Source organism: Carboxydothermus islandicus (genome assembly GCF_001950325.1).
In the GTDB taxonomy this organism is placed as follows: domain Bacteria; phylum Bacillota; class Z-2901; order Carboxydothermales; family Carboxydothermaceae; genus Carboxydothermus; species Carboxydothermus islandicus.
In genome coordinates this window covers 171,505-229,175 of the sequence record NZ_BDJL01000132.1, presented here as the reverse complement: position 1 = coordinate 229,175, position 57,671 = coordinate 171,505, and the positions used below count along the sequence as shown (strand labels likewise).

The 57,671-nt window shown below is 42.3% G+C and carries 60 protein-coding genes (2 of these 60 only partly in view); 1 reads left to right on the top strand and 59 read right to left on the bottom strand.

The window, feature by feature from the left end; translation table 11 throughout:
- From ciss_RS11720 to ciss_RS11525, 41 genes are all read right to left on the bottom strand, one after another.
- Positions 1–413: the 5' end (the start) of an FtsK/SpoIIIE family DNA translocase gene (locus tag ciss_RS11720; protein WP_075866477.1), read on the bottom strand. 1,792 nt of this gene lie to the left of the window's left edge; only the first 413 of its 2,205 coding nucleotides appear in the window; its start codon is at positions 411–413; its stop codon lies beyond the left edge, outside the window.
- Between the two features lie 24 nt (positions 414–437).
- Positions 438–1,223, bottom strand: coding sequence for an undecaprenyl-diphosphate phosphatase (locus ciss_RS11715; protein WP_075866476.1), 786 nt, complete (start codon positions 1,221–1,223; stop codon positions 438–440).
- A 13-nt stretch (positions 1,224–1,236) separates the two neighbouring features.
- Positions 1,237–2,835 carry a ribonuclease J gene (locus ciss_RS11710; protein WP_235837302.1) on the bottom strand — a complete coding sequence of 533 codons (1,599 nt, stop codon included), beginning with the start codon at positions 2,833–2,835 and terminating at the stop codon, positions 1,237–1,239.
- Between the two features lie 195 nt (positions 2,836–3,030).
- Complete coding sequence (gene dapA / locus ciss_RS11705; RefSeq protein WP_075866474.1) at positions 3,031–3,912, bottom strand: 4-hydroxy-tetrahydrodipicolinate synthase; 882 nt, start codon at positions 3,910–3,912, stop codon at positions 3,031–3,033.
- 21 nt (positions 3,913–3,933) lie between these two features.
- Positions 3,934–5,166, bottom strand: a complete 1,233-nt coding sequence (dapG, locus tag ciss_RS11700; RefSeq protein ID WP_075866473.1) for an aspartate kinase — start codon at positions 5,164–5,166, stop codon at positions 3,934–3,936.
- Complete coding sequence (locus ciss_RS11695) at positions 5,159–6,178, bottom strand: aspartate-semialdehyde dehydrogenase (protein ID WP_075866472.1); 1,020 nt, start codon at positions 6,176–6,178, stop codon at positions 5,159–5,161. Before ciss_RS11695 ends, dapG begins: the two co-directional genes overlap by 8 nt.
- Positions 6,179–6,201: 23 nt before the next feature.
- Positions 6,202–6,774 carry a dipicolinate synthase subunit B gene (gene dpaB / locus ciss_RS11690; protein WP_075866471.1) on the bottom strand — a complete coding sequence of 191 codons (573 nt, stop codon included), beginning with the start codon at positions 6,772–6,774 and terminating at the stop codon, positions 6,202–6,204.
- The gene (gene dpaA / locus ciss_RS11685; RefSeq protein ID WP_075866470.1) at positions 6,771–7,679 is read right to left on the bottom strand and encodes a dipicolinic acid synthetase subunit A; all 909 of its coding nucleotides are present in this window, start codon (positions 7,677–7,679) and stop codon (positions 6,771–6,773) included. Before dpaA ends, dpaB begins: the two co-directional genes overlap by 4 nt.
- A gap of 75 nt (positions 7,680–7,754) precedes the next feature.
- Complete coding sequence (gene dapB / locus ciss_RS11680; protein ID WP_075866469.1) at positions 7,755–8,546, bottom strand: 4-hydroxy-tetrahydrodipicolinate reductase; 792 nt, start codon at positions 8,544–8,546, stop codon at positions 7,755–7,757.
- Positions 8,547–8,637: 91 nt separating this feature from the next.
- A complete protein-coding gene (locus tag ciss_RS11675; protein WP_075866468.1) occupies positions 8,638–8,880 on the bottom strand; it encodes a YlmC/YmxH family sporulation protein in 243 nt (80 codons plus the stop codon).
- Positions 8,843–9,148, bottom strand: coding sequence for a hypothetical protein (locus ciss_RS11670; RefSeq protein WP_075866467.1), 306 nt, complete (start codon positions 9,146–9,148; stop codon positions 8,843–8,845). The genes ciss_RS11675 and ciss_RS11670 overlap by 38 nt, the downstream gene beginning before the upstream one ends.
- 55 nt (positions 9,149–9,203) lie before the next feature.
- Entirely contained in the window at positions 9,204–10,433 is a 1,230-nt protein-coding gene (locus ciss_RS11665; RefSeq protein WP_075866466.1) for a M16 family metallopeptidase, read from the bottom strand.
- Positions 10,434–10,445: 12 nt separating this feature from the next.
- Positions 10,446–11,423 carry a D-alanyl-D-alanine carboxypeptidase family protein gene (locus tag ciss_RS11660; RefSeq protein WP_075866465.1) on the bottom strand — a complete coding sequence of 326 codons (978 nt, stop codon included), beginning with the start codon at positions 11,421–11,423 and terminating at the stop codon, positions 10,446–10,448.
- Positions 11,424–11,465: 42 nt separating this feature from the next.
- Positions 11,466–12,155, bottom strand: coding sequence for a polysaccharide deacetylase family protein (locus ciss_RS11655; protein WP_075866464.1), 690 nt, complete (start codon positions 12,153–12,155; stop codon positions 11,466–11,468).
- A 66-nt stretch (positions 12,156–12,221) separates the two neighbouring features.
- Complete coding sequence (locus tag ciss_RS11650; protein ID WP_075866463.1) at positions 12,222–12,485, bottom strand: late competence development ComFB family protein; 264 nt, start codon at positions 12,483–12,485, stop codon at positions 12,222–12,224.
- A gap of 25 nt (positions 12,486–12,510) precedes the next feature.
- Entirely contained in the window at positions 12,511–14,262 is a 1,752-nt protein-coding gene (gene pyk / locus ciss_RS11645) for a pyruvate kinase (protein ID WP_075866462.1), read from the bottom strand.
- Between the two features lie 19 nt (positions 14,263–14,281).
- Positions 14,282–15,247, bottom strand: a complete 966-nt coding sequence (pfkA, locus tag ciss_RS11640) for a 6-phosphofructokinase (protein ID WP_075866461.1) — start codon at positions 15,245–15,247, stop codon at positions 14,282–14,284.
- Entirely contained in the window at positions 15,244–16,218 is a 975-nt protein-coding gene (locus ciss_RS11635) for an acetyl-CoA carboxylase carboxyltransferase subunit alpha (protein WP_075866460.1), read from the bottom strand. Before ciss_RS11635 ends, pfkA begins: the two co-directional genes overlap by 4 nt.
- A 14-nt stretch (positions 16,219–16,232) precedes the next feature.
- The gene (accD, locus tag ciss_RS11630) at positions 16,233–17,075 is read right to left on the bottom strand and encodes an acetyl-CoA carboxylase, carboxyltransferase subunit beta (protein WP_075866459.1); all 843 of its coding nucleotides are present in this window, start codon (positions 17,073–17,075) and stop codon (positions 16,233–16,235) included.
- Positions 17,076–17,087: 12 nt separating this feature from the next.
- Positions 17,088–17,273, bottom strand: coding sequence for a DUF2007 domain-containing protein (locus ciss_RS11625; protein WP_075866458.1), 186 nt, complete (start codon positions 17,271–17,273; stop codon positions 17,088–17,090).
- 19 nt (positions 17,274–17,292) lie between these two features.
- On the bottom strand, positions 17,293–17,535 hold the full coding sequence (gene mtrB / locus ciss_RS11620; protein WP_075866457.1) for a trp RNA-binding attenuation protein MtrB: 243 nt from the start codon (positions 17,533–17,535) through the stop codon (positions 17,293–17,295).
- Between the two features lie 3 nt (positions 17,536–17,538).
- Positions 17,539–18,216: a cation:proton antiporter regulatory subunit gene (locus ciss_RS11615; protein WP_075866456.1), complete on the bottom strand. Its 678-nt coding sequence runs from the start codon at positions 18,214–18,216 to the stop codon at positions 17,539–17,541.
- Between the two features lie 42 nt (positions 18,217–18,258).
- Positions 18,259–21,609 (bottom strand): DNA polymerase III subunit alpha, encoded by a 3,351-nt coding sequence (locus tag ciss_RS11610; protein WP_075866455.1) that lies wholly within the window; start codon positions 21,607–21,609, stop codon positions 18,259–18,261.
- Between the two features lie 45 nt (positions 21,610–21,654).
- Complete coding sequence (locus ciss_RS11605; protein ID WP_075866454.1) at positions 21,655–22,962, bottom strand: CBS domain-containing protein; 1,308 nt, start codon at positions 22,960–22,962, stop codon at positions 21,655–21,657.
- A gap of 10 nt (positions 22,963–22,972) precedes the next feature.
- A complete protein-coding gene (locus ciss_RS11600) occupies positions 22,973–23,365 on the bottom strand; it encodes a Fur family transcriptional regulator (protein WP_075866453.1) in 393 nt (130 codons plus the stop codon).
- Positions 23,366–23,409: 44 nt separating this feature from the next.
- A complete protein-coding gene (bshA, locus tag ciss_RS11595; RefSeq protein WP_075866452.1) occupies positions 23,410–24,546 on the bottom strand; it encodes an N-acetyl-alpha-D-glucosaminyl L-malate synthase BshA in 1,137 nt (378 codons plus the stop codon).
- An 8-nt stretch (positions 24,547–24,554) separates the two neighbouring features.
- A complete protein-coding gene (gene bshB1 / locus ciss_RS11590) occupies positions 24,555–25,262 on the bottom strand; it encodes a bacillithiol biosynthesis deacetylase BshB1 (RefSeq protein WP_075866451.1) in 708 nt (235 codons plus the stop codon).
- A 13-nt stretch (positions 25,263–25,275) separates the two neighbouring features.
- Entirely contained in the window at positions 25,276–26,511 is a 1,236-nt protein-coding gene (locus ciss_RS11585; RefSeq protein WP_075866450.1) for a VWA domain-containing protein, read from the bottom strand.
- A 13-nt stretch (positions 26,512–26,524) separates the two neighbouring features.
- Positions 26,525–27,397 carry an AAA family ATPase gene (locus tag ciss_RS11580; RefSeq protein WP_075866449.1) on the bottom strand — a complete coding sequence of 291 codons (873 nt, stop codon included), beginning with the start codon at positions 27,395–27,397 and terminating at the stop codon, positions 26,525–26,527.
- A 76-nt stretch (positions 27,398–27,473) separates the two neighbouring features.
- Positions 27,474–28,322 carry a nickel transporter permease gene (nikC, locus tag ciss_RS11575; RefSeq protein ID WP_075866448.1) on the bottom strand — a complete coding sequence of 283 codons (849 nt, stop codon included), beginning with the start codon at positions 28,320–28,322 and terminating at the stop codon, positions 27,474–27,476.
- Between the two features lie 13 nt (positions 28,323–28,335).
- Positions 28,336–29,340: an ABC transporter permease gene (locus ciss_RS11570; protein WP_075866447.1), complete on the bottom strand. Its 1,005-nt coding sequence runs from the start codon at positions 29,338–29,340 to the stop codon at positions 28,336–28,338.
- Between the two features lie 56 nt (positions 29,341–29,396).
- Positions 29,397–30,998, bottom strand: a complete 1,602-nt coding sequence (locus ciss_RS11565) for an ABC transporter substrate-binding protein (protein WP_075866446.1) — start codon at positions 30,996–30,998, stop codon at positions 29,397–29,399.
- Positions 30,999–31,057: 59 nt separating this feature from the next.
- Complete coding sequence (locus tag ciss_RS11560) at positions 31,058–32,044, bottom strand: ABC transporter ATP-binding protein (protein WP_075866445.1); 987 nt, start codon at positions 32,042–32,044, stop codon at positions 31,058–31,060.
- On the bottom strand, positions 32,025–33,014 hold the full coding sequence (locus tag ciss_RS11555; protein ID WP_075866444.1) for an ABC transporter ATP-binding protein: 990 nt from the start codon (positions 33,012–33,014) through the stop codon (positions 32,025–32,027). The genes ciss_RS11560 and ciss_RS11555 overlap by 20 nt, the downstream gene beginning before the upstream one ends.
- A gap of 124 nt (positions 33,015–33,138) precedes the next feature.
- A complete protein-coding gene (locus ciss_RS11550; RefSeq protein WP_075866443.1) occupies positions 33,139–33,762 on the bottom strand; it encodes a response regulator in 624 nt (207 codons plus the stop codon).
- Positions 33,743–35,095 carry a sensor histidine kinase gene (locus ciss_RS11545; protein ID WP_075866442.1) on the bottom strand — a complete coding sequence of 451 codons (1,353 nt, stop codon included), beginning with the start codon at positions 35,093–35,095 and terminating at the stop codon, positions 33,743–33,745. Before ciss_RS11545 ends, ciss_RS11550 begins: the two co-directional genes overlap by 20 nt.
- A 10-nt stretch (positions 35,096–35,105) precedes the next feature.
- On the bottom strand, positions 35,106–35,702 hold the full coding sequence (locus tag ciss_RS11540; RefSeq protein WP_075866441.1) for a DUF6305 family protein: 597 nt from the start codon (positions 35,700–35,702) through the stop codon (positions 35,106–35,108).
- 13 nt (positions 35,703–35,715) lie between these two features.
- Positions 35,716–36,177, bottom strand: coding sequence for a tRNA (uridine(34)/cytosine(34)/5-carboxymethylaminomethyluridine(34)-2'-O)-methyltransferase TrmL (gene trmL, locus ciss_RS11535; RefSeq protein ID WP_075866440.1), 462 nt, complete (start codon positions 36,175–36,177; stop codon positions 35,716–35,718).
- 1 nt (position 36,178) lies between these two features.
- Positions 36,179–36,829, bottom strand: coding sequence for an endonuclease III (gene nth / locus ciss_RS11530; RefSeq protein WP_235837301.1), 651 nt, complete (start codon positions 36,827–36,829; stop codon positions 36,179–36,181).
- The gene (locus ciss_RS13050; protein WP_077177584.1) at positions 36,780–36,977 is read right to left on the bottom strand and encodes a hypothetical protein; all 198 of its coding nucleotides are present in this window, start codon (positions 36,975–36,977) and stop codon (positions 36,780–36,782) included. Before ciss_RS13050 ends, nth begins: the two co-directional genes overlap by 50 nt.
- A gap of 87 nt (positions 36,978–37,064) precedes the next feature.
- Complete coding sequence (locus tag ciss_RS11525; protein WP_075866439.1) at positions 37,065–37,253, bottom strand: ferredoxin; 189 nt, start codon at positions 37,251–37,253, stop codon at positions 37,065–37,067.
- A 146-nt stretch (positions 37,254–37,399) separates the two neighbouring features.
- On the opposite strand from ciss_RS11525, the gene ciss_RS11520 reads away from it, so the two are divergent.
- On the top strand, positions 37,400–38,305 hold the full coding sequence (locus ciss_RS11520) for an RluA family pseudouridine synthase (protein WP_075866438.1): 906 nt from the start codon (positions 37,400–37,402) through the stop codon (positions 38,303–38,305).
- On the opposite strand, the gene ciss_RS11515 is transcribed toward ciss_RS11520, so the two are convergent.
- The 18 genes from ciss_RS11515 to hisB all read right to left on the bottom strand — a co-directional run.
- Positions 38,271–39,296 (bottom strand): aldo/keto reductase, encoded by a 1,026-nt coding sequence (locus tag ciss_RS11515; RefSeq protein ID WP_075866437.1) that lies wholly within the window; start codon positions 39,294–39,296, stop codon positions 38,271–38,273. The genes ciss_RS11520 and ciss_RS11515 overlap by 35 nt on opposite strands.
- A 43-nt stretch (positions 39,297–39,339) precedes the next feature.
- Entirely contained in the window at positions 39,340–40,674 is a 1,335-nt protein-coding gene (gene rlmD, locus ciss_RS11510) for a 23S rRNA (uracil(1939)-C(5))-methyltransferase RlmD (RefSeq protein WP_075866436.1), read from the bottom strand.
- Between the two features lie 9 nt (positions 40,675–40,683).
- Positions 40,684–41,376, bottom strand: a complete 693-nt coding sequence (locus ciss_RS11505) for a CPBP family intramembrane glutamic endopeptidase (protein ID WP_075866435.1) — start codon at positions 41,374–41,376, stop codon at positions 40,684–40,686.
- Positions 41,377–41,454: 78 nt separating this feature from the next.
- On the bottom strand, positions 41,455–42,453 hold the full coding sequence (locus ciss_RS11500; RefSeq protein ID WP_075866434.1) for an isocitrate/isopropylmalate dehydrogenase family protein: 999 nt from the start codon (positions 42,451–42,453) through the stop codon (positions 41,455–41,457).
- A gap of 11 nt (positions 42,454–42,464) precedes the next feature.
- Complete coding sequence (locus ciss_RS11495; protein ID WP_075866433.1) at positions 42,465–42,962, bottom strand: 3-isopropylmalate dehydratase small subunit; 498 nt, start codon at positions 42,960–42,962, stop codon at positions 42,465–42,467.
- Between the two features lie 17 nt (positions 42,963–42,979).
- Positions 42,980–44,233, bottom strand: coding sequence for a 3-isopropylmalate dehydratase large subunit (locus ciss_RS11490; RefSeq protein ID WP_075866432.1), 1,254 nt, complete (start codon positions 44,231–44,233; stop codon positions 42,980–42,982).
- Between the two features lie 2 nt (positions 44,234–44,235).
- On the bottom strand, positions 44,236–45,378 hold the full coding sequence (nifV, locus tag ciss_RS11485; protein WP_075866431.1) for a homocitrate synthase: 1,143 nt from the start codon (positions 45,376–45,378) through the stop codon (positions 44,236–44,238).
- 213 nt (positions 45,379–45,591) lie between these two features.
- Positions 45,592–47,037 (bottom strand): Asp-tRNA(Asn)/Glu-tRNA(Gln) amidotransferase subunit GatB, encoded by a 1,446-nt coding sequence (gene gatB / locus ciss_RS11480; protein ID WP_174574979.1) that lies wholly within the window; start codon positions 47,035–47,037, stop codon positions 45,592–45,594.
- A 10-nt stretch (positions 47,038–47,047) separates the two neighbouring features.
- Positions 47,048–48,505 carry an Asp-tRNA(Asn)/Glu-tRNA(Gln) amidotransferase subunit GatA gene (gene gatA, locus ciss_RS11475; protein WP_075866430.1) on the bottom strand — a complete coding sequence of 486 codons (1,458 nt, stop codon included), beginning with the start codon at positions 48,503–48,505 and terminating at the stop codon, positions 47,048–47,050.
- Positions 48,506–48,519: 14 nt separating this feature from the next.
- Positions 48,520–48,804 (bottom strand): Asp-tRNA(Asn)/Glu-tRNA(Gln) amidotransferase subunit GatC, encoded by a 285-nt coding sequence (gatC, locus tag ciss_RS11470; protein ID WP_075866429.1) that lies wholly within the window; start codon positions 48,802–48,804, stop codon positions 48,520–48,522.
- 79 nt (positions 48,805–48,883) lie between these two features.
- Positions 48,884–50,878 (bottom strand): NAD-dependent DNA ligase LigA, encoded by a 1,995-nt coding sequence (ligA, locus tag ciss_RS11465; protein ID WP_075866428.1) that lies wholly within the window; start codon positions 50,876–50,878, stop codon positions 48,884–48,886.
- Positions 50,879–50,890: 12 nt separating this feature from the next.
- Positions 50,891–53,047: a DNA helicase PcrA gene (gene pcrA / locus ciss_RS11460; protein WP_075866427.1), complete on the bottom strand. Its 2,157-nt coding sequence runs from the start codon at positions 53,045–53,047 to the stop codon at positions 50,891–50,893.
- 148 nt (positions 53,048–53,195) lie between these two features.
- Positions 53,196–54,383, bottom strand: a complete 1,188-nt coding sequence (locus tag ciss_RS11455) for a cytochrome c biogenesis protein CcdA (protein WP_464416161.1) — start codon at positions 54,381–54,383, stop codon at positions 53,196–53,198.
- Positions 54,384–54,592: 209 nt separating this feature from the next.
- Positions 54,593–55,204 carry a bifunctional phosphoribosyl-AMP cyclohydrolase/phosphoribosyl-ATP diphosphatase HisIE gene (gene hisIE, locus ciss_RS11440; protein WP_075866425.1) on the bottom strand — a complete coding sequence of 204 codons (612 nt, stop codon included), beginning with the start codon at positions 55,202–55,204 and terminating at the stop codon, positions 54,593–54,595.
- The gene (hisF, locus tag ciss_RS11435; RefSeq protein WP_075866424.1) at positions 55,194–55,973 is read right to left on the bottom strand and encodes an imidazole glycerol phosphate synthase subunit HisF; all 780 of its coding nucleotides are present in this window, start codon (positions 55,971–55,973) and stop codon (positions 55,194–55,196) included. Before hisF ends, hisIE begins: the two co-directional genes overlap by 11 nt.
- Complete coding sequence (gene hisA / locus ciss_RS11430; protein ID WP_075866423.1) at positions 55,973–56,704, bottom strand: 1-(5-phosphoribosyl)-5-[(5-phosphoribosylamino)methylideneamino]imidazole-4-carboxamide isomerase; 732 nt, start codon at positions 56,702–56,704, stop codon at positions 55,973–55,975. Before hisA ends, hisF begins: the two co-directional genes overlap by 1 nt.
- Positions 56,701–57,300, bottom strand: coding sequence for an imidazole glycerol phosphate synthase subunit HisH (hisH, locus tag ciss_RS11425; protein WP_075866422.1), 600 nt, complete (start codon positions 57,298–57,300; stop codon positions 56,701–56,703). Before hisH ends, hisA begins: the two co-directional genes overlap by 4 nt.
- A 3-nt stretch (positions 57,301–57,303) precedes the next feature.
- Positions 57,304–57,671, bottom strand: partial view of an imidazoleglycerol-phosphate dehydratase HisB gene (gene hisB, locus ciss_RS11420; protein WP_075866421.1) — the 3' portion only. 211 nt of this gene lie beyond the right edge of the window; only the last 368 of its 579 coding nucleotides appear in the window; its start codon lies beyond the right edge, outside the window — the gene reads right to left on this strand; it ends in the stop codon at positions 57,304–57,306.

Here is a 57,671-nt window from a genome sequence, read left to right as displayed (position 1 = left end):
CCTACCAATCCCAAAGATTTTAAGGCACCATAAGTTAGGAGCGCTCCAATTATTCCCCCACCTTCACCCTGCCAGGCCATGGTAAACATTACGCTTAACGGTAGCTTTATCGTTAAAAAAATCAAAAATGCTGCCACGAGGACAAGTAAACCCGCTTCTTTTTTACCCAAGGTTTTAATCGTCTGCCCGAAAGAGAGTTTAAAACCAATAGTAAAAATAATTATTGGTAAAAGAAAATTCCCCTGACCGGCAAAAACGCTAAACCAGTGCCGGAAAAACAATCCTATCGAGCCGGTTTTATCGGAAAAAATACTAACAAGCCCAATAATTCCCAAGAGCATTAAAAAAATTCCCAAAAGCTCTCCGGTAAAGCTTTTTTTATTTTTCTGCTTGGTATTTTTATATTTTGCCATTCAATCCCTCCAAAAAGCGGCAGGTTAGAATTTACCTGCCGCCTGTAAGACCAAAATTATTACACCCAAAATCCAGACATAATAGGAAAACCAGGTTAATTTTCCCTTACGCAAAATCTCTAACATAAATTTTACCGCAAAGTATCCTGAAAGCATTGCTGCTAAAAACCCAATAATAAACGGTAATAACTCATTACTACTAAAATCCAAATTTTGGCCAACAAAATTTCTTAAATCCAAAATCGCTGCACCCAAAATGGCAGGAATTGATAATAAAAACGAAAATTTCGCCGCCCATTCGCGGTTTAATCCTCTAACTAAAGCCCCGGAAATGGTTAAACCCGACCGTGAAATTGCCGGCAAAATGGCCAACCCCTGAGCCACCCCTACAAAAATCGCATCCAAAAAAGTTGTTTTATCGAGTTCTTTTCGCCCGCTTTTTTGCCGTTCCGCCAGCCACAGGATTAATCCGGTAATAATAAATTCAATTCCTAAAGTAGAACCTGAGACAAAAAGCCGTTCAAAGAAGTCCTTAAACCCAAGACCAATTAGAGCCGTAGGAATGGTACCGGCAATTATTAAAAGCGGTAGCCTCCCCCAGGGTTTTTTAATAATTTCCCAAATCTCAGCGCGAAAAATAATTAAAAGGGGAACAAGAGTTCCTAAATGAACCAAAATATCAAAGAGCAAGACATTTTCTTTTATGCCAAAGATTTTTTGCAATAAAACTAAATGCCCCGAACTGGAAACGGGTAAATACTCGGTTAAACCTTGTACAACTCCTAAAACCAAAGCTTCATATAAGTTCAAAGTCCTCTCCCCTTTAAATTTCCATTATAATAGGTAAAATCATTGGACGACGGCGGGTTTTTTCAAATAGATATTTTCCCAAGGCATCTCTAACCTGACTTTTTATAGCAGACCACTCTAACAAGCCGTGATTAAAACATTTATTTAAAGCTTCGGTAACCTTCTGTTTGGCCTCATCGATTAACTGTTCCGACTCCCGGACGTAGACAAATCCCCGGGTTACAATGTCGGGACCGGCAACAATGTCTCCGGACTCCCGATTTAAAGTAAGCACGACAATAATAATACCATCCTGGGCCAGTTGTTTACGGTCCCTTAACACGATATTCCCGACATCACCCACTCCAAGTCCATCAACCAGTACCCGGCCGGCCGGTACTTTTCCGGCAAGGCGTCCGGATTTTTTCGTAAATTCCAAAACCTGACCGTTCTCCACCACAAAAATGTTTTGGGGTTTTATACCTAACTCCCGCGCAATTTCCGCATGCTTAATTAAATGGCGGTATTCCCCGTGAATGGGAACAAAGTACTTTGGTTTTAAAAGATTGATCATTAATTTTAATTCTTCCTGGCTGGGGTGTCCGGATACATGGATACCTGAAACCGCTTCGTAAATAACTTTGGCCCCCAATTTAAATAACTGGTCAATAATTCTTGAGACCAGCTTCTCATTTCCCGGAATCGGCATTGCAGAAATGATAACCGTATCTCCAGCTACAATCTCCACCTGGCGGTGTTCAGACATGGCCATGCGGGTTAGGGCTGACATCGGTTCTCCCTGGCTTCCCGTAGTTAAAATAACTACTTGTTTATGGGGGTAGCGGTTTATTTCATCCACATCAATTAACAGGCCATCGGGAATATCCAAATAGCCCAACTCGTTGGCAATTTCAACGACATTTAACATGCTCCGGCCAACAATGGCTACTTTTCTTTTAAATTTATGGGCGGTATAAATTGCTTGCTGTATACGATGAACATTTGAGGCAAAAGTTGCAATGATAATTCTCCCATCCGCTACCCTGAACGTTTCTTCAAAGGTATTACCAACGGTTTTTTCCGACAAGGTAAAACCGGGCCTTTCAGCATTGGTGCTGTCCGACATTAAAACTAAAACACCTTTTTCTCCAAGTTCCGCTAACTTATAAAAATCCGTAACCTTCCCATCAACCGGAGTTGGGTCCAGTTTAAAATCGCCGGTATGGACTACTGTTCCCACAGGAGTATGTACCGCAATTCCCACAGTATCCGGTATACTGTGAGAAACTTTGATAAACTCAATCTTAAACGGCCCAATATTTAAAACGTCCCGCGGAGCCACTATATTTAAGTTAGCTCTTGGAATCCCCGCTTCCTTAAGCTTGGCATTTAAAAGTCCCAAAGTCAGCCTTGTTCCGTAAACCGGAACATCAAATTGTTTTAACAAATAAGGCATCCCACCAATGTGGTCCTCGTGACCATGGGTTAAAAGCACCGCTTTAACTTTATCTTTGTTCTCCAAGAGATAAGACATGTCGGGGATAACCATATCGATACCTAAAAGTTCTTCTTCGGGAAACATTAGTCCGGCATCGATCACAATTATGGCATCGTTATATTTGATGACCATCATGTTTTTCCCGATTTCTCCAAGGCCGCCTAAGGGTATAATATGAAGTTTTCCATCTTTAATTGGTAATACACCTCCCGTTTAATTTTTAATTTATATTAAACCGCCCACTTGTTAGCTTTTTACAATCTATTGTAATTATAAAAAATAAAAAAAGGAAGGACAAGTGAAAATAGCCTTCCCCGAAGATTTTTTAATTTATAACAAATTAAAGTTTTTTAATTCCCGTACCAGTTCTTCTTTTTCCTCCTCGTTCATTTCCACCAGTGGAAGTCTAAAACCACCCACTTTATGTCCCATTAAATTTAGTGCAGTTTTTACCGGTACCGGATTGGTTGTTATAAATAATACTTTAATTAAGGGATAAAGCTCCTGGTGGATACGAGCCGCCACCGCTACATTCCCTAAAAGAAACTGGTCGATCATCTCCTTTATTTTAAGACCTACCAGGTGACTTGCCACGCTAACAACTCCGTATCCCCCCACCGCTAAAATAGGCAGGGTCAAACTGTCATCTCCGGAAAATACTTTGACCCTTTCCGGTAAAATTTTAATTAGTTCTGTTGCCTGATCGATATTTCCTGCAGCTTCTTTAACTGCCACAACATTTTCCAGTTCGGCAATTTTAGCCATCGTCTTGGGTAAGATATTGACCCCTGTACGACCGGGAATGTTATAAATCATTACCGGTAAACTGGTGGCCCTGGCAATTGCCTGAAAATGTTCGACAAGCCCCTTTTGGGAAGGTTTGTTATAGTACGGAGCTACCAGCATTACCCCATCTACTCCGACCTTTTCCGCCGCTTTAGTAAGTTTTATCGAAGCTTCCGTTGCATTGGATCCCGTTCCGGCAATAACTGCCGCTTTTCCCCCTACCGCTTCTACGACAGCCTTAAATAGGTCTACTTTTTCTTCAAAGGATAAAGTTGGTGATTCGCCGGTAGTTCCCGCCACCACGATACCGTCAGAGCCGTTTTCCACCAAAAAGCTTGCTAACTTTTGCGCCTGCTCCAGGTTAACCTTCCCCTCCCGATCAAAAGGGGTTACCATTGCGGTAAGCAATCGTCCAAACACTGCCATCCTTTCACCTCTTTTAATTTTTTATTCATTTAGCTTAAAAGCTTTGTGAATAGCCCTAACAGCTTTTTCCATATTTTCCCCATCCACCAGTACCCAGATGGTAGTATAGGAGTCGGTGGATTGGAGAATTTCAATTTGTTCCCGGGTTAAAGCTTCCACAATTTTAGCCATAACCCCAGGCACACCGGTCATCCCCGCTCCTACCGCTGCTATCTTAGCACAATTGCGGCGTATTCTCGGGGTAAAACCCATATTTTCTAAAACATCCACCGCTTTTTCCGTAACTTCCCCTTTAACGGTAAACGCCAAACCCTCGGGGCTTATATTAATAAAGTCCACGCTTATTTCCGCCAACGCTAAGCCTTTAAACACTTTCTGGGCTAAATTCACAATTTCCGGTGTATCTTCCCTTAAAATTTTTATCTGGGTTACCCCGGGAATATGGGCAATACCGGTTATAATTCGGTCCCGAATTACTTCAATTACTTCGCCATAAACTTCAGCATGGGATGTAACAAGTGTTCCTTCCCCATCGGTCAGGGTAGATTTAATACGCAGGGGAATATTTTTTTGCATCGCAATTTCCACCGCCCGGGGACGAATAACTTTAGCCCCCTCATGCGCCAGCTGGGAAATTTCGTTATACGTCACTACCTCTAAGGTTTTAGCATCCTCAACAATTCGCGGGTCGGCCGTTTTGATCCCTTCCACGTCAGTGTAAATATCTATAAACTCAGCCTTTAAAGCAACTCCCAAAGCCGCAGCGGTAGTATCGCTTCCGCCCCGTCCCAGGGTGGTAACCTCGCCGTCTTCCGTTACCCCCTGAAATCCGCAAACCACAGGGATAAAACCTTCATCCACCGCTTTTAAAATCTTATCGGTTTTAACTTTTAAAATCGATGCCGAGGTGAAATTATCATCGGTGATAATTCCTGCCTGAGCACCGGTAAACAGTTTTGCTTTATACCCCATTTTTGCCAGGGTATTAACCATAATTACACCGCTAATTATTTCTCCGCACGCCATTAATAAATCCGCTTCCCGAGGTGGCAAATCACGATTTACCTCGTAGGCAAAATTTAATAAGGTATCGGTAGCATAAGGATCACCCTTCCGGCCAATAGCCGATACCACTACCACCGGGTGATAGCCCGATTCAAAGGTATTAATTATTTTTTGGGCTACCTTTTCCCGCAGTTCTGCCGTCTTTAAACTTGTTCCGCCAAATTTTAAAATAATGAACTTTTTAGCCATTTTGCTTCACACACCCGTACTTAATTAATAGTTCAGCAATCTGTACAGCATTTGTAGCTGCACCCTTCCGTAATTGGTCAGCAACCACCCAAAGATTTAAGCCATTGGGTATGGTATTATCTTCTCTTATTCTCCCCACGAAAACCTCATCCTGGTTCGAGGCATACAGGGGCATGGGGTACTGTTTTTCTTCGGGATTGTCAATTACTTTTACCCCGGGAGCTTTTTTCAGGAGCTCAATAGCTTTTTCCCTGGTAATTTTAATTTCGGTTTCAATGTTAATGCTTTCCGAGTGACTTCTAAAGACCGGTACCCTTACAGTAGTAGCGGTTACTTTAATTTCCGGGTCATGCATAATCTTTTGGGTCTCTAAAACCATTTTCCATTCTTCTTTGGTATAATACATATCCTGAAAAACGTCGATATGGGGAATTAAATTAAATGCAATGGGATACGGAAATACACTAGGTACCGCTTCTTCACCGTTTAAATACGCCTTTACCTGCTGTTTTAATTCTTCTATGGCTTCAATGCCAGCACCGGAAACCGCTTGATAGGTTGAGACAACCACCCGTTTAATTTTTCCATAATCATGTAAAGGCTTTAACGCCACAACCATCTGGATTGTCGAACAATTGGGATTGGCAATTATACCTTTGTGCCACTTTACATCTTCAGGATTTACTTCGGGCACCACCAAAGGTACGTCCGGCTCTAAACGAAAAGCACTGCTATTATCAATTACTGTAACCCCTTTTGCTGCAGCAACGCGTGCAAATTCTTTACTGGCAGAACCCCCGGCAAAAAGGGCAATGTCCATACCATCAAATATTTCCGGTGTTGTTTCTACTACCCGATACGTTTCTCCCCGGAAAACTACTTCTTTACCGGCAGAACGGGAAGTTGCCCCCAATCGAAGTTCTTTTACGGGAAAGTTTCTTTCCTCTAAAATTTTTAGAATTTCTCCTCCTACCGCACCGGTAGCTCCAATTACTACCACATTATAGCTCAAAAATAACACCTCCAAATTTGTTATTAGGAATAGGTAATAAGCATTGGTTGAATTTGTCTTCCTTTTAACGCTTCATTTATAGTATCTTCTAAATAATTTAAGTTTGCAATTAAAGAATTCGGCTTATCTTTGGGATTATCCTGCCCAAACGGTACAAAAAATATATTTTTTGCATTTAATAATAACCCTAAATTCTTGGCATTTATCCCCAAAGCATCGTTGGTGGATATTGCTAAAATTAAAGGCTTTTGGTTTCTTAAGTGAGCTTTAGCAGCCATTAACACCACCGAATCGGTTATCCCGTTGGCCAGCTTTGCCATAGTATTACCGGTGCAGGGAGCAATCACCAGTACATCAAAAAGTTTTTGCGGACCAATAGGCTCCGCTTCCGTGAGGGTTTTTATACCCTTTTTCCCGGTAATGCTCTCTACTTTTTGCATGAATTCTTTCCCGTCACCAAAGCGGGAAACGGTATTTTGCACACTTTCCGAAAAAATCGGAGTAATGTCAAATTTTCCGGACAATTTTTCCAAAACCCCAAGTAAACCGGGTAATGTACAGTGGGATCCAGTAAAAGCAAAACCAACTTTAATCATCCCAAATCCCTCCAATCCCGCGCCTTACAGTGCTTAAGGATTAATTCAGGTAAAACCCTGGCTAAAAGTTTTCCAGCGGTTTTTGGAGCCACTTTACCGGGAAGTCCCGGTGCTAAAACCGCCTGGATGCCAAGGGATTTTGCCGCTTCAAAATCAACTCCACCGGGATTGGAGGCAAGGTCAATTATAACTGCATCTTTTTTAAGTTTTTGCAGTAAATTTGCCGGTAAAACCAGAGCAGGTACGGTATTAAAGACAATATCCGCCTCGGCAATCTTTGCTTCTAACTCCTTAAAGGTAACGGGAATATAGCATTGCTCATAAATCCTGGCCAAATCCTTAGGTTTCCGGGCTGCCACAAAAACCCGGGCACCAATTCCAGCTAACATCCGGGCTAAAGTTTGACCGGTACGACCAAATCCTATCACAAAAGCATTGCTTCCGTGGATGGTAATAGGAATCATTTCCATGGCCATCTGGATAGCCCCTTCGGCCGAAGGAATGGAGTTATAAATTGCCACATGGTCCATTTCGGCAATTTCAATAAGCTCTACACCCAAATCCGCCGCTAATTGTTTTAAATAGCTGTTGGCAAAGCCAACGATAAATAAAGCCTCTCCTTTAATGCTGTCCTTGAGTTCGTAAGTAAGGTAATAACTTTCCTCACAAAGAGGGGTAAACAGCTTTCCCTGGTTATTTACCCCCGGCATGGGTAATATAACTACATCGGTATCTTTTAGCGCTTCCTCTAAGGAATGACATAAAACAACCTTTGCGCGGCGGGCAACCGGTAAACCCAGGACTTTAATAAAAGCTCCAAGTTTTTCTAACTCGTCAATTAAATAAACGTTTCGGAGATCCCCTCCTAAAATTGAAAGATTAATTCCTACCAGGACCTGTTTCATCGCTCCAACCCCCAGTGGTTAAAAGCTAATAGCAGTATATGAACATGGGAGTTGAAGCGGTGCTTGTCCTAAAGTTTAAAACAATAATTCTTCCAAACCGAACACAAACCTATCTAATTCCAAAACCTTTTTAAGGGCAAGTAAAATTCCATCCAAATAACTTTCCCGGCTGTAAACATCATGCCTCAACGTAAGACTCTGGCCCTTACCTCCAAATATTACCTCCTGATGGGCAACTAAACCGGGAAGACGAACGCTATGTATTTTTATCCCCTTGTAGTCACCGCCACGGCTTCCGGGAATTTTTTCTTCTTCTTGAATTGCGCTTGGCTGATTTTCCCGGATAGAGCTAAGGAGTTCTGCCGTTTTTATGGCAGTTCCTGAAGGAGCATCAACTTTTAAATTATGATGGTATTCAATTATTTCTACATGGGAAAAATATTTTACTGCCATTTGCGCCAACTTCATCAATAATAGTGCCCCTATAGAAAAATTAGGAGCTATAATACAACCTATTTTATTTTCATTGCTAAAATCTTCAATTTTTTTAATCTGCTCCGGGGAAAAACCGGTAGTACCCGAGACCACCCTTACTTTGTTTTCTAACGCTACTAAAATATTGGTAAACGCTCCGGAAGCCCGCGAAAAATCTAAAACTATCTCGGGATTCGTTTTTAAAATTACCTCTTTTAAGTTATCCTCCACCGCTTTACCCAACCGGGAAATACCTAAAATTTCACCGAAATCCTGCCCTACATTTACCACGTCAACAAATCCCACTAACTCATGTTCGGAATGCATTAGAAGGTTTTTACTTATTTCTCTTCCCATTTTACCACAAGCCCCAAGCATCACTATCCGCGCCATAAAATTCCTCCTTAATTTGTATAAAAATACATTTTTAATTATTTTCTATTTAATTGCCATTTCTGTCAAGAAAAAAACCGGTTTCCCCGGTTTAATAGGTATCTAATTCAATTAAAATTACTTCGCTACCAATTAATTTAACCGCCTGCCAGGGAATTTCTTTTGGTAGACGTTCTTTAAAAAAGGAAAAAATACTTCCTTTCCCCGGTATGATAACACTAACAATTTCACCGGTTTCCGGTATAATTTGAAAATCAACGCCCCCCACTTCCCCAAAGCGGCTTCCGGTTTTAACATTAATTATTTCTTTGCCGGCAAGCTCTTCTAAGCGCACTTACAATTCCCTCCCCAACCGGTTCTAATAAAGCAAGAAACAAGGAAACAGCAGGAAGGGGTTTTAAAGCAACATCTCCTATGACAATTTTTTCGGGAATTTTTATCCCCAAAAATTTTAAGATTGCATCAAGACTTAAATATATCGCCCCCGCTCCGGTTAAAAGCTGTTTAATGGAACTTCCTAAGCTAAATTCACTCCTTAAACCGCGTTTATTTTTCATTAAAAAAAATAAAAAAATAGCTAAAATAAGTAAAAAGGCAAGCATAAAGGTCCCCTTCCGGTTTTATTTTATGCCTGCCCCCATAGCCTTAGAACCTGAATTAAAAGCCTTCCCATGGACCTATAGAAACTTTAGTAAAATTCGCTAAATCCGAAATTTCCTCCGCCATAGCCTTTATATTTTCCATGGAAACATTAAAAACTTTTTCCACAATTTCTTCAGGAGAGATAATTTTGCCATGATATAAATACGATTTAGCCAGGCGGGACATCCGCGTGGTAACACTCTCTAAACTCAGTAAGAGATTACCCTTAATTTGCTGTCGGGCCCGCTCTACTTCCTCCGCAGTAATGTTCCCGGTTTTTAACTCCTTCAACTGCTTTTGGATAAGTTCCAAAGCTTCATTTACTTTATTCGGGCCAAGACCAGCATAAATTCCAAACAAACCTGCATCTTGATATGCAGTGGTATAAGAATAAACAGAATAAACCAAACCGTGGCGTTCTCTTAACTCTTGAAAAAGTCTCGAACTAATCCCTCCCCCCAAAATTGTGCTCAGAATGTTTAGACCATAAATTCGATCATCGTTAATGGCATATCCTTTCGTTCCCAAACATAAATGAACCTGTTCGGAATCTTTACGGCGACTAAAGCTATGTAAATTAAACTCGGGAATCGTTAATTTATCACCTTTTTGTTCCCCCTGGATATTCCCAAATAACTCCATTGTTTTTTCCAAAAGCTGTTCGTAACTTACCCTTCCGGCCACCGCAATAATTAAATTATCCGGAGTATAGTACCTTTTATAGTAATTTACAACTTTTTCCCGCGTTAAACTCTCTATATCCTGAATTTCACCCAAAATAGGACGCCCTAAGGGGTGGTTGTTCCACATTACTTCGGTCAGGAGATCGTGAATTAGTTCGTCGGGAGCATCTTCATACATTCTAATCTCCTCAATTACCACGTTTTTTTCTTTTTCAATATCTTCCTCGGCAAATTTAGAATTAAAAACCATATCGTGAAGAATCTCTAAAGCCAAAAGGGTATGTTCGTCTAAAACCCGGGCATAGTAACAAGTATATTCCTTTGTAGTAAAGGCATTTAACTGTCCCCCTACCTGGTCCAGAGCTTCAGCTATTTCTTTTGCAGTACGATTTATAGTTCCCTTAAACATCATGTGTTCGATAAAATGAGAAATTCCGCTTTCCTCCTTACGTTCATGACGGGAACCAACTTTAAACCACAAGCCGATGGCCGCGGAACGAACGTGGGGAATTTCTTCTACCAAAAGGGTTATTTTATTAGGCAAGGTGGTAAAATGAATCATGCTAAACCTCCGTCATCTTACTTTTTTTAAATTTTGCTCGGACAAAAATGCACCATTTAAAAAAAATAGGGCACGAACAGAAGAACCACTGTCCTCAATAACTGCTTTAACAAGCTTATAATCATTACCCACAGAAAATATTTTAACGTCTTTTGTTAAAGTCCACCAGTCATTTTTTTTAAAATATATTTTTTGTCCTTTAGACCAGATAATTTTTTCTCTTATCTTTTCATCGGTTGTTTTAAAAGTTTTATACACCGCTGTAAACCTATCGGGACAATTTAAAACGGCACCAATTAAGAAACTGTTTCCCCGCCAGGCCCCTACTAAACATTTACCCGCCTCATTGGTGGTACCGGTTTTAACCCCTATTACCCGGGAATCGACAGCTAACAAGCGGTTAGTATTGTGAAATACCCTTGGCTTAATGCCACTTTGCGCCTCATATTGTTTGGTTTTACATATATTGGCAAATTCATCTTTTAATAATGCGTAATAGGTCAAAACGCATAGGTCTTTCGCCGAAATTTTGTGACCCTGGGCAGAAAGGCCGGAGGGGTTTTTAAAAGAAACCGAGGTTAAACCCATTTGCATCAAATAATAATTTAATATTAACATAAAATTTTCCTCTCCTACAACCCACGCCAGGGCGTTTGCCGCATCATTTCCCGATTCTAACATTAATCCGTAAACAAGGTCAATTACAGCGATTTTTTCGTTGGGTTTAAGGTAAATTTTTGTTCCCGCCACCCGCACCGCTTCCGATTTTACCGTTAAGGTAAAATTCCTCGGATAAAGGTCCAAGGCTGTTAAGGCAGTTGCAATTTTAGTAGTGCTTGCCGGTGGTAGGGGAAGGTCTTGGTTTTTGGCCGCAATGATTTGATTAGTAGTTGGTATAAAAAAGTAATAAGCTTTTGCCTTTATTTCCCCATGAACGGTTACCGGTAACGTTAACAACCATAAAAGCAATGGAATAAAATATCTCCGCATTTACCATCACCAATTGTATTGTTGCCAAATAAGCGCAAAATATTAATCTATAATTTCCCCGACGGTAACTATCCGGTAACCCTTAGCTTTTATTTTTTTTATTAAAATGGGCAGTACCTCCAGGGTTTGCGGCATGGGATGAATTAAAATAATTGCTCCGTTATTTAAATTTGGCAAAACCCGGTTGATAATTGCACCCGGTGCCGGTTTCTGCCAATCAATGGTATCAATACTCCACATAACCGTCCTGTATTTGAGATTGGTAGCGGCTTGTAAAACATTTTTTCCCCTCTCCCCGTAAGGTGGAGTAAAGAGATAGGTTTTATAACCGCAGATTTCTTCAATAATTTTTTCGGTTTTAAGAATTTCTTCCTCATTTTCCTTAACCGAAAGGAGATCCGGGTGTTTGTGTAAATAGCCGTGATTGCCAATTTCATGGCCGGCATTTTTTATTTGCCTTACAATTTCCGGATGTTTTTTGGCCCATATCCCGCCAAGAAAAAACGATAACTTTACCTTTTCTTTTTCTAAAATTTTCAGCATTTCCGGAATTATTTCCTCACCCCAGTAAACATTACATAAAAAGGCTACCTGTTTTTTTTCCGGGTTCCCCTGATATACGGGACTCATATAGCCACTCACTACTACGTTCCGTTCAAAATAGAAGCAAAGCATAAGGGTTAAAATTAAAAAACTCAGGACTAAAGCCTTTTTTAAAATGTAGATTTGCATACCTACCCTCCCCTCTTTTCATCATAATTTTACGACCGGGAAGGGCTAAAAAGAACAAAACCCGCCTTAATGGGACGGGTTTTTTTTGACTTTATCTATTGCCCTTAAAACTGCCGTAAGAACCTCAGTGCGGTCCGCAATTTTGGTAAAATTTAAACGGGTAATAACTTCACCTTTTTCGGTAACAACGTATTTGGGTGGCAGTTGGTTTAAAGCTATGGCCTTGATATCTAAAAGGCAGCGCTCACACTTACAAACGTCTTGACCGGGCAAAATTTCCTGAAGTATTTCATCCACCACTTCTTCGGTATAATTACGCAATACCGGCATTACCCACTCCCCCTATAAATACTTTTTATAAAACTTTAGCCGAACCGTGGTAAACCAAACCTCTCTGAGGATCCAGGGTTAACTTTTCCCCATCTTTAATAATCGAAGTGGCACCATCAACCCCAACTATTACAGGTATTCCAAATTCTAACCCCGCAATAGCCGCATGTGACGTAAGTCCTCCCGCTTCAACTACCAGTCCCGCTGCCTTTTCAATAGCCGAAATAAAATCTCTGTCGGTTGCTTCGGTTACCAATATATCCCCCGGCTGAATCCGCTCGATTGCTTCTTTGGCGGTTCGACAGACCCGAGCAGTCCCGGTAATAGGCCTTGTTCCAATGCCCACACCTTTGGCCAAAACATTTCCCGCTACATGGACTTTTAAAAGGTTGGTAGTTCCTTTTACGCCCACCGGTACTCCGGCGGTAAGCACTACCAGATCGCCAGGTTTTAAAAGTCCGCTTTCCAAAGAGGCTTCTATTGCTTTACTTAACATTTCATCGGTAGAATCGGAGGTTTTTACCAGAAGGGGAAAGACACCCCAAACCAGGGTCAACTTTCTAAGCACCTTTATATCCGGCGTGGCAGCGATAATAGGAATCGCCGGGCGGTACCTGGAAACCATCCGCGCCGTATATCCCGAAGAAGTAGGCGTGATAATCGCTCCCGCATCCAATTCTTCAGCGGTAGTAACGCTGGCATGGCTTATGGCATCCGTTACAGTTTTAAAAGATTTTGTAGTGGGTTTATTTAGCTTCCGTAAAGTAAGTAGTTTTTCTTCCGCTCTTACCGCTATCCGCGCCATCGTTTTAACCGCTTCCACCGGGTATTTCCCGGCGGCCGTTTCTCCCGACAGCATCACCGCATCGGTGCCGTCAAAAATAGCATTAGCCACATCGGTAGCTTCGGCCCGGGTTGGACGTTTATTTCTAATCATTGAATCTAACATCTGGGTGGCGGTGATTACCGGTTTTCCATTTTTATTACACTTTTCAATTATTTCCTTTTGCACCAACGGCACATCTTCCGTAGGAATTTCTACTCCCAGATCCCCCCGGGCAACCATTATCCCATCGGCAACTTTGATGATTTCATCGATGTTTTCGACTCCTTCTTGGTTTTCGATTTTGGCAATTATCTCCATATCCGCCCCTTTTTCTTCCAGGTAGCGCCGTAAAGCTAATACATCCGCTGCTTTTCGGACAAAAGAGTGGGCAATAAAGTCAGCTCCAATTTCAATACCAAAATCAATATCCTTCCGGTCCTTTTCGGTTAAAGCCGGAAGATTAACTTTCACCCCCGGTAAATTTACCCCTTTGTTATTGGATAACTCACCACCGGTTATAACCCGGGCAATAACTTTATTATCCTGAATATCTTCGATTTTCAATTCTATTAACCCATCATCTAAAAGAATAGTTCCTCCGACATGAACATCCCGGGCTAAACCAGGATAATTCACCGGTATTCTCAAACCCTGACCCTCGGATATATCCGGATCAAATACAACTAAGTCCCCTTCTTTTAAGACAATTTTTCCGTTTTCAACTTTACCAATGCGAATTTCCGGACCTTTTGTATCAATTAAAATTGCCACCGGAATTCCTACTTCTAAAGACGCCCGTCTAACCTTTTCAATTCTCTCCCGGTGCTCCTCGTGGCTACCATGGGCAAAATTAATTCTGGCCACATTCATTCCGGAAATAATCATTTCTTTTAAGATATTTATGTCGTTTGAAGCCGGCCCAATGGTGCAAACAATCTTTGTGCGTTTCATCGTAATTCTCACCCCGGTATTAAATCGATAAGATATCGGCCAAGCGATAATATTCAAGGTCAATTTGCTTTTTCCCCGAAAAAGCAATTTCCAGAGGCTTTAAAACATATTCGCCCTTCTCAAAGGCAACCATCATCCCCCGTGAAATCCCCTCTCTTAATGCATCAACCGCCATTGCACCCATCCGGCTTGCCAAAATTCTGTCAAAAGCCGTTGGACTTCCTCCTCGCTGGATGTGGCCCAAAATTGTAACCCGGGTTTCAAAACCAGTTTTTTCTTTTATTAACTCACCTAATTTAATACCACTTCCCGCACCCTCAGCAATGATAATTATGCTATGTAATTTTCCCCGCTGATGGCTCTTTATCAACTTTTGGCAAATTTCTTCGATTGAGTAAGGAACTTCCGGGATAATTATCGATTCCGCTCCTCCCGCAATCCCTGCTTCTAAAGCTATAAATCCGGCGTTTCGGCCCATAACCTCAACAATAAAGGTGCGTTCATGGGAAAATGCCGTATCCCGGATTTTATTAATAGCATCTACCACCGTATTTACCGTCGTATCAAAACCAATGGAATAATCGGTACCATAAATATCATTGTCAATAGTTGCCGGTATGCCGACCACCTTTACCCCAAATTCCTCATAAAGTTTTAAGGCTCCCCGGAAGGAACCATCTCCTCCAATAACCACCAATCCTTCGATACCATGGTTTTTTAAATTTTGAAAAGCTTTTAACCGGCCTTCATAAGTCGTAAATTCTAAAGAGCGGGCAGTCTTTAAAATCGTCCCGCCCCTTTGGATGATGTCACCAACACTGCCCAAACTCATTTCTTTTATTTCATTATTAATTAAACCGGCATACCCTCTTTCAATCCCGTAAACCTTTATTCCGTGAAAAAGTGCCTTTCTAACTACCGCCCGAACCGCTGCGTTCATTCCCGGTGCATCGCCACCGCTGGTTAAAACCCCAATGGAGTTCATAAGCTTACGCCTCCCTCGACAATGCCGCTCCCTATAGAGCGGTACCGCTGAAATCGTTTTCGTAACAGCTCCTCTACTGGAGTTTCTTTTAAGATTTGCAGATTTTTAACAACTTCTTCTTTAACCGCCTTTAATGTTTCCGCTGGATTCCGGTGTGCTCCTCCTAACGGCTCGGGGATAATGCCATCTATTAAACCAAACTCCAGTAAATGTTCGGAAGTAAGTTTTAAAAGTTCGGAAGCCTCCTGGGCGCGGGAGGAATCTTTCCAGAGGATTGCGGCAAAGCTTTCGGGAGCAATAACCGAAAAAACTGCATTTTCCAGCATTAATAACTTATCACCTGCAGCCAGCGCTAATGCTCCGCCGCTTCCACCTTCCCCGGTAATAACGGCTAAAACCGGGGTTTTTAAACTAATAAGGGTGGCAATTGCTTCGGCAATAGCCTGAAACTGCCCTCTTTCTTCCGCTCCAATTCCACAAAAAGCTCCCGGAGTATCGATAAACGTTAAAACCGGCCGTCCAAACTTTTCCGCCTGTTTAAATAAACGAATAGCCTTGCGATAACCTTCAGGATGAGCCATGCCAAAATTTCTCATGATATTTTCCTTGGTATCTTTTCCCTTTAAATTTCCAACGATAGTGACAGGTATATTTTCTATTATCCCTATACCTCCAATTATCGAAGGATCATCACCAAAACGCCGATCACCTTTTAATTCTATAAAATCATCGCAGAGGTAATTTATATAATCCCGCGTATTGGGCCGCTCGGGATGTCGGGCTAATAAAACCCTCTGCCAGGGAGTTAGGTTCTGGTATATTTCCTTTGCCAATTGCTGAGCCCTGGCCGAAAGCAGTTCTAACTCGCGGGAAACATCAATATTTTTTTCTTCAGCAAACCTTTTTAAGTCAGATATTTTATTTTCCAATTCAACCAAAGGCTTTTCAAACTCAAGTAAAAAATTTGCCATACGCTGCCCCCAATTTACTTTTGGCTGTGCCAAGCCAAGAGTTTTGTAATAACTTCTTTTTGCTGCTCTCGAGAAACCACAGCATCAATAAAACCGTGCTGTTCCAAAAATTCCGCCCGCTGAAAACCTTCGGGTAGTTTTTGCCGGATCGTTTGCTCAATAACCCGTGGTCCGGCAAATCCTATTAAAGCTCCCGGTTCAGCCAATATTATATCCCCCAAGGCGGCAAAACTTGCCGAAACACCACCTGTAGTAGGATCGGTCATAACCACCAAATAAAAAATTTTTTCTGCACTTAAACGATTTACCAGTTGAACCGTTTTAGCCATCTGCATTAAAGAAAAAATTCCCTCCTGCATCCGGGCTCCTCCGGATGCAGTAAAGACTACAAGCGGCAGCTTTTTCTCCAGAGCTTTTTCCATTGCTAAGCATATTTTTTCCCCTACCGCCGTGCCCATACTGGCCATAATAAAATTCGGGTCCATAACTGCTAAAACTACTTCTCTACCATTAATTTTACCCAATCCGGTAACTACCGCTTCTTTTAAGCCGGTTTTTTCCCGGGCTTCCGCTAATTTTTCTTCATATCCCGGAAAATTTAAAGGATTGCCCCCACTAATTTCCCCGCCAAATTCTACAAAACTACTTTCATCGCATAAGAGTTTAATTCTTTCCCAGGCGCTAATTTTAAAATGATACCCGCATTTTGAACAAACTTTAAAATTTTTCTCCAATTCCTTGTTAAAAATAATTTCCCCACACCGGGGACATTTCTGCCACAACCCATCGGGAATCTCTTTACTTTTAGTTTCCGGCTTTACAGTTACATACTTCGATTTGCGAAAAAAGTCAAACATGGCAAAACTCCTTTACATTTCATTTAAAATTTCCATCGCTTCTTCCACTTCTGCTTCCGGTACCATAACTTCGTATGTAGAATTATCTCCTTCGATACCTATTGGTTTAATCTTCACCAAAAATCCTTCTTTTACTAAAGCTTCCTGAACCCTTAAAGCTTCTTTTTTATTAGGCGCAATATAAACCACAGTCCACATAACAATTCCCTCCGGCTAGCTACTCGTTTTTTATCACACCGTGCTTGGTATAAATTTCTGCTCTTCCTCTAATTTTAATAGCTGAAGTATGCTCGGTAAACTGGGCCACCATAACTTCGCCCTTATCTAATTTTTCTGTATGGTGAAATTTGGTATCTTTTCCGCGGGTCAAGCCCATAATCGTTACCCCATTTTCTAAAGCTTTCACCACAATATATTCGGCATTTATTGCCGAGTTTAACGTAAAATTATCACACACCACCAATCACTCTCCTTCTTGAAAAATTGATTGTTGCAGTAAGCAATTTTTTATACTTTCGGTTTTGCCGTAAACAATTAATCTATCCCCAGCTTCCAATACTTCATTTCCCCGGGGAGAATGAATAAAACTATTACCCCTCTCAATGGCCATTATAAATATTCCTTTGTCCCTTATTTTACTCCCGGCTATGCTTTGTCCAACCAATGGTGCGTCCGGATGGAGAATTATTTCCGCCACCCCATAATCATCCGAAAGCTTTAAAACCTCCCAAAAAGTGTGGTGATGAAGGAAAGATTTTTTTATTTGCTTTTCTAAACTTCTCTCAAAAATACTTAATAAATAGCGGTTAGAAAATAGTAAAAATCCTCCCACAAAAATTGACCCGGCAATTAATACCTGATGAGTTGTAATCTTTTTCGTCCAGGAACCAAACACCGAACCAACCACCGTAGCCATCCCAAGGTAGCTTATCACCATTAAAACGGAAATCACCTTGCGTCGTACGGGATGCTGAGTAATTAATTCCGCTTCCCGGGTGGTAAAGCCAACGGAAGTTAAGGCCGATAAAGCCTGAAAACGAGCTTTACCAATTTCCATTCCCGTTGATTTTAAAATTATTGCGGCAATTTCCATAATCAAAATCAATAAATAAAAGGTTAAAACTAAAATGATGAGGCTCATACTACCACTCCGCTTTTAGCTTACAATAGGGGCAAAGTACTGTCAAGAAACGGTTTTTATCTTAACGTTTTCATCCCCCAAAAGCTTTTTAATCTCCCAGAGGACAAGACTTTTTAAATCAATCCAGTGTTCCTGAGAAAGCTTTATAAGTTTCTTCCCTCCCGGATAAAGGTAAACCGGTGCTGGTCCCGGGTACTTTCGTAAAATCCCCTGAACCATGGGAATATTTCCGGGAGAAACTTTTAAATAAACTTCTAAGGCATTATTCATATCTACCTCGTGAACTCTTTCGACAATCATCTTTAAAACTTCCTCATCTTCTTCAACGGTACCGTAAAACCATAAGATATTTTCCTCCTGCAGCAGGTCGCGGTAGGTTAACCAGCAGTCAGGGAAAATTACAGCTTCAACGGTCTGGTTCAATCCTTCCAGCAGGGCAAAAGCCATAGGCTCTCCTTTGCGGGTTACAGTCCTTTTTATCTCAGCCAAAATAGCCGGATAGTATATTTTTTCTTTGTTTTCCTTCAGGTTACAATGCTTTTGGATAAAGCTCCTGAGGCCAGCCAGAGGATGACCGGTTAAATACAGCCCCAGGCTCTCTTTTTCCATCCGCAGCAACTCCAATTTTGAAAATTCCTCTTCAAAACGCAGACTGAAGCGGTCGGCCTCCGGTAAAAAATCTCCAAGGGTTAACTGGACGCCACTTGATTTCTTACTGTAAAATTCTAAAGCTTCATCCAGATTATTTAATAGGGTTTTACGATTAACGCCAAAACTTGCAAAAGCCCCAGCTTTAATTAAACTTTCAATTACCCGTTTATTAACCGTTTTTTTGTCTATTCTATGTAAGAAATCATTAAAATCACGAAAAAGGCCTTTTTGGCGTTCTTCAATGATTTTTGCCGCCGCAGCCTCACCAACATTTTTTACAGCGGCTAAACCAAAGCGAATTTCCTGCCCCGAAATGGTAAAGTCGACTTCACTCAAGTTTATATCGGGTGGTAAAACCTTTATACCTCTTCTCTGGCAATCTTCCGCATATACCGTTACTTTATCAAGATTATCTTTGACACTGATTAACAAAGCAGCCAAAAAGGGAACCGGAAAATTTGCCTTTAACCAGGCAGTATAGTAAGCCACAAAAGCATAAGCCGCACTATGGGACTTATTAAAACCGTAACCGGCAAAATATTCAATAAGATTGAAAATTTCCTCAGCCTTTTCCCGGGGATAGCCCCGGGCCACAGACCGCTCAATAAAATCGTTTTTTAAAGCAGCAATAATTTCAGGCTTCTTCTTACCCATAGCCCGGCGGAGTAAATCCGCCTCCCCGAGGGAAAACCCGGCCAGCACACTGGCAATTAACATCACCTGTTCTTGATAAACTATAACCCCGTAAGTTTCTCTTAAGATCGGCTCCAGGTCTGGATGAGGATACTCCACCGGTACCCTTCCGTGACGACGATTTATAAAATCCTCCACCATTCCGCTGCCCAGCGGTCCTGGCCGGTATAACGCCACTAAGGCAATTAAATCCTCGATACTGGTTGGTTTAAGCTCTTTAAGGATTTGCCTCATCCCCTGACTTTCTAACTGGAAAACCCCAACGGTGTCACCTTCACCTAAAAGTTGATAAGTTTTTTCATCATCCAAGGGGATGTCCTTTAAATTAATCACCTTTCCCGTTTGCTTTTTAATGAAATCCAAAGCTTTTTCAATCACCGTTAACGTTCTTAAGCCCAGCAGGTCAATTTTTAAAAGACCTAATTCCTCAACCGTATCTTTTTCAAACTGGGTGGTAACCACCCCTTCAGAAGTTTTAAATAGCGGTATATGCTTATCAATTTCTTCCGGCGCAATTACCAAACCCGCCGCATGAACCGAGGCATGTCTTGGCATACCTTCAATTTGCCTGGCTAAGTCCAATAACTCCCGGACTTTGGGGTTGTTTTGATATAAAGTTTTAAGTTCCGGAGTGGTTTCAATAGCCTCCTCTAAGGTTATCCCCAGGACGTTGGGAATAAGTTTGGCTATCTTATCTACTTCACCGTACGGCCAATCCAGGGCTCTTCCTACATCCCTAACTGCAGCTTTGGCAGCCATCGTTCCAAAGGTAATGATTTGTGCTACCCGGTCTTCTCCGTACTTTTGGTACAGGTAGTCAATTACCTCCTGCCTCCGTTCAAAACAAAAATCCACATCAATATCCGGCATACTAACTCTTTCCGGATTTAAAAAACGCTCAAACAAGAGGCCATATTTAAGCGGATCAATATCGGTGATTTCAAGGGTATAGGCCACCAAGCTCCCCGCGGCAGAACCCCTTCCCGGTCCCACCATAATTCCTTTTTCCCTGGCATAACGGATAAAATCCCAAACAATCAAAAAATATCCAGAAAATCCCATTTGCTCAATAATCTTTAACTCATGCAACAAGCGTGTTTTTATTTCTTCCCCCGGGTTTTGGTACCTTTTGTAAAGTCCCTGAAAACAAAGCTCTTTTAAGTATTCTGCAGGAGTTTTCCCCTCAGGCACCGGAAAATCAGGCAACAGGTATCGCCCAAACTCGAACTCTAAATTGCATTGTTCGGCTATATTTAAGGTGTTTTTTAAAGCATCTGGCAGCTCGCCAAAAATAAGCTCCATCTCATAGGGGGTTTTTAAATAAAACTCCTCCGTGGGAAATTTCATCCTCCCGGGGTCGTTAATCGACTTTCCCGTTTGGATTGCTAAAAGCACATCATGAGTTTTAGCATGTTCTTTTAAAATATAATGGACGTCATTGGTTGCTACCAGCGGAATATTTAATTGTTTGGAAAGAGCAATTAATTCCCGATTCACCACTTTTTGTTCGGTTATGCCGTGGTACTGAAGCTCTAAATAAAAATTTTCCTTTCCAAAAATATCGCGGTAGATGCCCGCAACTTCCCGCGCCTTTTCCCTTTGCCCGGATAAAATCAACTCCGGAATCTCTCCGGCCAAGCACGAAGATAAGGCAATTAAACCCTGGCTATTTTCCGCTAAAAGCTGTTTATCCACCCGCGGTTTATAATAATAGCCTTCCGTATACGAACGCGAAACAAGGCGTAAAAGATTTTGATAACCGGTGCGGTCTTTGGCAAGTAAAACCAGGTGCGTTAATTGGTCATCGATTTTAGGAGTTTTGTCAAAACGAGTCCGGGGTGCCACGTAGACCTCAACGCCAAGAATAGGCTTTAGGCCCAGGGCTTTGGCCTCTTTATAAAATTCGATGACCCCAAACAAGTTTCCGTGATCGGTCAACGCCAGGGCAGGCATTTTAAATTCCACTGCCCTTCCTACCAAATCTTTAATTTTCCCTGCTCCATCCAGTAAACTGTAACAACTATGGGTATGCAAATGTACAAAACTCATCTTGCTCCTCCTATAATAAACCAAAAGACACCTCCGACGGGTGCCTTATTTTTCAATTAAACGGACCTCAATTAAAGCTTTGGCATTTGTACTGTTTTGCAGATAAAAATCGATTTCTAATTTAGCATTCCGTTTTTCGAAATACAACAAATTTCCTCGAACCATTAAAGTTTCCCCGTAAGGAATTGGGTTTAATAAAGACAGGGTAAAGTTATTAACCAATACCGCTGCTTTCACTTTTTTTCGTAACACTAAATTAGCATAAAAAATTGCCAGGGATAATAAAACGGTGGAACTTAACATTCCCAACTCGTTGATTAAAAAATCATTAATTTTTCCCTGAAGAAAAATACCCTTTTCATCTTCCCCTACATTAAAATTCTTAAGAATTAAATCTTCTAATGTTGCGCTATAATGGGGATGCCTTTCCAAGCGCTGCAGGGCTTCAATTATATCTTGCCGGCTAACAATACCTAATAACTTAAAAGATTCATCCACCACCGGCACTAAATCAATCCGTTCCCATGTCATTATTCTCGCCACATGCCCAATGGGAGTATCCGGGCCAGCAGAAATGACATCTTTTGACATTAAGTTTTCAACCAATTCCTCGTCCATAGCCCCTGCTACATCAGTAGCGGTTATAATGCCACAAACCCGGTTTTCTCCATCCACTACAGGAAAGCGACTATGTCCAGTAGTTAAAACCAATTGCCGCCAATCGCTCACCTTTTGTTCCGGAAATAGGGTGAAAACTTTTTTTACCATAATATCTTGGGCCGTAATAACTTCTTTTTCTTTTAAACGTTCATACAAGGCCTGGTGCAAAAGCGACGTTACCGTAAAAGTGTCGTACGGTGATGATAAGATTGCTAAATTATTTTTTCTTGCCAATTCTAATAGTTCCGTATTTACCTGAAAACCCCCGGTAATCAGCAAGTGGGCACCGCTTTGTAAAGCTTTTAACTGGGCATCTTCCCGGTTGCCGACGATAAATAAGCAACCCTCTACCAAAAATCTCTCGATGGCTTCAACCGCCATTGCTCCAATTAAAAAATTTGCAAATCGATGATTTAGTAAATTCTCCCCTACAAGCAAGCGTGACTCCGTTATCTTAATTATTTCTTTCAAGGTTAAATCTTTTAATTCTTTTTTCTCCTGGTCATTTATGCGAATAGTCCCTACTTTAGGAACAGTTTTTACCAGTCCTTCAGCTTCAGCTTCTTTAATGGCCCTGTAAGCGGTACCTTCACTAACCTTTAATTCTTTAGCCAGCAATCTTACCGAAACTTTGCTCCCGGGAGGTAAATTACGAATATAAGCCAATAATTTTGCATGTTTGGTATTACTCATTTAATCCACCCTAACTTTTTTGCTGACAATTTCCGCATACGCCGTAAAATTCTAAACGATGATTTTTTACAGAAAACCCCGTCTTTTCTTCCACTTCTTTTTCAATCTTCTCCAAGATGGGCATATCAACATCGTAAACCCTGCCGCAATTTTCACAGACAAAATGGTAATGAGGCACCGGATTTCCGTCAAAACGGCTGTAAGAACTGCCGTAATTCAGCTCCAAAATTTCCCCGGACTGGGTTAATTGTCTCAAATTCCGGTAAACGGTACCAAGGCTTATATCGGGAATTATTCTTCGAGCCTGTTCGTAAACCCAATCGGCAGTTGGATGAGTTTTGGTATTTTTTAAGATGTCCATAATAACTTTCTTTTGTCGGGTCATTCTTGTGGTTGCTGCCATTGGTTTCACCCCAAAAAAGTTATAATAATAGTTCTTATTTACTATTATAAACCATTTAAAATTTTTTCATAGTAGTTTAAATAGTTTAGTACTTGTTTTTCTTTACTAAAACGTTCTTTGGCTCTAATTCGCCCCCATCTTCCAAAATCCCTTTTAAGCCCAGGCTCCTTAAGTAATTTTACCACCGCCTCTGCCGCCTTTTCGCGATCCAAATAATCCACCAGGTAACCGGTCTTCCCATCGACCACTACCTCCGGCAAACCTCCAACCCGGTAAGCAACCACCGGAACTTCCATAGCCATCGCTTCTAAAGCCACCAGGCCAAAACTCTCAGTTTCGGAAGTAATTAAAAGAACATCGGAAATACTTAACACGTCAATGACTTTAGGCATCTTCCCTAAAAACTTCACTTTATTCGCAAGCTTTTTCTTCTGCACTTCATCAAGAACCCTGCCGGTATCCGGTCCTTCACCTACGTACACTAAAACAGTATCAATCTCGGTTTGCACTACAGAAAAAATTTCTAAAACATCCAAAGCCCGTTTTACCGGCCGAAAATTGGAAATATGAGTGATCACTTTTTGCTTTTCCGAAACTCCCAGTTTTTCTTTTAAGCTTTCTTCCTTTTTCGGCTGATATTCGTCCAGATCAACAAAATTGTAGATAACCTCGATGGTCTCGGGACTTACGGCAAAAATATCACAGGTTACATTTTTCAAGTATTCTGAAACCGCCGTAACTCCGTCGGATTTTAGAATGGACCAGCGGGTTACATCAAAAAGTTCTCGCCGCTGGCCGACTAAGGTAACATCAGTACCGTGGATGGTAGTTATAACTTTGATATCTTTACCTTCGCTGCTTAAAATTTCCTTAGCCGTCAAGGCTGCTACCGTATGGGGGATAGCATAGTGGGTATGAATTAAGTCTATCTGGTAAGTCCGCACAACTTCAATAATTTTTCCAGCCAGGGGCAAATAGTATAAAGGAAACTTAAAGAGCGGATAATCGACCGGCTCTACCTCGTGGTAATAAACCCCGGGAAGAATTCCTTCCAAACGAAAAGGGCGTTCAAAACAGATAAAATGAACTTCAACCCCTTTTTGTCCTAACGCCTTGCCCAGTTCTGCAGCTACAACTCCACTTCCTCCATAGCCGGGATAACACACAATGCCGATTTTCACAGGATCACCTACTTAATTAATGCCAGAGGATGTTCTAACTCCAGCAATTCCTGTAAGACAAAACCTTCTCCGTACCTTTTTCCTATTTGCGCACCAAAAAAGAGGTCCCGGCTTTCTATCCTGCCTAAAAACTGTCCTTCATTTAAAAATGTTTGACTGAATTCCGGACGGTGCGCAAACTGCGAAACATGGGCTAAAATAGCCCTTTTTTTAATGGCATAATAATCCGTTACATCCACTACAAAGCTTGGGGTAGCTGGAATCGTTAAAAAATATCTTAAATACTTCTCCGGTCTTTTAATTGGCTTTATTTCTGGTAACACTTTGCTTAGTCCTGCACTAAAAAAACCTTCTTTAACTAAGCTTCCAGCCCTTTCGTGATCCGGATGCCTATCCACCCAGTAGGGGGCAGCAATTACCTTCGGCTGGGCTTTGCGTAAAATCTCGACTACTTTTTCGATATTTTCCGGCGTTAAATTAATACCCCGATCGGGAATTTTTAAATTTATCCGAAAGCTTGCTCCTAAAATCTCCATTGCCTTATACGCTTCATCCTGTCTTTGCTCGGTAGTACCGTTGGAAGCCATTTCACCCAGGGTTAAATCCACCAGTCCCACCTTATAACCAAGCCGGGTTAACTTGGCGATCGTTCCACCAATGCCGCACTCAATATCATCGGGATGGGCTCCAAAAGCTAAAAAATCAACCTTCTCCATTTATTTTGCCTCCTTAACTCAAAATTTTACTGAATACAGCCTGCAAATGTTCAACGCTGTTTGTCTCAATCATGGAAACTTCCTGGGCCAATTTTTTAAGTAAAGTATCTTCCTGCCATTTTTTGGCGGGTACCGGATTTAAAAATTTTACATCCCGGTATTGTGAGCAAATTTTCTTAAGCTCCCCTAAAGTTTCAGCAAACTGCACCGTTTTTCCGTCGGAAAAGATTAAAAGCGTCCGGCGCAAACTTCTTCTGGTTTTGGCAATATTCAGGTAACTTTTTAAGGCTTGATTGAGATTTGTACCCCGTCCCCACTGCTGGCTATCTTCGATTAACCGCTTTAAATCCAGAAGAGACTTGTTATAATTTTTAAGCGGTAACGCTTCTAAATCTTCGGCAAAAAGGTAAAGTTCAATTTTTTTTAAGCTTCGGGCCACAGCAAATAAAAACGAAAGGGCAAATTTAGCGTAAATCGCCATCGATGCCGAGACATCAACTAAAAGGGTAATTTGGGGCTTATTTTTTTTCTTTTCCCGGTATTTTAACCTAAATAACACTCCCCCGTGGGATAAATTGGCGCGAATGGTTTTTCTTAAATTTAAATACTTTTTCCTTCTGGTTTCTTTCAAGCGTCTTGAAGCTCTGGCATTTAATCTTCCAGCATAACGTTTAATTAATTTTTCCACCCTTTCGTAATCCCGTTCGCTTAAATCCTTTAAATTGGCAGTAAAAAGGTCTTTTCTCCGACCACCCACTCCCGCCTCCGGTAAAACCATCCGTTCTTGATAATATTTTAAGACTCCCCTTATGGTTTTTTCTAATAATGGAAAGCTATCTACAATTTGATTGGGGTAAAATTGCTTAATTTTTTCGTAAAGTTTTTGTAAAACTTCCGGCGGAAGACTATTTAAAACTTCCTTTTCCCTGGTACTAAATTCAATTTCCCGGTAAATACCGGCCTGTTTCAAAGCTTGATTAACCCTGTGAGCTTTATCCACTCTTTTTACCCCTGGGTGGGGAACTGGTCTTAAAAAATCATCGGTAAAGTAAAAATCAAAAATTTCACTAAAACTATCTTTAAGACCGCTACTTTTGAGTAATGTTGCCTGAAAAACCGCTTTTAACTCGCTCTTATTTTGGGGATTTACCATTGCAAGAGCTTTTAACAAATCTTCAATTTCCCCGGTGGAAATGGAAAAGCCCTGCATCCTTAATAAATCCACAAAAAACAGGACATTTTTTAACATTTTACTCCCTCGTTTAAGTATTTTCAGTTATATATTGGAGCAGGCGATTTGCCCCACCTTTTTCATAAAACGTTTCAATATCCTCTTTATTTTTTAAAACAAACCCAATGGTATTTTCAATAAACTCTTTCGTTAAACGCTCCTCCCCCAACAAAGCAAGAGTTTTGGCCCAATCCAAAGTTTCGGAAATGGCAGGAGGTTTATAAAGATCCAACTCCCGGCGGAGAAAATGAACGGCAGTGGCTACTTTTTCTGCTAACTCTTTACAGATTCCGCTGACTTTCTTAAGAATTATCTTAGTTTCCAATTCTACCTCAGGAAAATCAATATACAAATAAACGGCCCGTCTTTTTAGACCATCGGATAGTTCGCGACTTCCGTTGCTCGTTAGCACCACCAGAGGAGTCTCCCTGGCTTTAATAGTTCCAAGCTCCGGTATTGTTACCTGAAAATCCGAAAGAAGTTCAAACAAAAAGGCCTCAAACTCTTCATCCACTTTATCAATTTCATCGATTAATAGCACAGGCTTTTTTTGCGCCCGAAGAGCTTTTAATAAAGGTCTTTCTAAAAGGTACTCTTCGGAAAAAACAAAAGTCTTATCGTCGTTATTTTTGCTGCTTTGAATGGCAATTAACTGTTTATGATAGTTCCATTCGTACAAAGCTTTAGCCTCATCCAAGCCTTCATAACACTGAAGGCGAATTAACTCTGTATTTAAAACTTTAGCCAGCACCTTTGCCAGCTCCGTTTTACCAACTCCGGGAGGCCCTTCAACTAAAATTGGTTTATTTAGCTTTAATGCCAAAAAAACCGGTATGGCCGTTTCCGCCGAGGTTAAATATCCCGCATCCTCCATTTTTTGGATAAGCTCTTTGTAACCTTCCAAGTAATTCTCCCCCTAACTTCCCCATTTTCCCTTAATTATAACATAAAAAAAGCTGCAGGAACTGCAGCTTAAAAACCTATTGTTTTAAGCGGGGATCCAGAGCATCCCTTAAACCATCGCCTAACAGATTAAAGCCCAAAACGGTTAACATAATTGCTAATCCCGGAAAAAAAGCAACCCATGGAGCTTTCACTAAAAGTTCCCGGGCATCTACCAGCATCGCACCCCACTCGGGGGTTGGGGGTTGAGCCCCAAGCCCCAAAAAGCTAAGCCCGGCGGCATCCAGGATTGCAGTACCAATATTCATTGTACCCTGAACAATTATTGGCGCCATAGAGTTGGGTAAAATATGGCGAAACAATATGGTAAAATCATTGGCCCCAACCGCCCGGGCTGCTTCCACAAACTCCATTTCTTTTAAACTTAACACCGTAGACCGTACTACCCGGGCAAAACTTGGCACCATCACAATTCCCACCGCAATCATTGCATTATTTAAACTGGGCCCCAATACCGAAGTTATGGCTATAGCCAGAAGAATGCTGGGAAAAGCTAAAATAATATCCACAATCCTCATAAGAATAGAATCAAGAAAACCACCATAATAACCGGCAGTTAAACCCATTAGCGTTCCAACGATTAACGCCAGACCTACAGAAATCACGCCAATTTCTACCGAAATTCGTGCTCCAAAAATTATACGGCTTAAAATATCCCGGCCTAACTTATCGGTGCCAAGCAAATGCTCCGAAGAAGGGGCTTTTAACCTATTTTGTAAACTTCCATCTTTAATCGGGTCATAGGGAGCAAGCACGGGAGCAAAAATTGCAGTAAATGATAAAAGTAAGACAATAATTAATCCTACCACCGCTGCTTTATTCTTTAATAGGCGTTTTATCCAGTCTTTTTCCCAAAATTTACCCATCGCTATCCTCCTGCTACTGATACCGAATTCGGGGATCTATTACCGTATACAAAATATCAACAATTAAATTAATTAAAACAAAAATTAGGGCAATAATTGTAATACTTCCCTGAACTACGGGAAAATCCCTGGCCATAATAGCTTGATAAATATAGCGCCCAACTCCAGGCCAGGAAAACACCGTTTCGGTCATGACCGCCCCACCTAAAAGGTAACCAAACTGCAAACCGATAACGGTCAAAACCGGTAAAAAAGCATTTTTTAAAGCATGTTTTAAAATTACCATTGCTTCACCAAGACCTTTAGCCCGGGCAGTACGAATATAGTCCTGGCGTAAAACCTCCAGCATCGAACTCCGGGTCATGCGCGCAATAATCGACATTGGTATTGTTCCTAAAGCTAAAGCCGGTAAGATAAGGTGAGCTAAAGCATCTTTAAAAGCCGCCCAGTTGCCTGCCAGTAAAGTATCAATTAAGTATAAATTGGTAACGGTCGGAACCGAATACTCAATGCTTAAACGGGCGGATGGTGGAAGCCAGCCTAAAACCTGGGCAAAAAGGTAGATAAGCATTAAACCCAGCCAAAAAATCGGCATGGAAACCCCCGTTAAAGCTCCGAGCATACTTAAATTGTCAAACCACGAATACTGCTTAACCGCTGCCACAACCCCCGCTGCAATTCCGACGACAGTAGCAATAAACATGGCGGCAAGCGTTAACTCGACCGTTGCCGGAAAAAAAGTTGCCAATTCCTTTAAGACTTTTTCATGGGTTATAATTGAACGCCCCAGGTCACCATGGAGTAAGTTATTTAAAAACTTTAAATACTGCTTATATAAAGGGTCGTTTAAACCCAATTGTTCTCTTAGTTCCGCAGCCCTTTCCGGGGAGGCATGTTCACCAAGAATAACCGTTACCGGATCACCGGGAATAAAGTGAATGAGCATAAAAGTAAGAAAGGTTATCCCAAAGAGTACCGGAATCAGTTGTAATAATCTTCTCACTATATAGTTGACCATAGTATACCTCCATTTTTAAAAGAAGGGGGTCATCTACCCCCTTCTTTTAAACCCTGTTACTCGTCTTTATCAACTTTAAAGAAACATTCACTACCGGTAGGATGAGGTATCCAGTTTTTAACCGATTTTTTGGCTGCTAACGGTGGCGTTGAGTGAACTAAAGGAACCCAAGGAGCATCATTATGAATAATTACTTGAGCTTCCTTATAGTACTCGGCACGCTTGGTTTGGTCACTTTCCTGCTGGGCCTTTATTAACAAATCGTGAACTTTATCATTCTTATAGAAGGCAACGTTGGAAGCAGAACCTTTCTTGGCATTGTCTTTATCCAGCAATACATAGAGGAAGTTATCGGGGTCACCGTTGTCACCGGTCCAGCCCAGGAGATACAATTCATGCTCCCCATTTTGACCTTTCTTTAAGTAAGTAGCCCAGTCATAAGTTACAATTTTTGCTTTAATTCCAACCGCCTCTAAATCTTTTTGAATTGCTTCAGCAATTTGTTTCGGTTGCGGCATATAAGGTCTTGCTACCGGCATGGCCCATAAAGTGGTGGTAAAGCCATTGGGATATCCCGCTTCCGCTAACAGTGCTTTAGCCTTGGCCGGATCATACTCGTAATCTTGAATTTCATCGTTATAACCCCAGAGGGATGGGGGCAAGGGGTTCTTGGCAGGTTTGGCCAGTCCGCCGTAAAAAGCATCCACCAACGCTTTTTTATTAATAGCATGGTTAATTGCCTGTCTAACTTTAACGTTATCAAATGGTTTCTTTTCCGTGTTCATAGCAAGGTACCCAACGTTCATTGAAGGTCGTAACAGTAACTGCAGGTTGGGATCATTTTTAACCGTCTCTACATCATCGGGATTTATGTCAGTTATCGCATCCACATTACCCGACTTTAATTCCATGAGTCGAGCCGAATTGTCAGGAATGGTACGGAAAATAACCTTGGCAAAGTTGGCTTTTCCACCCCAGTACTCATCAAACCGTTCTAAAACTACCCGGTCATCTTTTTTCCATTCAACAAATTTAAATGGACCGGTACCCACCGGATGTTTAAAGTAATCCTGGCCGTATTTTTTAATAGCTTCGGGACTGGAAATAGCAAAGCTGGGCATAGCCAGGTTGGATAAGAAGGGAGCTAAAGGAGTTTTTAAAGTGATTTGAACGGTATATTCATCCACCACCTTAACTTCTTTTATCACTCCCGGGTAACCACCAAACATGTAACCGTAATACTCAAACTCGCCGTGATGGTAAGGATTGTTTTTATCCATCCAGCGGTCAAAATTAAATTTCACCGCTTCCGCATTAAACGGTGTGCCATCGTGGAACTTTACCCCTTTCCGGAGATGAAAAGTCCAGGTAAGCCCGTCCTTAGAAGTTTCCCAGGACTCGGCAAGCCCGGGAATTACTTCGGTATTGTCCTCTTTATATTTCACCAAGGTTTCAAATATTTGCTGGGTTACATAAATTGACTCCCCATCGGTAACGTTTGCTGGATCCAGGCCTACCGGATCACCGGATTTGGCAAAAACAAATACTTTTTCCTTTGTTTCTTTTGTTTCATTTTTAGCCGTATTTCCCCCGCAAGCGGTTAAAGTAAATACAAAAGCTAAGAGAACCAAAAAGGATACTACTTTAATTTTCTTCAAAACTTTTCCCTCCTCCATGTTTTCTAATTTTCTGAAGTATTTACTTAATTTTCTAAAATCTATATCCCCCTTTTCACCTCCCCGCTATATAAATGGCACCTCACAACGTGCCCTTTTTCCACTTCCACAAGGTCCGGCATAACTTCAATACAAATTGGTTTTTTCCCAGAACAGCGGGGGTGAAAACTACAACCCGCTGGAGGATTTATGGGACTTGGAACATCTCCTTCTAAGATTATTTTTTCTTTTTTGGCCCCGGGCTCCGGTACCGGAATCGCCGAAAGTAACGCTTTGGTATACGGATGTTTGGCGTTATTAAAAATTTGCTCCACCGGCCCCAATTCCACTATCTTTCCCAAATACATTACCGCGACCCGCTGGCTAATATGTTTAACAACACTTAAATCGTGAGCAATAAAGATATAAGTTAGTCCGTATTCTTTTTGTAAATCTTCCAAAAGATTGATCACCTGAGCCTGAACGGAAACATCCAAAGCAGAAACCGGTTCATCGCAGACAATTAATTTTGGATTTAAAGCTAAAGCCCGGGCTATGCCAATTCTCTGGCGCTGACCTCCGGAAAACTCATGGGGATAGCGGTCCAAATGCGAACGGCTCAAACCGACCTTCTCAATTAATTCTTCAACCCGTTTTTTAATATTTTCCCTGGTTTTAAATACCCGTAACGGTTCAGCAATAATTTCTTTCACGGTCATCCGCGGGTCCAAAGACGCAAAAGGGTCCTGAAAAATAATCTGCATTTCTCGTCGTTTTTTTCGCATCTCTTTTTGACTTAAAGCTATAATATTCTCTCCTTGAAAGATAACCTCTCCGGAAGTCGGTTCAATTAAGCGCAAAATTGCACGACCGGTGGTTGATTTACCGCATCCCGATTCCCCAACTAATCCCAAAGTTTCCCCTTTATGTAACGTAAAAGATACGTCATCAACAGCTTTTAACCATCTTATCTCCTTAAAAGGACCGAAGCCTTTAACCACCGGAAAATATTTTTTAAGGTTTCTTACTTCAAGAAGCGGCTGCATCATCTAAAACCCCCTGGTACAAATGACAGGCAATTTTGCGGTCCGGTAATTCCCGGAAATCCGGTTTAACTTCACTGCATACCTCTTGTTTAAAACTGCAACGGGGATAAAAAGCACATCCTCTGGGTAAATTCCCCAAATCCGGTGGTGAACCTTCAATTGGAGTTAGACGCTTCTTTTGTTCATTAAGCCTTGGAATGGAGTTTAAAAGCCCAATGGTATACGGGTGCTTGGGGTTGGCAAAAAGAGTTTTGACATCGGCAAATTCTACCGGTCTTCCCGCATACATCACTAACACCCTGTGGCACATTTCAGCCACAACCCCAAGATCATGGGTAATCATTATAATGGATGTCCCGTACTCTTTCTGCAGTTCCTTCATTAAAGCTAAAATCTGAGCCTGAATGGTGACGTCCAGGGCAGTGGTTGGTTCATCGGCAATTAATAGGGCCGGGTTTAAGGCCAGGGCCATGGCAATCATAACCCTTTGGCGCATTCCACCGCTGAACTGATGAGGATAACTTTTAAGGCGTTTTTCGGCTTCCGGAATTCCCACTTTTTTTAAAAGTTCTATAGCTTTTTCCCGGGCATCCTTTTTACTTAACTTTTTATGTACCCGAAATACCTCTAAAAGCTGCTCTTCTATGGTAAAAACGGGATTTAGCGAAGTCATCGGGTCTTGAAATATCATGGATATTTTTTCACCGCGAATTTTACGCATTTCTTTTTCGCTTAACTTTAAAAGATCCTCACCGGCAAAAATAATTTCTCCTCCGACTATTTTTCCGGGAGGTGAAGGAACCAGCCGCATAATGGAAAGGGAAGTAACCGATTTTCCGGAACCTGACTCTCCCACAATTCCCAAAATTTCTCCCCGGTTTAAGGAAAAAGTGACACCATCAACTGCCCGAATTTCTTTTCCTGAGCTGTAAAAATAAGTTTTTAAATCTTTTACTTCCAGAATCTTTTCCATAACCCTCGCTCCGATTTATTTTTTTAATATTATTTCACATTATTAAATAATTTTCTATTTTTTCTCATATTTCTCATTGTATACAAAAAGGGACAGTCCCTTTTTTTATACTTTAAGTATAATTTTAGGGACTGTCCCGAAATTTATATTTGTTTTTGGGGCGGCCAATACGACCGTAATCACACTCGATGCTTACTATACCTTCATTTACCATATAAAGTAAATAACGATGTACCGTTGGGTAGGCAAGGCCCACTCCCTCAGTTATCTCCTCAATTGTCTGCGGTTCCTTTTGCTCTTTAAGGTACTGGACAATTAAATTAAAGGTTTTTTTATTAATTCCCTTGGCTAAAAATCCCTGATCTTTTTTCTCCTGCAAACGATTTATCTCAATCATACGCGCATGTACTTTTAGCCGGGCAATTAAATCCGGTGCCTTAATTGGCTTTAAAGCAAAGTCAGAAGCACCTGCCTCCAAAAATTTATCGGCAATTTGTTGACGTTCGTCCACCGTTAAAACAATTATTGGAACTTCACGGTCAATTTCCCGAATCCTTTCCACCGTATCCAGCCCATCTAACGCCGGCATGTGATAATCCACCAGCACCATATCCGGCTTTTCCCGCACAAACTTTTCAATACCTATTGCTCCGTTTTCCGCTTTAATCGCTTCCCAGCCCATAAAGGTAATAATTTCCCCCACGGTATAACGTATTCCTTCATCATCATCAATTATGAGTACCTTCATTCCATTCCCCCACCGGCAAAAATATTTTTACTGTAGTTCCTTTATTTACTTCCGAGTAAAGCTCAATATAACCGTTGTGGTTTTCTACCACCCTTTTAACAAAGGGCAATCCCAGGCCAGATTTTTTTTCCTTTAAGCTAAATCCCCAGGTCCAAATCTCCTCTTGAATTTCCTGAGGTATCCCGACCCCATTATCGGCAATTTCAAAACAAATGTAATTGCCCTGTTTATATGTTTTTATGGTGACCTTTCCATCAGGTTTATTGGCAGTGGCAGCAAAAGCATTTTCGATAACGTTAATCAGAGACCTGGCAACGCGAATGTGGTTTATCAATAGCTTTTCCTTTTGGTCTAAAAGTTCAAAAAAGATACCCTGTCCGGTGTACTTGGGAAAAACATGGGCGCGCACGTAATTAATTAACTCTTCAACGGTAATAGTCTTCCGAACATCATCGTAAAGGATTTCCGATATCATTTTATTGACATTTTCCACAGCCTGCTCAATTTTTTGAACGTATTCCTGTAACTTCGGAGAATCTACCATTAATCCAATTAATGAACTTAACCCCTGAATCGTCATTAAAGGTGTTTTTAAGTCATGAACTAAACTGTGAAGTTCCTGAAAAACCCTGGCTTCTTGAACCTGGAGCCGGTATCGTTCTACTTCTAATTCATTTTCTTTCTGGCGTGCCATAATTTCCATCTGGGTAGAATATATGGATATTAAAAGCGTAGAAATTAAAGCCGTCAACATAATTATAAAAAACATAATTACTGTTATCCAATTTAACGCCGTATCGGCTTCGTAAAACTGGGCAACCAAGCTTACCTCTTCCGCTGGAGTACCAAAGCTATAAAAAAATTTATTTATAAAAGGAGAATATTTCAACCAGGAAAAAGCCAGTAGAACCTGCAGGACTAAAAAACTTTTGCTCCAAAAAATATTTGCCGGGGTTTTTAAACCGGAAAATAATAAAAACAGAACGCATCCAATTAAAATGCCAAAAACAAAATCGCCTATTTGAAATTTATAGTATAAATAACCATAAAAGGAAATTAAAAGTAAGAAAGCTAAAAAGGTTTTTAATACTGATTTTATCTTAGCCGTTTCAAAAAAATAAAAAATGAAAATTAACGCTCCTAAATCCCGCATTAAATAATATCCAGTACCTATTAATACCGCTTGAAATACTTTTGAGCTCTGTCCTTCCCAAACACTATCTATGATAAAACGGTCGGTTAACCGCGCCATAGTAGTGGCTTCATGGGGTAAAAGAAGGGCAGCAACGATGAAAATTACTAAAAATACTTTTTTTAAAATTTTTTGCTTCATTTTACCACCGTTACCTTAAAATACTATTTAATGGTACTTTTAAATCGCGAAAGCGTAAAACCCGGGTGTAATATCCGTAGTATCCATTCACAAGCTTATCCATTGACCGGTTTCCAACTAAAAGGACGTAATCGCTGGCTAATAGAGCATTGGTAAATAAAGCCCGATCATAGCGGTTTTGGTTAGGGTAATTTCTAAGACAGACCAAGACAATCGGAATTTGAAGCTCCTTAGCTTTAGCAATAAGCCTTTGTTCCCGGGATAGCTCTTCTTGAAATTGTTTATACACCTCCTGCTCGGTGGTAAATTCGGTACCAATAACCAAGACAAGAGTCGCTATGCCTTGTAAATCGTCCACATCGGCCTTCTGGCGAAAAGCGGTAAAGGCATGTAAATCACGAAAATACTCACTCACCAAAAGGCCATCAATACCCTGCCCTATAGTAGTTACCAGTACCGGTTCCCGTCCTATTGGTCTGGGAAGACTGGAAAATCCCCTGGTGCTGCTTAAGCTTTTAAAATGGATGATATTTAAAATAAACCAGGAGGCCAATACCAAAAAAGTTAAGCCCAGCATCAGCCAAAGTCGCATTTTAGCTTTATTCACCATAAAATTCACCTTAAATGAAGTCCGGAAACTGTAATTGCCTCAAGGCTTCGTAAACCACAATGGCAACGGTATTTGCTAAGTTTAACGACCTTATCTGGGGTAACATTGGTATACGAAAGGTAAACTCTTTATTAGCTTCTAAAATCTCCTGCGGCAGACCCTGAGTCTCTTTCCCAAACACCAAAAAATCCCCCGGCATATAGCGTACCTCATGATAATAACGTTTGCCTTTCGTCGAAAGGTAGAAAAAACGACCCTCCGGGTACTTTTCCCTTAGTTCCTGAAAGTTTTCATGGTAAATTACCTTTACTTTGTCCCAGTAATCCAGACCTGCTCTTTTTAAGTACTTATCTTCAGTAGAAAAACCCAGTGGCTTAACCAAATGGAGGGTTGAACCGGTAGCAGCACAGGTGCGAGCAATATTTCCGGTATTATAAGGTATTTCTGGTTCAACTAAGACAACGTTGAACATTTCACTCCTCCTTTTGGCAAAATTCCGGAAAAGGACAGATATTGCAGCTTGGCTTTTGGGCCTTGCATATTCTTCTTCCGAAAAAAATTAAGCGATGGTGTAAATCTATCCAGCTACTTGGGGAAAAAATTTTTTTTAAATCTAAAGAGACACTCTCAGGGGTCTTGGCTTTCGAAAGCCCCAAACGGCGGGCAACCCTGAAAACATGGGTATCCACAGGAAAAGCTGGTTTATTAAACCCCACTCCTATAATAACCTCCGCGGTTTTCGGTCCAACCCCAGGAAGTTTAAGCAGTTCAGCAAAACTATCGGGTACTTGTCCCTGATACTCCCTTTCAAGAATTTCAGCAATTTTAATTAAATTCCTCGCTTTACTCCGGTACAAACCTAAAGAGCGGATTTGCCGGGATAATTCCTCTTCTCCCATGTCTAATAAATCTCTGGGCTCCTTTACAAATAAAAAAAGTTTTTCCGTTACCTTATTAACCTGGCGGTCGGTACTTTGCGCCGATAGCACTACTGCCACCAGTAGTTGAAAAGGATTCTGGAAATTTAACTCCGTTTTGGCCACGGGAAAAAGCTTTTCAAGTTCTGCAGCAATTTTACGTGTTTTTTTCCCGGTCACACTCCACCATTCCTTCATAACATTCATCGCAAATAAATTCCCCGCAGGTTTGACAAAACTTTATGCCGTTAGGAAACAAATCCAAACAATCATAACAATAGGCCGTATCGCAATGTTTACAAACAAGGCCCTCGGTATGGGTAGTTTTACACCGGTCACAAACAATTATTTTCAAAGCCCTCACCCCCGTATCATCTTTATCTTATCAAAAAAAGTAAAAATAAAAAACCACCCCCGCCGGGGTGGCCTTCGCCTTATTCTTTTAAATTTCTTTAATTGCTTCGGTCGGGCAACCTTCTATGCATTCCCGGGTTGCTTCCTCAACATCTTCCGGAACTTCACCTTCAATAGCCTGGGATTTACCTTCATCATTCCAGGAAAATACTTCCGGACAGTTGTCAATGCAAAAACCACAGCTTACACACAAATCCTGGTCGACAGTTACGCGCATTAATTACACCCCTTTCTGCAAATTCAAACATAGTATGTAAAATTTAAGCTTACTTTATTCTACATCAACATCTTTTGAACTTTCAACCTTGACATCCAAATTTTTTCCCTTAAAAATTATAAATAAGTACAGAACGGAGGATTTTTATGGAAATTACCTTGCCTGTCCCTTCAGAATTTATTGGAAAAACTATTTTTCAATTTTTAAAAGAACTGGGCATTAGTAAAAGACAGTTAAGAAAGCTAAAACTTCAAGAAGCAGTATTTCTTAATAATCAGCCAGCCCCCTTAAACTACCAGCTTAAAACCACCGGTAACTTGGTAATTAAACTCCCTCAGGTTAAGCTTTCATCTATTCAAACTCCAGAACTACCTTTACAAGTATTATATGAGGACAATTTTCTCTTAGTAGTAAATAAACCTGCAGGTATTTTGGCCCATCCAGTAAAAAACCACCCGGCTCCTTCCCTGCAGGAGTTAACCTATTCTTATTACTTAAAAAACAATAAAGTTTTTGAAGGTTACTATCCTATTTACCGGCTGGATCGTAATACAACCGGTGCAATGCTAATTGCTAAATTTAGCTTGATAGCCGAATTGCTCAATAAATCCCTCAGAAGCAAAAAAATAAAAAAAAGCTACCTGGCACTGGTTGAAGGACAGATCACCAAAAAAAGCGGTTTAATAAATCTCCCCCTCGGCCTTGCCGAAGGAAGCATTATTAAAAGAAGTATTACCCCCGAAGGTAAGCCCGCCTGCACCAAGTACGAAACGTTAAAACTTTTTACCAGCAATACACTCTTAAAAGTGGAAATTTTAACCGGCAGAACCCATCAAATTCGAGCTCACTTTGCAGGAATTGGTCATCCTTTGGTGGGAGACGATTTATATGGTAGCAAAACAAACATTATGAATCGCCAGGCATTGCATCTTTACTCTCTTTCTTTTCTTCATCCCGTTACTGGAAAAGAAATTAAACTCATTTCTCCCCTGCCCGATGATTTTAAAGAAGCCTTAATTACTTTAAAGAAAGCTTCTGGTGAACAATTTTAAGCTTTTTCCTGATAGGAAGCCCATAGGGACAGCGGGTTTCGCAAAGGCCGCATTCCTGACAGGCATCGGCTTTAACCGCAAGATTCCGGTAGCGGTCAATAGCCCAGCCGGGAAGGCCGTAGCGGTCATAGTAAGCTTCCAACACAAAAATAGTAGGAATACCAATTCCCACCGGGCAGGGCTGACAGTAGCCACACCTTCGACAAAACTCCCGGGTAGCAAAGGAAGCTTTTTCTTTTAAAGCTTCCACTTTGGCGGCTAAATCTACTTCCAAATTAAATATTTCAAGGTTTTGCCGGGCTTCGTTTACTTCCGCCATACCCACTAATATCACATCCACCGCTGAAAAATTTTTTAAATAATAAAGCGCCACATCCGCCGGAAACTCCTGATTTTCCCCAAAAAAGCCCCCAGCTAAAGGCTTCATCGCAATGGTGCCAACCCCTAATTTTTGCGCATGTATAAACGCATCTTCTTTATCGGTTTCCACCAAATTTAACGGCAGCATCATCGTTTCAAAGTCATAAGCAGCTAAAAGCTTCTTTAATAAATCTTTATTATGGGTGGTGACACCAATTGCCCGGATTTTTCCTGCTTGTTTAGCATCATTTAAAGCTTCCAAGGCCCCTCCAGGGGCTAAAACCCTATTCATTTCTTCTTCGCTTTTAATGTTGTGAAGCTGATAAATATCAATATAATCGGTTTGAAGTTCGGACAATGATATATCAATATCCCGGGCCATGTCGGAGTAAGTCCTGGCCATTGATTTTGTTGCCACTACCCAGTCTTTACGATCATGTTTAATTGCCTCGCCAATAAAACTTTCACTTACCGTATACGCCCGGGCAGAATCAATAAAATTAACTCCCCCCTCTTTTAAGACATCCAAAACCGGCCGTACTTCCCGAATATTTTTCCGTTGAATGGGAATACCGCCAAAGCCAAGCCGACTAACTTTTAGCCCACTCTTGCCAAGAACTCTGTATTCCAATGCTTCATCCCCTTTCTCAGTTTACTGGTCTTAAATTTTCCACTTACCCGAACGCCAGATTTTTAAGTAACGCCACGCTCTCCACATGCATCGTTTGCGAAAACATGTCCACCGGAGTTATTTCCACCGGATAATAACCGGCTTCCGCCAGAATCTTTAAATCCCGGGCCTGGGTTGCAGGATTACACGAGACATAAACAATCCGCTCCGGTTTTTGCCTAATTATTTCTAATAGCACCTCTTTTTTCACCCCTTCCCGGGGCGGGTCTAAAATAATTTTATTAAAGCTATACCCTTTTTTTAAAAGCCCGGGAAGTTTTTCTTCCACTTTTCCGGCACAAAATTTTACGTTAGATATGCCGTTTAGTTTAGCATTGGTCCTGGCCACCTCTACAGCATCTTTTACCTCTTCTACTCCCACAGCAATTGCCGCAATTCGGGCAGCCGGTAAGGTCAGGGAACCCACTCCCGAATAACCGTCAAAAACCCTATCGGTTTTATCTAACTCAAGATAATCTAAAGCAATACGGTATATCTTTTCCGCCTGCACCGGATTTATTTGAAAAAAGGAAAGAGGAGTTAGCCTATACCTAATCCCCAATAGTTCTTCGGTAATATACCGGGAACCAAAAGTAACGGTTGTCCCTTTACCAAAGATTTCCCGGGTTTTTTTGGGGTTTTCATGAAAAGTTAGCGACTGGATTTTAGGATTTAAAAGAATTTTCTCGGCAATTTCTTTTACGCTAAAGTTTAATTTTTCTGCTGTTACAATAACCTGGAGTTCTCCAGTTGTCGACGATTGGCGCACAACCAAATGCCGTAGCACTCCACCATCGCTAAAGTAAGCTTTAAGCTTAAAAATATCTAATATTTCAGTAATGTAATAAGCCACCTCAACTAAGCTTTTATCGGCAATCAGACAATCGGTTACAGGAAACCAGTTATTTTTTCGGTCAAAATAGCCAATAGCTAATTTATTTTGGCTACTTCCAAAAGTAAAATGCACTTTTTGACGGTAGCGGTAAAAAGCAAAATTAGGCAGAACGGAGTTGATAGGAGCATCTATCCGGCCTATTTTTTTCATAACATTATAAACTTTTGATTTTTTAAGTTCTAACTGCTGTTCGTAATCAAGGTTTTGTAAACTGCAACCCCCGCAGTAACCAAAATGGGAACACCCGGGAACATCCCGGTAAGGAGAACTATTTAAAATTTCCAGAGCCTCTCCCAGAATAACGCCTCTTTTTTCGCCGGTAACCTTTACTTTAACACGGTCGCCAACGGTGACATCCCCCGAAACAAAGTAAACCCGCTGTTCTTTTTTCCCCACACCCAGTCCTTCTTCGGTAAGGTCAATTATTTCTAAAATTTCTTCCATAACGCCTCCTTAATAAAAAAACATTTTCCCCATTACAAACCAGGTCATGATTCCATTCCAGGTGGCATGCGCCACAAAAGGGCTTAATATCGTGCCGGTCTTTTCGTAAAGATACGCCAGTATTGCTCCCCCTAAAGTCAGCGGTAAAAACCGGTAAGGATCAAAATGCATCGCTCCAAAAAGTAAGGAAGATACTGCTATCCCTCCAACCACACCCATGTATTTTTTTAAGACAGGATAGCTAAAACCGCGAAAGAAAAGCTCTTCGGCAAAAGGGCCGAGAAAAACTCCCAAAAAGACCAGCAGGTTTTTCTCCGTGGGAGTTTTAGCCAGGGTTAAGAGTTTTTCAAAGGTCTGCGGTGGAGGATTAACCTTTAAAATTTTAAAACTAAAAGCTCCCACCACCACCACGATAATTAAAATTAAAAAACCTCCAAACACTCCCCATTTAAAGGCTTTACCCCAATTTTTCACCGTAAGCCCCAGGTCGGCAAGATTACTCCGGTTTTTTTCCACCACCCACAACACCAAAGCCAGCAACAATAGATCCTGAAAAAAAGTTAAAAAGATAACCCTGGCCCCAAAACTTTTAAGGCCGGGAAGAGGAAGAGATCCTAGCAGTAAATTCATCCCATTTACCAAAACTAAAGTTAATACTAATATTAAAACCACATGTTTTAACTTCCAGCGAATTTCCAGCATCAAACCCCTCCTGTTTTTCATCTCTATTTTAGCATTTCCCGCAGGCGAAAAAAATAAAAACCTCCAAAACTGGAGGTTTTATAAGTGTTTTATGATATAATCGGCCATTTCTGAGGTTTTCGCAGTCCCGCCTAAATCATAGGTAACCATGTCCTTATTGGGAAGAACCTTGGTTAAAGCCCGCTCGATTTTGGCAGCAGCATCCATTTCTCCCAGGTGTTTTAACATCATCACCCCCGATAAAATCTCCGCCAGGGGGTTTACCCGGTTTTGTCCAGCATGCTTGGGGGCACTTCCGTGAACCGGCTCAAAAACGGCATATTCGTCACCGATATTGGCTCCCGGTGCCACCCCAAGACCCCCAACCAAACCCGCACAGAGGTCCGACAAAATATCACCGTAAAGATTGGGCATCACCATCACATCAAATTTTTCCGGTGTTTGAACCAACTTCATGGCCATAGCGTCGACAATCATATCCTCAAACTCAATATCGGGATATTCCGCTGCCACTTCCCGGGCCACCGCTAAAAATAAGCCATCGGTATACTTCATGATATTGGCTTTATGAACAGCAGTGACTTTTTTTCTTCCTTCTCTTCTGGCTAATTCAAAAGCAAAGCGAACTATTCTTTGGGAAGCTTTCCGGGTAATAATTTTGATGCTTTCCGCTGCATCCTCCCCTACCATGTGTTCAACCCCGGCATATAAGTCTTCGGTATTTTCCCGGACCGTAATTAAATCAATATTTTCATAACGGGTAATAACACCCGGTAAAGATTTTGCCGGCCGAACATTGGCGTATAAATCCAGGGCTTTTCTTAAAGCAACATTCACGCTGCGAAATCCCGTACCAACAGGTGTCGTCATCGGACCTTTTAAAGCAACTTTATTTTTTTTGATAGATTCCAAAACATAATCGGGCAACGGTGTACCGTACTCGGCCATTACCTTTTCCCCGGCTTCCACCACTTCCCATTCAATATTCGCGCCGCTGGCCTCAATTACCCGCCGGGCTGCTTCGACAATTTCCGGACCAATTCCGTCTCCGGGAATCAATGTTACTCGATGCGCCATCTTAAACCTCCTTAAAAGTTAAATGTGCCGTATTTTTTAAAATGCTCAATTAACCCGCCATCATTTAAAATCTTAATCATTACCTCCGGCAAAGGCTTAATCGGTATATCCTCGCCGGTAGTCAGGTTTCTAATAATCCCTTTAGACAAATCTACTTCCAGTTCATCGCCGGCATTTATTTTATCGGTATCACACTCAATTACCGGAAGACCGGTATTAATTGCATTCCGGTAAAAAATCCGGGCAAAAGACTTAGCAATAACAGCACCAATTTTAGCGTATTTAATGGCCAGCGGGGCTTGTTCCCGGGATGAACCGCAGCCAAAGTTACTGCCGGCAACGATAAAATCTCCGGGGGTTATTTTGTTGTAAAAATCCGGGTCCAAATCTTCCATCACGTGCTTGGCCAGCTCGTTCATATCCAATGTTTTAAACTTGTATTTACCGGAAATTATATAATCGGTATTGACGTCATTGCCAAATTTATGGCATTTACCCCTTAAAATCATTTTTTACTCCACCATCCTTAAAAGTAAGGTCTCGGATCCGCAATCTCCCCGGCAATAGCCGAAGCAGCGACTGTGGCCGGTGAAGCTAAATAGATAAAGGCATTACTGTTACCCATCCGGCCTTTAAAATTCCGGTTGGCAGTTGAAATAACATTTTCTCCGTCGGAAGGTATACCGTTATGGGTACCCACACACGGACCACAGCCTGGTGTAACTACGGCAGCCCCGGCTTCTACAAAAATTTTAATAAGTCCTTCTTCCATGGCTCTTAGGAAAATTTTGCGGGAAGCCGGCGCCACAATCAGACGGGTTCTGGGATGGATTTTTCTTCCCTCAAGGATTTTGGCTGCAATCCGTAAATCTTCAAGCCGTCCGTTAGTACAGGTACCCAGTACCGCCTGGTGAATCGGGGTGCCGGCTACTTCGGTAACTTTGGCAGTGTTATCAACGGTATGCGGCTTGGCCACCATCGGTTCCAACTCCGACACATCATATTCCAAAATTTTAGCATAAACCGCATCCGGATCGGCAAAAACCGGAGTAAAATCTCTACCACCGTGTTCCTTTACAAAAGCAAAAGTTTTTTCATCGGCTTCCATTAATCCGGCTTTTGCTCCCATTTCAATAGCCATATTGGCAATGGTAAAGCGCCCATCCATGGAAAGATCCGAAATAGCCTCCCCGGTGTATTCCGCGGCCATATAGGTTGCCCCATCGGCGGTAACATCCCCGATTAAATACAAAATTAAATCCTTGGCAAATACCCCTTTGGGAAGTTTACCCTTTAACACAAATTTTATAGATTCGGGAACTTTAAACCAGAGCTTCCCGGAAATAATCGCCGCTGCCAGGTCGGTAGAGCCAACCCCGGTAGCAAAGGCGTTTAACGCCCCGTAAGTGCAGGTATGGGAATCGGCACCTACTACCAGGGAGCCGGGACCTACTTTACCGCTTTCCGGCACTACCTGGTGGCAGACTCCATCGCCAATATCGTGGAAATCAATTCCGTGCTCGTCCCGAAACTCCCGCATCAACTTGTGAAGCCGCGAAACCCCTTCATTGGGGCTGGGAGCGCTGTGGTCTATCACAAATACCACTTTTTCCGGATCAAAAACTTTTTTCCCGCCCATTTCTTTAAAGGATTTTATCGCCAGGGGAGCCGTCCCGTCCTGCCCCATTACGTAATCCACATCGGCCACCACAATTTGGCCGGCATAAGCATCAACGCCGCTTTTTTGCGAGAGGATTTTTTCAATGATGGTTTTCCCCAAAGCTACATTCCCCGCTTTCCGAAATGTTCTTCGTAGATTAAAACAAGCTCTTTATCAAACAAAGACCGTTTTAATTCCACCGCATGGGCCCGGACATGGGGAAGAAGCTCTGCTGCCTGTTCATCGGTTAAATGAATTCCGTACTCGGCAAACTTGGCTTTTAATGCTGCCGAACCGGAGTGCTTACCGATAACAATTTGTCGCTCCAAACCCACTTCCTCGGGCTGGAAAGCCTCGTAGGTTTTAGGGTTCTTTAACGCTCCATCGGCATGGATTCCCGATTCGTGGGCAAACATGTTGGAACCCACAATGGCTTTCCAGGCAGGAAGTTCACGGCCGGAAGCCTTGGAAACATAAAGGGCAACCTCCCGGAAAAACTCGGTTTTAAAGCCAAGATCAATACCGTAGATATGTTTTAAGGCCATTACCACTTCTTCTAAAGCAGCATTACCGGCCCGCTCCCCAAGACCAATAACCGTAACCCCTACAAACTTAGCTCCGGCTTTAACCCCGGCTAAAGCATTGGCCGTGGCCATACCAAAGTCGTTGTGGGTATGCATTTCAATTTCAATACCTACTCTTTCCCGCAATTCCTTGACCCGTTCATAGGTAGTAAAGGGATCAAGGATACCAACGGTATCGCAATATCTTAAACGGTCGGCTCCCGCTTGTTTGGCCGCCAAACCAAACTGCACCAAAAATTCCATGTCGGAACGGCTGGCATCCTCAGCGTTCACCGAAACATACAAACCTTCTTTTTTAGCAAACTCGCAGGCTTTAACCATATTTTCAATAACCCATTCCCGGGAAGCCCGGAGTTTATGTTCAATGTGGATATCGGAAGTGGAAATCGAGATAGCCACCGCATCTACACCACAGCGCAGTGACTCTTCTATATCTTTAATTACCGGACGGTTCCAGCCCATGATACTGGCTTTTAAGCCAAGCTTGCAGATGGCGGTAATTGCCTCTTTTTCATCGCCACCCATCGTGGGAATACCGGCCTCAATCTGGTCAACACCAAGTTCATCCAGCATCTGGGCAATTCTAATTTTTTCTTTGTTAGCAAAAACTACTCCTGCGGTTTGTTCTCCGTCTCTTAGGGTCGTATCAACGATATAAATTGGTTTATCTTTTAATTTCACGTTTTTTCACCCTCCCGCTTGTAGCTTAATCTATTTTTTAATGATAACACACCCCCAAAATTGTTAAAAGATTTTCAAAGTTTTTATACTGTATACTTTTTTTAGAAGTTAGAAGTTGGAGGTTAGAAATTGGACAAAAAATATAAAAAATAAAAACCTTAATAAAGTAAAGATATACAAAAACCGCTGTCATAAAAAACAGCGGTTTTTGTATTAAAGTTTTGCTAATTTGTCCCGTAAGAGCTGGTTTACAGCCTCAGGATTAGCCCGTCCGCGGGTTTCTTTCATAATCTGGCCAACTAAGAAGCCCAATGCCTTTTCCTTACCGTTCTTGTAATCTTCCACCGCTTTGGGGTTTTCCGCAATTACTTTGTCCACTACCGCTTCCAATTCACCCAAATCGGTAATTTGCACCAGTCCCTTTTCTTTGACGATTACCTCCGGATCTTTACCGGATGAAAACATCTCTTCAAACACCGTTTTGGCAATTTTACCGGAAATGGTGCCTTTATCTAACAGCTCTAACATTTTGGTAATTTGTCCCGGTTTTATGGGACACTCGGTAATTTCTTTTCCTGCAGCATTGAGCAAACGTAAAAGCTCATTTATGACCCAGTTAGCTACCGCTTTAGGATTACTGTAACCCTTTGCCGCTTCCTCGTAATAATCCGCCAGTTCCCGGGTTAAGGTCAGGACGTGGGCATCGTAAGGAGTTAGGCCATACTGTTCTACAAACCGCTTTTTCCGGGCATCCGGAAGCTCCGGCAATGTAGCCCTTATCTCTTCTAACCACTCCCGGTCGATAACCACCGGCGGTAAATCTGGCTCGGGGAAATAACGGTAATCGTGGGCTTCCTCTTTGCTCCGCATCGATAGGGTTACCTGCCGGCTCTCATCCCACATCCGGGTTTCCTGGATAATTCGCCCACCTTCTTCCAAAATCTCAATTTGCCGGGCAATTTCATATTCTAAGGCCTTTTGCAGCGCCTTGAAGGAATTCATATTTTTGATTTCCGTTTTGGTTCCAAACTCTTTCTGGCCTTTGGGACGAACCGAAACGTTCGCATCACATCTAAGGCTACCTTCCTCCATGCGGCAATCGGAAATTCCGGTGTACTGGATTATTGCTCGAAGCTTTTCCAAGTAAAGTCTTGCTTCCTCGGGTGTACGGATATCCGGCTCCGAAACTATTTCAATTAACGGTACCCCGGTACGATTGTAATCAACCAAAGAGTAAGGGGTAAGCGCTAAATTTCCCTGATGGACCAATTTTCCCGCATCTTCTTCCATGTGAATCCGGGTAATGCCAATTCTTTTTACCTGCCCATCAACCTCAATTTCTAAATAACCGTTTTTCGCTAACGGCAAATCGTACTGGGATATCTGATAATTCTTGGGTAAGTCGGGGTAGTAGTAATTTTTCCGGTCAAACTTGCAGTATTCGGCCACTTCACAGTTTAACGCCAGCGCTGCTTTAATCGCATAATCCACCACTTTTTTATTTAAAACGGGCAAAACCCCGGGAAGTCCCAGACATACCGGGCAAACGTGCGAGTTCGGATCGCCACCAAACTCGGTGGAACAATTGCAAAAAATTTTCGTATTGGTTTTTAACTCCACATGAACTTCTAACCCGATAACCGCTTCGTATTCGCGCATAATACACCTCCTAAAGCTTGGGCCGTACCTTATGAAATTCGGTATTTTGCTCAAAGGCATGGGCAACTTTCAGTAATGTTCCTTCATCAAAAGGCTTGCCAATTAGCTGGAACGATACCGGCAGATGACCGTCAAAACCAGCCGGAACCGAAATCCCGGGAAGACCGGCCAAGTTTACCGCCATGGTGAAGATGTCCGAAAGATACATCGAAACCGGGTCGGACGTCTTTTCGCCAAACTTAAACGCTGGTGTAGGTGTTGTTGGGGTTAAAAGGAGATCTACTTTGGTAAAAGCCCGGTCAAAATCTTCTTTAATAAGGGTCCTTACCTTCAGCGCCTTTAAGTAATAAGCATCGTAATAACCGGCACTTAAAGCATAAGTACCAAGCATGATCCGTCTCTTTACCTCAGCCCCAAAACCTTCCGCCCGGGTCCGGGAGAACATTTCCACCACATCTTCCGCTTCAAAATCCCGGTAGCCATAACGGACTCCATCATACCGCGCTAAGTTGGAGGAAGCTTCCGCCGGAGCAATAAGATAGTACACCGGAAGAGAATATTTGGTATGAGGTAACGATACTTCTTCAAAGACCGCTCCTAAACTTTCCAAAACTTTTATCGCATCGTCAATCGCCTTTTTCACTCCTGCATCAATACCGTCTATAAAATACTCCTTCGGCAGCCCAATTTTTAGGCCCTTTATGTCCTGGTTTAAAAAGCTCAAGTAATCAGGATATTCAATATCGGCAGAAGTTGAATCTTTCGGGTCGTGACCGGCAATCACATTTAATAAAAGGGCCGCATCTTCCACCGTCCGGGCAAAAGGTCCGATTTGGTCCAAAGAGCTGGCAAAAGCCACCAGGCCATACCGGCTTACCGCCCCGTAAGTAGGCTTTAAACCAACAATTCCGCAAAAAGCAGCCGGCTGGCGGATGGAACCCCCGGTATCGGAGCCCAGAGCCACTACCGCTTCTCCAGCAGCCACACTCGCCGCCGACCCACCGGAAGAACCACCGGGCACCCGTTCTAAATCCCAGGGGTTTTTAGTGGGGAAAAAGCGGGAATTTTCGGTAGAAGAACCCATAGCAAACTCGTCCAAATTGGTTTTTCCGGTAAACACCGCACCAGCTGCCTTTAATTTTTCCACCACAGTAGCGTCATAAGGAGGTATGTAGTTTTCCAGGATTTTGGACGAACAGGTAGTTCTAATCCCGGCGGTAGACATATTATCTTTAATCGCCACCGGTACCCCCGCCAGCGGCCCCGGGTCTTCCCCCCGGGCAATTTTTTCATCTACTTCCCGGGCCATTTTTAGCCCTAATTCCCGGGTTACAGTAACGTAGGCTTGAATTTTTGGTTCTACCGCTTCTATCCGGTCAAAAGTAGCTTTAGCAACTTCCAAAGCTGATATTTCTTTTGCTTTTATCTTTTCGGTAATCTCTTTTGCACTTAAATAGTATAGTTCCAAAACCATACCCTCCTTTAAATAATTTTCGGCACCTTAAAGAAGTTTTCTTCCCGTTCCGGGGCATTTGCCAGAGCTTTTTCTGTATCCAAATGCTGATGAACTTTATCTTCCCGAAAAACATTTTTTAACGGCAGCACGTGGGCAGTGGGTTTCACCTTTTCGGTATCCAGTTCCTGTAATTGTTCGGCATATTTTAAAATATCATTTAACTGTTTTGTATACATTTCCTTTTCCTCGTCACTTAACTTCAACCGGGCAAGCATTGCTACATGTTCAACATCTTTCAGAGAAATAGTCATAACAGTTCCCCCTTTAAAAAATATCCTTTTGCCATTATACAAAAATTTAGCAAACATTGACAAGAAAATAATAAAAATCTTAGCTCATTACCATCTGGCGAAACTCCTCTTCGGTTAAAATTGGAATACCCAGCTCTTTGGCTTTGGTTAATTTGCTGCCGGGGTCTTCCCCAACCACTACGTAACTGGTTTTTTTCGAAACGGAAGAACTTACTTTTCCGCCGAGACTTAAAATGAGTTGCTCCGCTTCCTTGCGGGTGAAGGAAGAAAGGGTTCCGGTTAAGACAAAAGTTAACCCTTCTAAGCGGTTATCCCGCACCTCGGCCAGGTACTTTGTGTTTACTCCTGCTGCTTTTAACTTTTCGATAAGTTCTAAATTTTCCTTTTGGGCAAAAAATGCCTTAATTGAAGCCGCCATTTTGGGCCCCACAGAAGGTATCGTCATAATCTCCTCTTCAGAAGCCAAAATTAACCTGTCAAGCTCCTTAAAATAAACTGCCAAATCCCGCGCTGCTTTTTCCCCTACAAGCCGAATTCCAAGGCCGTAAATAAGCCGTTCCAGGCTATTTTGCTTACTTTTTTCAATTGCATTAATCAGGTTTTCGGCCGATTTTTTCCCCATCCGCGGCAATTTGGCAACCTCTTCGGCAGATAAGTAGTAAAGGTCGGCATAATTATGAATTAAGCCAGCGTCCAGTAAGAGCTCGGCCACCGCCGGTCCCAGGCCTTCAATATTCATTGCTCCTCTTGAAGCAAAGTGCACGATACCTTCTTTTAACTGAGCAGGACAGGAAGCATTGGTACACCGCCAGGCCGCCTCGCCGGGAAGTCTTACCGCTTTCCCCTGGCAGACCGGACAGGTATCAGGCATGACAAACTCTTTTTCAGCACCGGTCCGCTTTTCCTTTACCACTTCCACCACTTCCGGGATTATTTCGCCAGCTTTTTGCACCCTGATGATATCGCCAATCCGGATATCCTTTTCCCTTATATAATCCTCGTTATGGAGCGATGCTCGCGTTACGGTAGTGCCGGCCAGGCTTACCGGCTCAAATATAGCCGTCGGTGTTAAAACCCCGGTCCGGCCAACCCGCACGATAATATCCTTAAGACGGGTCTCGGCAATTTCCGCCGGGAATTTATAAGCAATCGCCCACCGGGGAGACTTGGCGGTATAGCCCAAAATTTCCTGCTGGGCAAGACTGTTTACTTTAATTACCAGTCCATCAATCACATAGGGCAGGGAAAACCTCTTATCATGCCAGCTCTGGCAGTAATTAATAACGTCTTCAATATTGTTAAATACTTCCCGGTACGGATTTACTTTAAACCCAAGCTCCAAAAGCCACTCCATTAATTCCGCCTGGGTTTTGGGCTCGTATCCCTGAACTTCTCCAATAGCATACATAAAAGCACTTAGGTCCCGTTCAGCAGTAACTTTGGGGTCAAGCTGCCGTAAAGACCCTGCTGCTGCATTCCGGGGATTGGCAAATAAGGGTTCCCCCCGCTCTTCCCGTTGCTCATTTAAGCGGGCAAACGATTCCTTGGGCATGTACGCCTCGCCCCGAACTTCTAAAAGGGGTATGGGTTTTCGTAATTTCAGGGGTATAGCTTTAATGGTTTTAACGTTAGCGGTAATATCTTCCCCTGTGGTACCGTTACCCCGGGTTGCCCCTCGCACCAGAACCCCGTTTTCATACACTAAAGATATGGCCAAACCGTCGATTTTTAACTCTACCTCATACTCCACCTCCTGCCCGGGTAACAGTGACCGGACCCTCCGGTCAAATTCCCTTAAATCCTCCGGTCCAAAGGCGTTATCAAGACTGTACATCGGTTTTAAATGAGCTACTTCCCGAAATTCTTTGGCAACTTCCCCTCCCACCCGCTGGGATGGAGAATCGGGAGTGATAAACTCGGGATACTGCTGCTCCAAAGAAATCAACTCCCGGAGCATCCGGTCATATTCGGCATCGCTTATTTCCGGCTGGTCCAAAACATAATACCGGTAGTTGTGATAATGAAGAAGAGCCCTAAGTTCTTCGATACGCTTTCTGGCTGCTTCCTTATCCATCCATCCACCTCCTTAGACTTTTACCAGAGGAGCAAAACTTCCCAGAAGTTCTTTTACTTCACCACCTTCAAATCTCACTTTTATAATTACATCTCCCTCTTTGGGTTTAACTTCTAACACCGTTCCCACTCCAAACTTTTTATGGCTTACCCTATCTCCCGGAGAAAAAGCCCCCTTTTGCTTTTCTCCCCCCGGAGAAAGATTTTTGGCAGTTTCTTTAACTCCGGAAACCGTTTCTAACAAACTTTCTATTAATTCTTCAGGTATTTCATCTAAAAAGCGGGAAGGTTCATTATAATCGGTGCGGCCATAAACCGTCCGCCGCCAGGCCCGGGTAAGATAAAGCCTCTTTTGCGCCCGGGTAATGCCTACATAGCAAAGCCTTCTTTCTTCTTCAAGTTCCTGGGGATCAATACTGAAAATGGCCCGGCTGTGAGGAAATATCCCCTCCTCCAGACCCACCAGAAAAACCACCGGAAACTCCAAACCCTTGGCAGCATGGAGGGTCATCATCTGCACCCGGTTTTCGCCACCTTCCTGGACGTCCGCATCGGTTAAAAGGGATATGGTAGCCAAAAACGCCTCTAAAGACTTATCTTCGCTCTCCCGTTCAAACGCCTGGGTTACGGTTAAAAACTCGTTTAAGTTTTCAATTCTCGCCCTTGCTTCCATGGTATCTTCCGCTTTTAACGCCGGTAGATACCCGGAACGTTCCAAAATTTCTTCGGTAAGTTTGGTAACGCTTACCCTGTCCTTTAATTCCCGAAACCAGAGGAGCATTTCGCCAAATTCCTTGAAAGCTTTCCTGGTTTTCCCGGAAACCAGAGCCAAAGCTTCATCCCTTAAAAGCAATAACCCTACGGGCAGTCCCGTTTGGTCGGCATAAGCTTCAATTTTAGCAAAGCTCGCCTCACCGATTCCTCGCTTGGGCTCATTTATGATTCTTTTTAAAGACACTTTATCATAAGGGTTTGCAACTATCCGCAAATAAGCAATGATGTCTTTTATTTCTTTCCGGTCATAAAAACGCCTGCCACCAAATATCACGTACGGAATGCCTCTTTGCATAAACGCTTCTTCAAAGTTCCGGGATAAGGCATGGGTTCGATACAAAAGTGCAATATCTTTGTAATTATACTCGCCGCCATTCACCAAAGATTCGATGGTTAATGCCACAAACGCCGCTTCATCTTTTTCATCTACTGCCGGGTAAAAATAAACAGGGTGACCCGGTTCTTTAGCAGAAAAAAGCTCTTTTTCCTTGCGCATCCGGTTGTTGGCAATTACCGCATTAGCCGCATCGAGGATTTTCTGGGTGGAGCGGTAATTTTCTTTTAAGATTACCACTTTTGCTTCCGGATAGTCCCGTTCAAAGTTTAAGATATTGGTAATATCCGCACCCCGCCAGGAGTAAATGCTCTGGTCGGGGTCACCAACTACACAGAGATTGCGGTGTTTTTGCGCTAAAAGATTTACCAGCCGGTACTGAGCATGGCTTGTATCCTGGTACTCATCCACCAGAATATATTTAAACCGCCGCTGGTAGTATTCAAGAACGTGAGGATAATTTTCAAATAGTCTTACCGCATAATAAAGTAAATCATCAAAGTCAAGGGCATTATTTTTATTAAGCTTTTCCTGGTACATATTATAAATTATCGCCACTTTTTCTTTAAATAAGTCATCGGCATCGTCACTATACTGCCGGGGAGAAATAAGCTTGTCCTTGGCCGAGGAAATATGATAGGCAATAGCCTTGGGAGCAAAACGTTTATCGTCAATATTTAGCTCTTTTAAGCACTCTTTTATTACCTGTATCTGGTCTTCCTCATCATAAACGGTAAAATCCCGGCTAAAACCAAGTTTTTCAATATCATTCCGTAATATCCTTAACGCAAAAGAATGAAAAGTAGAAATCCAGATTTCCCGGGCACTTCCCGAGATTAAACTTTCTACCCGTTCTTTCATTTCGCGGGCCGCTTTATTGGTAAAAGTTATGGCTAAAATCTCATGGGGATAGGCCATTTTCCGATAAAGCAAGTGAGCGATCCGGAAGGTTAAAACTCTGGTTTTCCCCGTTCCCGCTCCGGCCAAAACCAGAAGTGGCCCATGGGTATGGGTAACCGCTTCTCTTTGAGCTGGGTTTAAAGTAGCTAACAGCTTCTCCATCGATATCCTCCATCTATTCGTAATTTTTCCCATCCCATTATACCATTCAACTCAACCTGCCGATAATCCTTTTGTAAAAAAGTAAATTTTCCTAACCCTAAAACATAAAAGGCCGGATTTCCATTCCGGCCTTTTTGACCTTATTTTGCTATACCAATCGCCCAAATAACAGGTATAACCCATACAGAACAAGTATCCCGCCAAAAATATAATTAATTATCTCCCCGTACCGTCCCAAGGAAGTAATCTTGCCCAAAAAGGCAGAAAAAGTACCGGCTAAAATTAAGGGTAGGCCATGGCCAAAGCTGTAGGAAAACAGGAGCGCCCCGCCAAAGACCGGTGAGGCTTTAGCCAGCGCATAAGTTACGATAACAATTAAAACCGGCGTGGCACAGGGGCTGGCGGATAAGCCAAAGAACAAGCCCATTAAATACGAAGAAAAAAGTCCGGTGCCCTTAACCGGCAACCTTTTTAAACCGGGAAGGTTTACCGTATAAAAGCCCATTACCGCAAATCCCATTAAAATGGCCACTATCCCCAGTATAAAATTAAAGGCAAATAACCGGCTTTTGATAAAGGTTCCTAAGACCCCAATTCCTACTCCTAAAAGGGTAAGGGTTGTCGCAAGGCCCAGGACAAAAAATAGCGAATAAATAAACCCTTTGGCCGGTGACCGCCCGGCATAACCACCGGTGTAACCGATAATTAGCGGAATCATCCCGAGGATACAGGGTGTAAAACTGGTGGCAATCCCACCCAGAAAAACCAGGAAAAGGGCTAAAAGTTTTGAATCACTCAGGAGCCCGGGAAGCTTATCCGCAAGCTTTTCGGCAAAAGATTTCTTTTCTTCAGTACCCTTTAATTCAGGGGTTTTTTTTTCCTTAAAAGCCACTTTATCCATCTGGGCTTTTAACTCTTCCCTGGTAAGTCCTCCAACAAACATCGGCATTTGATTGCCCTGGCCATCAGTCCAGGGGACAATATTTCCGTTTTGATCAACTACAATAAAAGTCGGCACATACTGAATGCCAAACTGGGCGGCTAACTGCTGGCTGTCCTGACGACTAACTTCCGCTACAATTACCCGCATCCGTCCTTCGTATTCTTCCTTTAACTCCTGCACCACCGGTGCCATTTGTACACAGGTAGGTCAGGTCGCCCCGGTAAACATCAACAAAAACGGCTCGTGGTTTTTTAAAGCTTCATTGTACTGGTCAATTACATTACCGCTATTAGCCGCAGACCCCAGTTCCCGATTTGTAGCATAATACACCCCTAAAGCTAAAAGGGCAATAACAACTACCGCAATTAATACAATTGTACTCTTTTTATCCATCTCCACCCCGCCTATTTGTAGAATCTTTTTTAATTATACCATAAAATTATTTTGCTATGACTAAAAATTTTTACCCTAAAAACCTTAAACCAGAGGAAATAAAGAACATTAATACAAAGTAAGCAATTAGTGGTAGTTGGTAAAAAAGTGTTCGGTCGTAGGTGTTAGGTGGTCGGTAAAATTTAAAAGCGGGCAAAAGCCCGCCTTTACTATTTAAAACGTTTTTTAAGTTCCTCCGCAATATCGCTAAGGCTTATATCCTTTGCCGCAAGTAATACCAGTAAATGATAAACCAAGTCAGCAGCTTCGTAAATTAATTCCCCTTTATCTTCATTTTTAGAAGCTATAACCGTTTCTACCGCCTCTTCACCCACCTTCTGGGCAATTTTATCTATTCCTTTTTGAAATAATTTTGCCGTATAAGAACCTTCCGGCAGCTTTTGTTTCCTGTCAAGGATAATCTGCCAGAGTTTAGCCAAAACCTCCTCTAAATCTTCTCTCTCGCCTTTTCCTTCCCAGAGGGTTCGGTAAAAACAGCTGTAATTTCCGGTATGACACGCTACCCCCTTTTGCTTTACTTTTATTAATAAGCAATCGGCATCACAATCATACCGGATCTCCACAATTTCCTGGATATTGCCGGACGTTTCCCCTTTATGCCATAAAGCGTTGCGGGAACGGCTATAAAACCAGGTCTGCCCGGTTTCCAGGGATTTTTTTAAGCTTTCCTCATTCATGTAAGCTACCATTAAAACTTCTCTGGTATCAATATCCTGGACCACCGCCGGAATCAAGCCTTTTTCGTCAAACTTAAGCTCCATTTTCGGTATCCCCCAATCGGACCGGGATCCCCCGCTCTTTTAAGTACCTTTTTACTTTTTTAATGGTAAATTTGCCAAAGTGAAACACCGAAGCTGCTAAAAGAGCCGAAGCGTGCCCCAAAGCCACCCCTTCGTAAAAATGGGAAAGCTCTCCCACACCCCCCGAGGCAATTACCGGAATTTTCACCGCATCGGCAATTTCCCGGGTAAGTTCGAGGTCATAGCCATCTTTCGTTCCATCTCTATCCATACTGGTAAGTAAGATTTCTCCGGCCCCGAGTCTCTCCACTTCCCGGGCCCATTCTACCGCATCTATTCCGGTGGGAGTACGCCCGCCGTGGATATAAACTTCAAAACCGCCATCTTTTCTCCTCTTGGCATCGATAGCCACCACAATACACTGGCTACCAAACTTTAAAGCCGCCTCCCGCACAAGCCCGGGATTTTTTACCGCCGCCGAATTAATCGATACTTTATCCGCCCCGGAGGCCAAAAGGGTTCGGATATCATCAATATTTCTTATACCTCCGCCAATGGTAAAGGGGATGGATAAGGTTGTAGCCGTCCGCCTGGCCACTTCCACCATGGTTTTACGACCTTCGTGGGAAGCAGTAATATCCAAAAATACCACCTCATCGGCCCCTTCCCGGTCGTAAAAAGCCGCAAGTTCCACCGGATCACCCGCATCCACCAGGTTTAAGAAATTTACCCCTTTTACCACCCGCCCTTTATTTACATCCAGGCAAGGTATAATCCGCACCGTTAACATTAAGACTCCCCTTCCAGTATCCTAATCCCTTCTTTTAAATCAATCTTCCCTTCTAAAATTGCTTTCCCGGCAATAACCCCGTAGATTTTGTTTTTCCCGAGTTCCCGCCAGCGTCTTAAATCTTCTAAGCCAGAAATACCGCCCGAGGCTATTACCCTTAAGCCCGTTTCTTCATAAAGCTTTAAAGTTTCAATAAAATTGGGCCCGGTTAAACTCCCGTCCCGGGCAATGTCGGTATAAATTATTGTCTTAACTCCCATTTCCTTAACCTTAAAGGCCAGATCCAAAGCCCGGTAATGGGAGCTTTCCACCCAGCCTTTTATTGCCACCCAGCCGTTTCTGGCATCAATCCCGACCGCAACCTTATCCCGGTCAAGGGTAAGCATTTCCTCTAAAAGTTCCGGATTGGTTACCGCTATCGTTCCAACAATAACCCGGGAGGCTCCTATTTCTATTAACTCCCGAAAACTTTCAATATTTCTTATGCCTCCACCAACCTGTACCGGGATGGAAACATTTTTAATAATTTCGGCAATAACTTCAAAATTTTCACTTTCCCCGGTAAAAGCCCGGTCTAAATCCACAATATGAATTAGCCTGGCTCCCGCTTCCTGATACCTTAAGGCCAGCTCCACGGGCGAAATCGAGTATTCGGTTTTCCGCTCTTTTTCCCCCTGCGTAAGCCGCACCACTTTTTTCCCCATTAAATCTATTGCCGGTATTAAAATCATAGCATCTCCCTCAAATTCTTAAGTATCTGCCTTCCCACCGGTCCGCTTTTTTCCGGATGAAACTGAAAGCCAATAATACTGCCCCCCATTACCGCCGCCGGAAATCTTTCCCCGTATTCGGTATAAGCTAAAACATATTTCGAATCGGTCTGGGCATAATAGGAATGGACAAAATAAACATAATAATCCGGTAAATTCTTAAAAAGCTCATGGGTCGTGTCTACCGGTACTAAGTTATTCCACCCCATGTGGGGAATTTTGGGAGCTTTTTGAAAGCGAACCACTTCCCCGGGAATAAGGTCCAAACCTTCATACTCGCCATCTTCATAGCTTTTTGTAAAAAAAAGCTGCATCCCCAAGCAAATCCCCAGGATTGGCCGGTTTAATGAAGCCCGTTCTTTTAAAGCCAAAAAAAGCCCCTTTTCCTTTAAATTTCTCACCGCATCCCTGAACGCCCCAACTCCGGGTAAAACCACCAAATCCGCCTCTAAAATTTTCCTGGGATCCGAAGAAAGGGAGGGTTTATATCCCAGTTCTTCTAAAGCCTTGGTCACACTTAAAAGATTACCCATTTCGTAATCTACCACAACCGTCACTTTCTAAATCACTCCTTTGGTTGAGGGTAATTCATCCCCCTCGACGGAAACTGCTATTTTTAAGGTCCGCCCCACACCTTTAAAAATTGCCTCGGCTTTATGGTGTAAGTTTTTGCCCGCAATTTCCCGGACATGTAACGTAATTCCGGCTTTTTGCACGAACGCCCGGAAAAACTCTTCAATCATCTGGTAGTTAAACTTTCCCGCCAAAACCGGCGGAAAGTCAGCTTCAAAGGCAAGATACGGCCGTCCGGAAATATCAACCGCTATCAGTATTAAGGCTTCATCCATCGGATAAAAACCCGAGGCAAAGCGAGCAATTCCCTTTTTATCACCCAATGCCTTATTAAAAGCTTCTCCTAAAACCAAGC

What these genes read in the sequence shown, in the direction of transcription:
- ciss_RS11710 (WP_235837302.1), bottom strand. Translation starts at nt 2,835, where the DNA reads ATGATGGTCATCAAATATAACGATGCCATAATTGTGATCGATGCCGGA.
- dapA (WP_075866474.1), bottom strand. Translation starts at nt 3,912, where the DNA reads ATGGCAGTGTTTGGACGATTGCTTACCGCAATGGTAACCCCTTTTGAT.
- dapG (WP_075866473.1), bottom strand. Translation starts at nt 5,166, where the DNA reads ATGGCTAAAAAGTTCATTATTTTAAAATTTGGCGGAACAAGTTTAAAG.
- dpaB (WP_075866471.1), bottom strand. Translation starts at nt 6,774, where the DNA reads ATGATTAAAGTTGGTTTTGCTTTTACTGGATCCCACTGTACATTACCC.
- dpaA (WP_075866470.1), bottom strand. Translation starts at nt 7,679, where the DNA reads ATGAAACAGGTCCTGGTAGGAATTAATCTTTCAATTTTAGGAGGGGAT.
- dapB (WP_075866469.1), bottom strand. Translation starts at nt 8,546, where the DNA reads ATGGCGCGGATAGTGATGCTTGGGGCTTGTGGTAAAATGGGAAGAGAA.
- ciss_RS11670 (WP_075866467.1), bottom strand. Translation starts at nt 9,148, where the DNA reads ATGCTTGCCTTTTTACTTATTTTAGCTATTTTTTTATTTTTTTTAATG.
- ciss_RS11665 (WP_075866466.1), bottom strand. Translation starts at nt 10,433, where the DNA reads ATGATTCATTTTACCACCTTGCCTAATAAAATAACCCTTTTGGTAGAA.
- ciss_RS11660 (WP_075866465.1), bottom strand. Translation starts at nt 11,423, where the DNA reads ATGCGGAGATATTTTATTCCATTGCTTTTATGGTTGTTAACGTTACCG.
- ciss_RS11655 (WP_075866464.1), bottom strand. Translation starts at nt 12,155, where the DNA reads ATGCAAATCTACATTTTAAAAAAGGCTTTAGTCCTGAGTTTTTTAATT.
- ciss_RS11650 (WP_075866463.1), bottom strand. Translation starts at nt 12,485, where the DNA reads ATGCCGGTATTGCGTAATTATACCGAAGAAGTGGTGGATGAAATACTT.
- pyk (WP_075866462.1), bottom strand. Translation starts at nt 14,262, where the DNA reads ATGAAACGCACAAAGATTGTTTGCACCATTGGGCCGGCTTCAAACGAC.
- pfkA (WP_075866461.1), bottom strand. Translation starts at nt 15,247, where the DNA reads ATGAACTCCATTGGGGTTTTAACCAGCGGTGGCGATGCACCGGGAATG.
- ciss_RS11635 (WP_075866460.1), bottom strand. Translation starts at nt 16,218, where the DNA reads ATGGCAAATTTTTTACTTGAGTTTGAAAAGCCTTTGGTTGAATTGGAA.
- accD (WP_075866459.1), bottom strand. Translation starts at nt 17,075, where the DNA reads ATGTTTGACTTTTTTCGCAAATCGAAGTATGTAACTGTAAAGCCGGAA.
- ciss_RS11625 (WP_075866458.1), bottom strand. Translation starts at nt 17,273, where the DNA reads ATGTGGACTGTGGTTTATATTGCGCCTAATAAAAAAGAAGCTTTAAGG.
- ciss_RS11615 (WP_075866456.1), bottom strand. Translation starts at nt 18,216, where the DNA reads ATGAGCCTCATCATTTTAGTTTTAACCTTTTATTTATTGATTTTGATT.
- ciss_RS11610 (WP_075866455.1), bottom strand. Translation starts at nt 21,609, where the DNA reads ATGAGTTTTGTACATTTGCATACCCATAGTTGTTACAGTTTACTGGAT.
- ciss_RS11605 (WP_075866454.1), bottom strand. Translation starts at nt 22,962, where the DNA reads ATGAGTAATACCAAACATGCAAAATTATTGGCTTATATTCGTAATTTA.
- ciss_RS11600 (WP_075866453.1), bottom strand. Translation starts at nt 23,365, where the DNA reads ATGGCAGCAACCACAAGAATGACCCGACAAAAGAAAGTTATTATGGAC.
- bshB1 (WP_075866451.1), bottom strand. Translation starts at nt 25,262, where the DNA reads ATGGAGAAGGTTGATTTTTTAGCTTTTGGAGCCCATCCCGATGATATT.
- ciss_RS11585 (WP_075866450.1), bottom strand. Translation starts at nt 26,511, where the DNA reads ATGTTAAAAAATGTCCTGTTTTTTGTGGATTTATTAAGGATGCAGGGC.
- nikC (WP_075866448.1), bottom strand. Translation starts at nt 28,322, where the DNA reads ATGGGTAAATTTTGGGAAAAAGACTGGATAAAACGCCTATTAAAGAAT.
- ciss_RS11570 (WP_075866447.1), bottom strand. Translation starts at nt 29,340, where the DNA reads ATGGTCAACTATATAGTGAGAAGATTATTACAACTGATTCCGGTACTC.
- ciss_RS11560 (WP_075866445.1), bottom strand. Translation starts at nt 32,044, where the DNA reads ATGATGCAGCCGCTTCTTGAAGTAAGAAACCTTAAAAAATATTTTCCG.
- ciss_RS11555 (WP_075866444.1), bottom strand. Translation starts at nt 33,014, where the DNA reads ATGGAAAAGATTCTGGAAGTAAAAGATTTAAAAACTTATTTTTACAGC.
- ciss_RS11550 (WP_075866443.1), bottom strand. Translation starts at nt 33,762, where the DNA reads ATGAAGGTACTCATAATTGATGATGATGAAGGAATACGTTATACCGTG.
- ciss_RS11545 (WP_075866442.1), bottom strand. Translation starts at nt 35,095, where the DNA reads ATGAAGCAAAAAATTTTAAAAAAAGTATTTTTAGTAATTTTCATCGTT.
- trmL (WP_075866440.1), bottom strand. Translation starts at nt 36,177, where the DNA reads ATGTTCAACGTTGTCTTAGTTGAACCAGAAATACCTTATAATACCGGA.
- nth (WP_235837301.1), bottom strand. Translation starts at nt 36,829, where the DNA reads ATGAATGTTATGAAGGAATGGTGGAGTGTGACCGGGAAAAAAACACGT.
- ciss_RS11525 (WP_075866439.1), bottom strand. Translation starts at nt 37,253, where the DNA reads ATGCGCGTAACTGTCGACCAGGATTTGTGTGTAAGCTGTGGTTTTTGC.
- ciss_RS11520 (WP_075866438.1), top strand. Translation starts at nt 37,400, where the DNA reads ATGGAAATTACCTTGCCTGTCCCTTCAGAATTTATTGGAAAAACTATT.
- rlmD (WP_075866436.1), bottom strand. Translation starts at nt 40,674, where the DNA reads ATGGAAGAAATTTTAGAAATAATTGACCTTACCGAAGAAGGACTGGGT.
- ciss_RS11505 (WP_075866435.1), bottom strand. Translation starts at nt 41,376, where the DNA reads ATGCTGGAAATTCGCTGGAAGTTAAAACATGTGGTTTTAATATTAGTA.
- ciss_RS11500 (WP_075866434.1), bottom strand. Translation starts at nt 42,453, where the DNA reads ATGGCGCATCGAGTAACATTGATTCCCGGAGACGGAATTGGTCCGGAA.
- ciss_RS11495 (WP_075866433.1), bottom strand. Translation starts at nt 42,962, where the DNA reads ATGATTTTAAGGGGTAAATGCCATAAATTTGGCAATGACGTCAATACC.
- gatB (WP_174574979.1), bottom strand. Translation starts at nt 47,037, where the DNA reads ATGCGCGAATACGAAGCGGTTATCGGGTTAGAAGTTCATGTGGAGTTA.
- gatC (WP_075866429.1), bottom strand. Translation starts at nt 48,804, where the DNA reads ATGACTATTTCTCTGAAAGATGTTGAACATGTAGCAATGCTTGCCCGG.
- ligA (WP_075866428.1), bottom strand. Translation starts at nt 50,878, where the DNA reads ATGGATAAGGAAGCAGCCAGAAAGCGTATCGAAGAACTTAGGGCTCTT.
- pcrA (WP_075866427.1), bottom strand. Translation starts at nt 53,047, where the DNA reads ATGGAGAAGCTGTTAGCTACTTTAAACCCAGCTCAAAGAGAAGCGGTT.
- hisIE (WP_075866425.1), bottom strand. Translation starts at nt 55,204, where the DNA reads ATGGAGCTTAAGTTTGACGAAAAAGGCTTGATTCCGGCGGTGGTCCAG.
- hisF (WP_075866424.1), bottom strand. Translation starts at nt 55,973, where the DNA reads ATGTTAACGGTGCGGATTATACCTTGCCTGGATGTAAATAAAGGGCGG.
- hisA (WP_075866423.1), bottom strand. Translation starts at nt 56,704, where the DNA reads ATGATTTTAATACCGGCAATAGATTTAATGGGGAAAAAAGTGGTGCGG.